52 protein-coding genes and 1 other annotated feature (1 of these 53 running past the window's edge) are annotated in these 57,671 nt (G+C 35.6%); of the genes, 2 read left to right on the forward strand and 50 right to left on the reverse strand.

Annotated features, from left to right (window positions below; genetic code table 11):
• Positions 1 to 481 precede the first annotated feature (481 nt).
• The 46 genes from J2S19_RS11775 to J2S19_RS12000 all read right to left on the reverse strand — a co-directional run bounded on the left by J2S19_RS11775 (position 482) and on the right by J2S19_RS12000 (position 51,930).
• Positions 482 to 1,033, reverse strand: a complete 552-nt coding sequence (locus J2S19_RS11775) for a thioredoxin family protein (RefSeq protein WP_307341820.1) — start codon at positions 1,031 to 1,033, stop codon at positions 482 to 484.
• 160 nt (positions 1,034 to 1,193) lie between these two features.
• Entirely contained in the window at positions 1,194 to 1,382 is a 189-nt protein-coding gene (locus tag J2S19_RS11780) for a helix-turn-helix transcriptional regulator (RefSeq protein WP_307341823.1), read from the reverse strand.
• A gap of 386 nt (positions 1,383 to 1,768) precedes the next feature.
• Positions 1,769 to 2,401: an orotate phosphoribosyltransferase gene (gene pyrE, locus J2S19_RS11785; RefSeq protein WP_307341826.1), complete on the reverse strand. Its 633-nt coding sequence runs from the start codon at positions 2,399 to 2,401 to the stop codon at positions 1,769 to 1,771.
• Entirely contained in the window at positions 2,401 to 3,114 is a 714-nt protein-coding gene (gene pyrF, locus J2S19_RS11790) for an orotidine-5'-phosphate decarboxylase (RefSeq protein WP_307341829.1), read from the reverse strand. The genes pyrE and pyrF overlap by 1 nt, the downstream gene beginning before the upstream one ends.
• Positions 3,086 to 4,021 (reverse strand): dihydroorotate dehydrogenase, encoded by a 936-nt coding sequence (locus J2S19_RS11795; RefSeq protein ID WP_307341832.1) that lies wholly within the window; start codon positions 4,019 to 4,021, stop codon positions 3,086 to 3,088. Before J2S19_RS11795 ends, pyrF begins: the two co-directional genes overlap by 29 nt.
• A 2-nt stretch (positions 4,022 to 4,023) precedes the next feature.
• Positions 4,024 to 4,800: a dihydroorotate dehydrogenase electron transfer subunit gene (locus J2S19_RS11800; protein WP_307342186.1), complete on the reverse strand. Its 777-nt coding sequence runs from the start codon at positions 4,798 to 4,800 to the stop codon at positions 4,024 to 4,026.
• Entirely contained in the window at positions 4,800 to 8,009 is a 3,210-nt protein-coding gene (gene carB / locus J2S19_RS11805) for a carbamoyl-phosphate synthase large subunit (protein ID WP_307341836.1), read from the reverse strand. Before carB ends, J2S19_RS11800 begins: the two co-directional genes overlap by 1 nt.
• Positions 8,009 to 9,094 (reverse strand): carbamoyl phosphate synthase small subunit, encoded by a 1,086-nt coding sequence (locus tag J2S19_RS11810; RefSeq protein WP_307341839.1) that lies wholly within the window; start codon positions 9,092 to 9,094, stop codon positions 8,009 to 8,011. The genes carB and J2S19_RS11810 overlap by 1 nt, the downstream gene beginning before the upstream one ends.
• Positions 9,091 to 10,380, reverse strand: coding sequence for a dihydroorotase (gene pyrC / locus J2S19_RS11815; RefSeq protein ID WP_307341841.1), 1,290 nt, complete (start codon positions 10,378 to 10,380; stop codon positions 9,091 to 9,093). Before pyrC ends, J2S19_RS11810 begins: the two co-directional genes overlap by 4 nt.
• A complete protein-coding gene (locus J2S19_RS11820; RefSeq protein ID WP_307341843.1) occupies positions 10,364 to 11,281 on the reverse strand; it encodes an aspartate carbamoyltransferase catalytic subunit in 918 nt (305 codons plus the stop codon). Before J2S19_RS11820 ends, pyrC begins: the two co-directional genes overlap by 17 nt.
• 424 nt (positions 11,282 to 11,705) lie before the next feature.
• Entirely contained in the window at positions 11,706 to 12,983 is a 1,278-nt protein-coding gene (locus J2S19_RS11825; protein ID WP_307341845.1) for a solute carrier family 23 protein, read from the reverse strand.
• Between the two features lie 180 nt (positions 12,984 to 13,163).
• The gene (gene pyrR / locus J2S19_RS11830; RefSeq protein WP_307342189.1) at positions 13,164 to 13,709 is read right to left on the reverse strand and encodes a bifunctional pyr operon transcriptional regulator/uracil phosphoribosyltransferase PyrR; all 546 of its coding nucleotides are present in this window, start codon (positions 13,707 to 13,709) and stop codon (positions 13,164 to 13,166) included.
• A 329-nt stretch (positions 13,710 to 14,038) separates the two neighbouring features.
• Positions 14,039 to 14,959, reverse strand: coding sequence for an RluA family pseudouridine synthase (locus tag J2S19_RS11835; RefSeq protein WP_307341848.1), 921 nt, complete (start codon positions 14,957 to 14,959; stop codon positions 14,039 to 14,041).
• On the reverse strand, positions 14,959 to 15,426 hold the full coding sequence (gene lspA, locus J2S19_RS11840) for a signal peptidase II (RefSeq protein WP_307341850.1): 468 nt from the start codon (positions 15,424 to 15,426) through the stop codon (positions 14,959 to 14,961). The genes J2S19_RS11835 and lspA overlap by 1 nt, the downstream gene beginning before the upstream one ends.
• Before the next feature lie 130 nt (positions 15,427 to 15,556).
• On the reverse strand, positions 15,557 to 15,868 hold the full coding sequence (locus J2S19_RS11845) for a TraR/DksA family transcriptional regulator (RefSeq protein ID WP_307342193.1): 312 nt from the start codon (positions 15,866 to 15,868) through the stop codon (positions 15,557 to 15,559).
• Positions 15,869 to 16,255: 387 nt separating this feature from the next.
• Positions 16,256 to 19,018 (reverse strand): isoleucine--tRNA ligase, encoded by a 2,763-nt coding sequence (gene ileS / locus J2S19_RS11850; protein ID WP_307341853.1) that lies wholly within the window; start codon positions 19,016 to 19,018, stop codon positions 16,256 to 16,258.
• Between the two features lie 230 nt (positions 19,019 to 19,248).
• Positions 19,249 to 19,480 (reverse strand) — a binding site (T-box leader).
• Between the two features lie 83 nt (positions 19,481 to 19,563).
• Complete coding sequence (locus J2S19_RS11855) at positions 19,564 to 20,070, reverse strand: DivIVA domain-containing protein (protein ID WP_307341856.1); 507 nt, start codon at positions 20,068 to 20,070, stop codon at positions 19,564 to 19,566.
• Between the two features lie 248 nt (positions 20,071 to 20,318).
• A complete protein-coding gene (locus tag J2S19_RS11860; protein WP_307341859.1) occupies positions 20,319 to 21,095 on the reverse strand; it encodes a YlmH family RNA-binding protein in 777 nt (258 codons plus the stop codon).
• Positions 21,096 to 21,193: 98 nt separating this feature from the next.
• Complete coding sequence (locus J2S19_RS11865; RefSeq protein ID WP_307341861.1) at positions 21,194 to 21,460, reverse strand: YggT family protein; 267 nt, start codon at positions 21,458 to 21,460, stop codon at positions 21,194 to 21,196.
• Between the two features lie 4 nt (positions 21,461 to 21,464).
• The gene (locus J2S19_RS11870; protein ID WP_307341864.1) at positions 21,465 to 21,917 is read right to left on the reverse strand and encodes a cell division protein SepF; all 453 of its coding nucleotides are present in this window, start codon (positions 21,915 to 21,917) and stop codon (positions 21,465 to 21,467) included.
• 2 nt (positions 21,918 to 21,919) lie between these two features.
• Positions 21,920 to 22,606, reverse strand: coding sequence for a YggS family pyridoxal phosphate-dependent enzyme (locus tag J2S19_RS11875; protein WP_307341867.1), 687 nt, complete (start codon positions 22,604 to 22,606; stop codon positions 21,920 to 21,922).
• Between the two features lie 10 nt (positions 22,607 to 22,616).
• Complete coding sequence (pgeF, locus tag J2S19_RS11880) at positions 22,617 to 23,441, reverse strand: peptidoglycan editing factor PgeF (protein ID WP_370875139.1); 825 nt, start codon at positions 23,439 to 23,441, stop codon at positions 22,617 to 22,619.
• 147 nt (positions 23,442 to 23,588) lie between these two features.
• Positions 23,589 to 23,843, reverse strand: a complete 255-nt coding sequence (locus J2S19_RS11885; protein WP_307341873.1) for a YlmC/YmxH family sporulation protein — start codon at positions 23,841 to 23,843, stop codon at positions 23,589 to 23,591.
• Positions 23,844 to 24,244: 401 nt separating this feature from the next.
• Positions 24,245 to 25,066, reverse strand: a complete 822-nt coding sequence (gene sigG, locus J2S19_RS11890) for an RNA polymerase sporulation sigma factor SigG (RefSeq protein WP_370875140.1) — start codon at positions 25,064 to 25,066, stop codon at positions 24,245 to 24,247.
• A 103-nt stretch (positions 25,067 to 25,169) separates the two neighbouring features.
• Positions 25,170 to 25,889 (reverse strand): RNA polymerase sporulation sigma factor SigE, encoded by a 720-nt coding sequence (sigE, locus tag J2S19_RS11895; protein ID WP_307341879.1) that lies wholly within the window; start codon positions 25,887 to 25,889, stop codon positions 25,170 to 25,172.
• Positions 25,890 to 26,383: 494 nt separating this feature from the next.
• Positions 26,384 to 27,316 carry a sigma-E processing peptidase SpoIIGA gene (gene spoIIGA / locus J2S19_RS11900; RefSeq protein WP_307341881.1) on the reverse strand — a complete coding sequence of 311 codons (933 nt, stop codon included), beginning with the start codon at positions 27,314 to 27,316 and terminating at the stop codon, positions 26,384 to 26,386.
• Positions 27,317 to 27,802: 486 nt separating this feature from the next.
• On the reverse strand, positions 27,803 to 28,954 hold the full coding sequence (ftsZ, locus tag J2S19_RS11905) for a cell division protein FtsZ (protein WP_307341884.1): 1,152 nt from the start codon (positions 28,952 to 28,954) through the stop codon (positions 27,803 to 27,805).
• Between the two features lie 44 nt (positions 28,955 to 28,998).
• On the reverse strand, positions 28,999 to 30,288 hold the full coding sequence (gene ftsA, locus J2S19_RS11910) for a cell division protein FtsA (protein WP_307341887.1): 1,290 nt from the start codon (positions 30,286 to 30,288) through the stop codon (positions 28,999 to 29,001).
• Between the two features lie 165 nt (positions 30,289 to 30,453).
• Complete coding sequence (locus J2S19_RS11915) at positions 30,454 to 30,816, reverse strand: small basic family protein (protein ID WP_307341889.1); 363 nt, start codon at positions 30,814 to 30,816, stop codon at positions 30,454 to 30,456.
• A 2-nt stretch (positions 30,817 to 30,818) separates the two neighbouring features.
• Complete coding sequence (locus J2S19_RS11920; RefSeq protein ID WP_307341892.1) at positions 30,819 to 31,547, reverse strand: DUF881 domain-containing protein; 729 nt, start codon at positions 31,545 to 31,547, stop codon at positions 30,819 to 30,821.
• A 189-nt stretch (positions 31,548 to 31,736) separates the two neighbouring features.
• Complete coding sequence (locus J2S19_RS11925) at positions 31,737 to 32,441, reverse strand: DUF881 domain-containing protein (RefSeq protein WP_307342196.1); 705 nt, start codon at positions 32,439 to 32,441, stop codon at positions 31,737 to 31,739.
• Positions 32,431 to 33,213, reverse strand: a complete 783-nt coding sequence (locus J2S19_RS11930; RefSeq protein WP_307341895.1) for a cell division protein FtsQ/DivIB — start codon at positions 33,211 to 33,213, stop codon at positions 32,431 to 32,433. The genes J2S19_RS11925 and J2S19_RS11930 overlap by 11 nt, the downstream gene beginning before the upstream one ends.
• Before the next feature lie 506 nt (positions 33,214 to 33,719).
• The gene (murB, locus tag J2S19_RS11935) at positions 33,720 to 34,628 is read right to left on the reverse strand and encodes a UDP-N-acetylmuramate dehydrogenase (RefSeq protein ID WP_307341899.1); all 909 of its coding nucleotides are present in this window, start codon (positions 34,626 to 34,628) and stop codon (positions 33,720 to 33,722) included.
• 22 nt (positions 34,629 to 34,650) lie between these two features.
• Positions 34,651 to 35,748 (reverse strand): undecaprenyldiphospho-muramoylpentapeptide beta-N-acetylglucosaminyltransferase, encoded by a 1,098-nt coding sequence (gene murG / locus J2S19_RS11940; protein WP_307341904.1) that lies wholly within the window; start codon positions 35,746 to 35,748, stop codon positions 34,651 to 34,653.
• A gap of 150 nt (positions 35,749 to 35,898) precedes the next feature.
• Entirely contained in the window at positions 35,899 to 36,999 is a 1,101-nt protein-coding gene (gene spoVE, locus J2S19_RS11945; protein ID WP_307341907.1) for a stage V sporulation protein E, read from the reverse strand.
• 69 nt (positions 37,000 to 37,068) lie between these two features.
• Positions 37,069 to 38,424, reverse strand: coding sequence for a UDP-N-acetylmuramoyl-L-alanine--D-glutamate ligase (gene murD / locus J2S19_RS11950; RefSeq protein ID WP_307341910.1), 1,356 nt, complete (start codon positions 38,422 to 38,424; stop codon positions 37,069 to 37,071).
• Entirely contained in the window at positions 38,425 to 39,399 is a 975-nt protein-coding gene (gene mraY, locus J2S19_RS11955) for a phospho-N-acetylmuramoyl-pentapeptide-transferase (protein WP_307341913.1), read from the reverse strand.
• A gap of 433 nt (positions 39,400 to 39,832) precedes the next feature.
• On the reverse strand, positions 39,833 to 41,290 hold the full coding sequence (locus tag J2S19_RS11960; RefSeq protein WP_307341916.1) for a UDP-N-acetylmuramoyl-L-alanyl-D-glutamate--2,6-diaminopimelate ligase: 1,458 nt from the start codon (positions 41,288 to 41,290) through the stop codon (positions 39,833 to 39,835).
• Positions 41,291 to 41,686: 396 nt separating this feature from the next.
• Positions 41,687 to 41,824, reverse strand: coding sequence for a hypothetical protein (locus J2S19_RS11965; RefSeq protein ID WP_307337710.1), 138 nt, complete (start codon positions 41,822 to 41,824; stop codon positions 41,687 to 41,689).
• A 247-nt stretch (positions 41,825 to 42,071) separates the two neighbouring features.
• Positions 42,072 to 43,997 carry a stage V sporulation protein D gene (locus J2S19_RS11970; protein ID WP_307341919.1) on the reverse strand — a complete coding sequence of 642 codons (1,926 nt, stop codon included), beginning with the start codon at positions 43,995 to 43,997 and terminating at the stop codon, positions 42,072 to 42,074.
• Positions 43,998 to 44,189: 192 nt separating this feature from the next.
• Positions 44,190 to 46,391, reverse strand: coding sequence for a penicillin-binding protein (locus J2S19_RS11975; protein WP_307341922.1), 2,202 nt, complete (start codon positions 46,389 to 46,391; stop codon positions 44,190 to 44,192).
• A gap of 324 nt (positions 46,392 to 46,715) precedes the next feature.
• Complete coding sequence (gene ftsL / locus J2S19_RS11980) at positions 46,716 to 47,090, reverse strand: cell division protein FtsL (RefSeq protein ID WP_307341924.1); 375 nt, start codon at positions 47,088 to 47,090, stop codon at positions 46,716 to 46,718.
• Between the two features lie 113 nt (positions 47,091 to 47,203).
• The gene (gene rsmH, locus J2S19_RS11985) at positions 47,204 to 48,142 is read right to left on the reverse strand and encodes a 16S rRNA (cytosine(1402)-N(4))-methyltransferase RsmH (RefSeq protein WP_307341927.1); all 939 of its coding nucleotides are present in this window, start codon (positions 48,140 to 48,142) and stop codon (positions 47,204 to 47,206) included.
• Positions 48,143 to 48,221: 79 nt separating this feature from the next.
• Positions 48,222 to 48,653 carry a division/cell wall cluster transcriptional repressor MraZ gene (gene mraZ, locus J2S19_RS11990; RefSeq protein ID WP_307341930.1) on the reverse strand — a complete coding sequence of 144 codons (432 nt, stop codon included), beginning with the start codon at positions 48,651 to 48,653 and terminating at the stop codon, positions 48,222 to 48,224.
• 123 nt (positions 48,654 to 48,776) lie between these two features.
• Positions 48,777 to 50,405 (reverse strand): bacillithiol biosynthesis cysteine-adding enzyme BshC, encoded by a 1,629-nt coding sequence (gene bshC, locus J2S19_RS11995; RefSeq protein ID WP_307341933.1) that lies wholly within the window; start codon positions 50,403 to 50,405, stop codon positions 48,777 to 48,779.
• 622 nt (positions 50,406 to 51,027) lie between these two features.
• Entirely contained in the window at positions 51,028 to 51,930 is a 903-nt protein-coding gene (locus J2S19_RS12000) for a 2-dehydropantoate 2-reductase (RefSeq protein WP_307341936.1), read from the reverse strand.
• Between the two features lie 676 nt (positions 51,931 to 52,606).
• Here J2S19_RS12000 and J2S19_RS12005 point away from each other — a divergent pair.
• On the forward strand, positions 52,607 to 53,071 hold the full coding sequence (locus J2S19_RS12005) for an N-acetyltransferase (protein ID WP_307341939.1): 465 nt from the start codon (positions 52,607 to 52,609) through the stop codon (positions 53,069 to 53,071).
• Positions 53,072 to 53,326: 255 nt separating this feature from the next.
• Here J2S19_RS12005 and J2S19_RS12010 read toward each other — a convergent pair whose 3' ends face one another.
• The 3 genes from J2S19_RS12010 to J2S19_RS12020 all read right to left on the reverse strand — a co-directional run bounded on the left by J2S19_RS12010 (position 53,327) and on the right by J2S19_RS12020 (position 55,105).
• Positions 53,327 to 53,944: an RsfA family transcriptional regulator gene (locus J2S19_RS12010; RefSeq protein WP_307341941.1), complete on the reverse strand. Its 618-nt coding sequence runs from the start codon at positions 53,942 to 53,944 to the stop codon at positions 53,327 to 53,329.
• 390 nt (positions 53,945 to 54,334) lie between these two features.
• Positions 54,335 to 54,508, reverse strand: coding sequence for a 50S ribosomal protein L32 (gene rpmF / locus J2S19_RS12015; RefSeq protein ID WP_095298890.1), 174 nt, complete (start codon positions 54,506 to 54,508; stop codon positions 54,335 to 54,337).
• 78 nt (positions 54,509 to 54,586) lie between these two features.
• Complete coding sequence (locus J2S19_RS12020; RefSeq protein WP_307341944.1) at positions 54,587 to 55,105, reverse strand: YceD family protein; 519 nt, start codon at positions 55,103 to 55,105, stop codon at positions 54,587 to 54,589.
• 241 nt (positions 55,106 to 55,346) lie between these two features.
• On the opposite strand from J2S19_RS12020, the gene J2S19_RS12025 reads away from it, so the two are divergent.
• On the forward strand, positions 55,347 to 56,555 hold the full coding sequence (locus tag J2S19_RS12025) for a nucleotidyltransferase (RefSeq protein ID WP_307341947.1): 1,209 nt from the start codon (positions 55,347 to 55,349) through the stop codon (positions 56,553 to 56,555).
• A gap of 150 nt (positions 56,556 to 56,705) precedes the next feature.
• Here the strand turns inward: J2S19_RS12025 and J2S19_RS12030 are convergent, their stop codons facing one another.
• Positions 56,706 to 57,671, reverse strand: partial view of a SepM family pheromone-processing serine protease gene (locus tag J2S19_RS12030; RefSeq protein ID WP_307341950.1) — the 3' portion only. 66 nt of this gene lie beyond the right edge of the window; the window shows 966 of its 1,032 coding nt (coding positions 67-1,032); its start codon lies off the right edge, out of view; the stop codon is at positions 56,706 to 56,708.

Here is a 57,671-nt window from a genome sequence, read left to right on the forward strand (position 1 = left end):
TTTGGTCATTATTCGCTATCATATAGAGGACACCTCTTCTGTATGGAATTTTGATTCTCGACAAATCAACTATACCAAACGGATAGGTGTTTTTTTATGCATTTTTATTGTGTCAATGATCGTACTTGAATGACATTAGCAACTACTGTTGGTTGAACCTATCGCTCATTTTTCGATGCGAAAGTTGAGTTAATAGAATATGTTTGGTCTTTTAATTTGGCTGTTTTCGTAAATATTGTTGCTTTTAACTGAGTTATCGTTTAGGCTTTGTCTCCTCTTGCAGTACCGCTTTCCTCAGGGTGGGTGCTGAGCCTCCTCAGCGTAAACGCCTGCTCACCTCTTCCATGCATCTCGGAGGGGTCCCGCAATCAGATCCCCTCAAACTATATTTAGGATAATCTACTATATTTGTTCATTAACTGTTGGAAGATGCTCATCATAGATTTGTATATTTTTCAGTGGTTCAAACCGTCCCTCTCCATCATAAAAGCCTTGAGAATATACTTTGGGAGATGATATTCCATAGCTGCTCATCTTCCATATAGCGTTCTTTTAGATTTTTTATCATTTCATCTTGTCTTTCCTTGTAGTCTGATGATTCTTTAGCTGGAAGCTTGTTTCTTTCAGCATCTACGATTTGCTGAATGTAATCAGCCCTTGGGCCCCATACTGCTTGTTCGTTGCCGTTTGAATCAATAAATATAAATATCGGAATCGCTCGGGCTGTTCCATTAGTTAAATATTGATCCATTAATTCTAGATTTTCATCTCTTAAAATAAATCGAACTTTCATATTTGTTTCTGCAGCAATTTTCATTAGTATTGGTATATTTACTAGAGCGTCTCCACACCAATCTTCTGTAATGACTATGACGTCAATTTGTTTCATCGACATTTTTTTGATATCCTGTTGCAACGATTCATCAATTGTGAACCTTTCATAGATTGAAAGCATTTCATCCTTATTGACTTGCATATGTTGTTGATATTGTTCATATGTCATTCCTTTGTTAAACCATTGTTTCAAGTTCATGCAGGTCACCTCTATTAATTAATTTAGTTTTTTCTCTCTCTATTGTGACTTACTAGGTTTATTGGGATCTCACCACCACCCCCGCGGAAAGCGAGAACTGTAGCGGAGACCAACCCAAACCGCTAACTATGTATAAAGCAACAATGTATACGAAAACAGCCTATGGTTTAAATAGTTCATCAACTTTGACACCTAAGTTTTTAGCTAATTCAAATGCAAGCTCTAGACTTGGATTATATTTATTGTTTTCTATTGCATTAATTGTCTGCCGGGTGACATCGCATAATTCTGCTAACTTCCCTTGTGAGATATTTAGCCTTTCACGATATTTTCTAATATCATTTTTCAAGGAATCATCTCCTTTGTCGTAAGTGTATTGTCAAAGATGTTTTACACATCTATTGTAAAATAATCACATTTTACTGTCAAAGATTTTTGTCACCTTTATAAATTAGTTTTTACTATTCTTAACTATAAAATCTCTCGAACGAAAGCAAATTTGAAATTAAGAAAATCACCATTTAATTAGAAGCGGATAGTCGCTAAACGTATTAATGCTAATAGCCGTTTGATATTGGGGCTCTTCGCACAACACATGTTACATGTGTTGTGCGAAGTCTCCATCATACTGCAACTGCCAACAAAAAATCCGAACTAACACGAAATTCAGATTAGAATTTCATTTGATAGTCCGGATTTTAATATTTCTGGAAACTGCAGGCCAAGATTCGTACCTTAACTATTTAGCCATGCTTCAGATGAAGGATTTTCTCTCCAACTTTTTAACTTATTGATATCTTGCTCATTTATGTATCCTTCTGTCACAGCGACATCAATCAAAGTATCATAATCACTTAAAGAAACAGCATGAATGTTTGCTTCAGCAAGTTTGTTTTCTCCAATTGTTAAGCCATATGTAAATATTGAGACAATCCCAAGCACGTCACAACCCGCAGCACGTAACGCTTCTACTGCAGTAATTGCACTACCGCCTGTAGATACTAAATCTTCAACAACTACTACTTTTTGACCTTCACGTACTTGTCCTTCAATTTGATTTCCTTTACCATGTCCTTTTGCTTTACTTCTTACATAGCACATTGGTAAATTGAGTTTATCACTAACCCAAGCTGCATGGGGAATTCCAGCCGTTGCGGTTCCTGCAATAACCTCCACATCGGTGTAGTGCTCTTGAATTAAGCTTGAAAGACCTTCAGCAATTTGCGAGCGTAGATTTGGGAAGGACAACGTTAGACGATTATCACAATAGATTGGAGATTTCAGCCCACTCGACCAAGTAAATGGCTCATTTGGCTGAAGATATACTGCCTTAATTTCTAATAATTGCTTTGCGATTGATTGCTTCATTACACATTTCCCTCCCAGGCTTTTTTCACTTGTAAATATGCTTCGTACGGGTTCTGCTTTTTCGTAATACTTCTCCCTACAACAATTGCTGTTGAACCAAGTTTACGCGCTAATTGAGGTGTTGCGATTCTTGTTTGGTCATCGACTGCATCTTCAAGCATACGAATCCCTGGTGTTACCGTCATAAAGGATGTACCTAAACGGTTATTAATTGACTCTACTTCATGTGTAGAACAAACAACACCATCTAAACCACTTTCTCTAGTCATACGCGCGTAGTGAAGGACAATATCTTCTATTTTTTGATTAATTAATAATTCCTGTTCCACCATGGCTTGTGATGTACTTGTTAATTGGGTAACGGCTATACATGCAGGACGAGGTTTCCCCAATGTTGTCCCTGCTTCTAATCCTTCAATAGCAGCTTCCATCATCTTTCTCCCACCGGCAGCATGAACATTGACGATATCTACTTCCAGTCTAGCTAAGCCTTTCATCGCTTGCTTAACTGTATTCGGTATATCATGGAGCTTTAAATCTAAAAATATATCGTGACCACGCTCTTTAATATTAGAAATAATTGAAGGGCCTTCTTGATAAAATAATTCCATCCCGACTTTTACAAATAGCTTCTCGTCTGCAAAATGATTCAAAAAACTAGTTATTTCGTTACGTCCTTTGAAATCAAGAGCTATAATTAGCGGTCTTTGCATCCTGTTTCCAGCTCCTTCCGACACATTCACTAACATGTTCAAACCCTAATTCCTTTAATCGGTTTGGAAGTTCGGCAATAATTTCTGGACATACAAATGGATTGACAAAGTTCGCTGTCCCTACGGCTACAGCACTTGCTCCAGCATAGAGAAATTCAATGACATCATCAACCGTCTGTATTCCACCCATACCGATAATCGGTATCGAGACAGCTTGACTTACTTCATACACCATTCGAATTGCCACAGGTTTTATTGCAGGACCAGATAAACCTCCAGTCTTATTTGCAATAACAGGTTTACCCGTCTTGATATCTAGCCTCATCCCAATCAATGTATTTATCATTGTTAAACCATCAGCACCTGCATGTTCAATTGCTTTTGCCATTTCAACAATGTTCGCAACATTAGGGGATAACTTGACATACACTGGTACAGCAGAAACTTCCTTCACAGCTTTTGTTAATTGAGCTGCAACCTCTGGAATCGTACCAAAGGCAATTCCACCTGTTTTTACATTCGGGCATGAAATATTTAACTCGAGAGCCTTAACATTTTTAGACTGACTGATTTTTTCTGCAACATATACATAGTCCTCAACTTGTGAGCCTGCCACGTTTGCAATAATTGGTACGTCAAATTGCTCTAACCATACGAGTTCTTCAGAGACGACTTTTTCAACTCCTGGATTTTGTAAGCCTATCGCATTTAACATTCCTGATTCGGTTTCAGCAACTCGAGGAGTCGGATTCCCAAATCTTGCTTCTTGCGTACTCGCTTTAATCATAATCGAACCGAGTTGATTCAGATCGAATAGTTGACTATATTCACGACCAAATCCGAAACAACCGGAAGCTGGCATAATCGGGTTTTTAAGTGACAAACCTGGTAATTGGATATTTAACATGATTATAAAACCACCTCTCCGGCCTTGAAAACAGGGCCATCACTACATACCTTTTTGTAACTAGCTCCTGTTGGGTCATCTGCTGTATGACAGACACAAGCAAAGCATGCACCAATTCCGCAGCCCATTCGTTCTTCTAATGATAAGAATAATGGATTATGTCCATGAAGCTTCTCTAATACTCTTAACATTGGTGTAGGACCACATGTATACATACAATCGAACTGTAATTGATAATCTTCAATTGCTGTCGTCACAAAACCTTTATAGCCATATGAGCCATCATCTGTAGTAACGATTGTTTTACCTAGTTTAGAAAATTCTTTCTCTAAAAAAACAGCTGAACTAGTTTGGAAGCCTAATACGTGTTGTACTTTTACGCCTTTTGCAACTAATTGCTTTGAAAGTTCTAATAATGGTGGGACACCAATGCCTCCCCCTACTAATAAAGCCACTTGTCCACTTTTAACATCGCCAAGTGGAAATCCGTTTCCAAGTGGTCCTAGCACATCAACTACATCTTCCTGTTTCTTTTTAGAAAGGAGCTGTGTACCAGCTCCTTCTGCACGATAAATCATTGTAAATTCGTTTGTATCTTTATTTATTTCAGAAATACTGATCGGTCTTCTTAGTAAGGGAGTTGACCCGTCTGAAACTTTTAAATGAACAAATTGTCCAGGGTTACCCATTTCAGCTACAAGCTCACCTTGAAGTGTTAGTTGAAAAATATGTTCCGCAATTTTTTCATGCTTTGTTATGACCATCAGCTCTTGTTTTATCACGTCAAGCTCACCTCTAGCTGTGGGTTTTTCTTCATTGTTTCTGTTGAAAATGTCATTGATTCTAGTACTCTTAAAATCGCATCTGCTGTATCTAGTGATGTTAAACATGGAATTCCATTTTCGACAGATTCACGACGGATTTTAAAGCCGTCTCTTGCTGGTTGTTTACCTTTTGTTAATGTATTTATAACAAACTGTGCTTCACCTTTACGGATAACATCTAGTAAATTAGGTTCCTCTGCACCAATTTTATTGACCACTTTTGCTGGAATATTATATGACTGAATATATTGTGCTGTACCACTCGTGGCTAGAATTTGATAGCCGATTTCATGGAAACGTCTTGCAATCTCTAAGCCTTCCTCTTTATCTTTATCAGCAACAGTCAGAAGAACTGACCCATGGTTTTTAATTTGAATACCTGATGCTACTAGTGCTTTATATAAAGCTTTCTCTAGTGTAACATCCTTACCCATTACTTCACCTGTTGATTTCATTTCTGGTCCTAGCGTGATGTCAACGTTACGAAGCTTTGCAAATGAAAACACAGGCGCCTTAACATATACTCCTTCACTTTCAGGGTATAATCCTGATTCATAGCCCAATTGTTCTAAAGTTGCACCTAGGATAACCTTCGTTGCAAGATTTGCCATAGGAACACCAGTAATCTTGCTCAAAAATGGTACTGTCCGACTTGAGCGAGGATTGACCTCAAGTACGTATACATCACCTTTAGATAAAACAAATTGGATATTTAGAAGGCCAATAATGTTTAACCCTTTTGCTAGGCTTGTCGTATACTCAATAATTTTGCTTTTTACTTCTGCTGATAACGATTGTGGTGGATAAACCGCAATTGAGTCACCAGAGTGAACACCTGCGCGTTCAATATGTTCCATAATTCCTGGTATTAAAACGGTATTCCCATCAGAAATGGCATCCACTTCAATTTCTTTCCCTGTCAAATATTTATCAATCAGAACTGGGTGTTGTGGATTAATTTTGACCGCGTTTTTCATATAGTGTAATAGTTCAGATTCCTGATAGACTATTTCCATCGCACGTCCACCTAGAACATATGAAGGACGCACTAGTACAGGGTAACCGATATTTGCTGCGATTTTAACTGCTTGCTCTACTGAAGTAGCTGTTTTTCCTAACGGTTGTGGTACATTTAGTGTTGCAAGTGTTTGTTCAAATTTATCACGGTCCTCAGCACGGTCTAAATCTTCTAAAGAAGTACCAAGTATTTTTACACCTCTAGCTTGCAGCTCACTTGCAAGGTTAATCGCAGTTTGTCCACCGAATTGAACGACAACACCTTTAGGTTTTTCTAAATCTATAATGTGCATCACATCTTCAATCGTTAACGGCTCAAAGTATAATTTATCTGAAATACTGAAATCGGTTGAAACTGTTTCGGGATTGTTATTTACAATAATCGCTTCATATCCTGCTTCTTTTATTGCCCATACTGAGTGAACAGTAGCATAGTCAAATTCTACTCCTTGACCGATACGAATTGGTCCAGAGCCTAGTACTACAACACTTTCTCTATCAGTAACAATTGATTCATTCTCTTCTTCAAACGTTCCGTAAAAATAAGGTGTAGCCGATTCAAATTCTGCTGCACATGTATCGACCATTTTATAAACTGGTGTAATACTTGCTTGTTTACGTAATTCATAAACTTCTAGCTCACTCGTATTCCATAAGCTAGCAATCTCAGAGTCTGAGAAGCCCATTTCCTTTGCTTTTTGAAGAGTAGTAAGCTCATATGGATTTTCCTTTATATTTTGTTCAAATGTAATTATTTTCTCAATTTTCATTAAGAAAAATAAATCAATTTCGCTCCATTCATGGATTTGCTCTTTCGTAACACCTCTTCTAAATGCTTCAGCAATGTAGAACAGTCGTTCATCACCAGCTTTACGAATTCGTTTTTCAATCAGCTCATCTGAAAATGTTTCAGCATCATTTAATCGTAAGTAAGAGACATCTGATTCTAATGAGCGGACTGCTTTTAATAAAGATTCTTCAAGAGTCCGACCGATTGCCATTACTTCACCAGTTGCCTTCATTTGCGTCCCTAAACGGCGATTTGCTGATTCAAACTTATCAAATGGCCAGCGTGGAATTTTTGAAACGATATAGTCTAAGGCAGGTTCAAAACAAGCGTATGTTTTACCTGTTACTGGATTTTCCATTTCATCAAGTGTTAGACCAACAGCAATTTTCGCTGCTAATTTCGCAATTGGATAACCAGTCGCTTTTGAAGCTAGTGCTGACGAGCGGCTTACACGAGGATTAACCTCAATAATGTAATATTTAAAGCTATTTGGGTCTAATGCAAGTTGAACATTACAGCCCCCTTCGATTTTAAGAGCACGAATAATTTTCAATGAGACATTACGGAGCATTTGATACTCACGGTCACTTAATGTTTGACTCGGCGCAAAAACGATTGAATCACCTGTATGAACACCTACTGGGTCAAAGTTTTCCATGTTACAAACAACGATAGCATGGTCATTTGAATCACGCATAACCTCGTATTCAATTTCTTTATAACCAGCAATGCTTTTTTCTAGTAGACATTGTGTAACTGGACTATTCTTTAAACCACTTGAGACAATTTCAATTAGTTCTTCTTCATTCTCACAAATTCCGCCACCAGTACCACCTAATGTATATGCAGGGCGGACGATAACCGGGTAACCTATTTTGTCGACAAATGCTCGGGCTTCGTCTAAGTTATGAATAATATCACTTTCTGGAACTGGCTCATTTAAATCATTCATTAATGTTCGAAAAAGGTCACGGTCTTCCGCTTGTTTAATTGCTGATAGCTTTGTTCCAAGTATTTCTACACCACACTCATCTAAAACACCTGATTCCGCTAATTCTACTGCAAGATTTAATCCAGTTTGACCACCAAGTGTTGGGACGAGTGCATCTGGACGTTCTTTACGAATAATATTACTTAGAAACTCTAGTGTGAGAGGCTCAATATAAACCTTATCAGCAATCTCTGTATCAGTCATAATCGTTGCTGGATTTGAGTTCACTAATACGACTTCATAGCCCTCTTCTTTAAGTGCGATACATGCTTGCGTTCCTGCGTAGTCAAACTCTGCAGCTTGACCAATTACGATTGGACCTGAACCGATAACAAGAATTTTATTTATGTCAGTACGTTTTGGCATTATAGAACCCCTTCTTTCTTATTCGCTTCAATCATTTCTAAAAATTGGTCAAATAGTCCATTTGCATCCTCAGGACCTGGTGATGCTTCAGGATGGTATTGAACCGTAAATGCTGGTGCTGTTTTATGTTTTAAACCTTCGACAGTGCCGTCATTTAAGGCAACATGCGTAATTTCAAGGTCTGTATGATTAATCGATTCAGCCGTTACTGTGTAGCCATGATTTTGTGAAGTAATATCTACTTTACCTGTGCTAAGCTCCTTTACAGGATGGTTCGAACCACGGTGACCAAACTTCATTTTTTCTGTATTAGCTCCTGAAGCTAAAGCAAATAGTTGATGACCTAAACAAATTCCGAATAACGGTATTTTCCCAAGTATTCCTTTAATCATTTCGATTGCTTCAGGTACATCCTTCGGGTCTCCAGGACCGTTTGATAACATAATTCCGTCTGGTTTTAATTGTAGTACCTCTTCTGCAGTAATTGTATGTGGAACAACAACGATATCACAGTTTCGTTTATTTAACTCTCTTAAAATACCATGCTTCATACCGTAATCTACTAATACAACGCGATGACCTCTCCCTGGACTTGGATAGGCAGTTTTCGTAGATACTGTTTCAACTTGATTTGTTTGTAACTCTGTTTTGTTTAATTTAGCAATTACCTCTTCAGGATTTGCGTCAGCTGAACAAATTGCCCCTTTTAATGTACCGTACATTCTAATGATTCTAGTTAGCTTTCTTGTATCGATTCCTGAGATACCAGGAATATTTTTCATTTTAAAATATTCGTCAATCGAATATTCATTTCTCCAGTTTGATGGATAATCACAATACTCTTTTACGACAAATCCGTGGATGAATGGAGAAATTGTCTCAAAATCATCGCGATTAATGCCGTAGTTTCCTATTAAAGGATATGTTAATGTCACAATCTGACCGCAATATGATGGGTCTGACAAAATTTCTTGATAGCCAGTCATTCCTGTATTGAATACTACTTCACCGATATTTTCTTTATCACTACCAAAGCCTTCTCCTAAAAATACTGTACCGTCTTCTAAAATTAATTGTCTTTTCATACAGTAATGCCTCCTTTTTCCCAAACGATATTGCCATCTACAACCGTTAATGTTGGCCAGCCTTTACATACCCAATCTTTGAAAGGTGTGTTTTTCCCTTTTGATAAAAAGCTCTCTGGGTCAATTTTTGCTTCTGCTTCTAAATCAATCACTGTTAAATCAGCATCAGCACCTACTTCAAGTCCACCTAACTGCAAACCAAATGCTTGCTGAGGTTTCACTGTTAAGAAATCTAATAAATGCTTAAGAGTCATTTTGTTCGTTTGGACAAAATGTGTATAAAGTAAAGGGAAAGCTGTTTCAAGTCCTACAATTCCAAATGGTGCTAATTGCATCCCTTCTGCCTTCTCTTCTTCCGCGTGTGGTGCATGGTCTGTTGCAATAAAATCAATCGTACCATCTAATAATCCCTCTATGAGTGCCTCTTGGTCTGCTTTGCCACGTAAAGGAGGATTCATTTTATAATTTGTATCCAAACCAGGGATATCTTCTTCACATAATAGTAAATGATGAGGCGTTACTTCAGCTGTTACATTAATCCCTGCCCGCTTTGCATCCCTTACGACACGTACTGATTCCTTTGTACTAATATGACAGACGTGATAGTGACATCCGGCTGCTTCTGCAAGTAATATATCTCTTGCAATATGTACTGACTCACAAACTGAAGGTATTCCGTTAATACCATGTTCAGCAGAGAATTTCCCCTCATGAACTGAGCCTTTATTAATTAATGTATTTTCTTCACAATGAGCAACAATTGCTGCACCTATCGCAGCTGCTTGTTTCATTGCTTCTAACATTTTTCCTGCTGATTGTACACCAACACCATCATCAGTAAATGCAAAGGCACCTGCTTCCTTCAACTCCTTGAAGTTTGTTAACTCTTCGCCTAATTGTCTTGTTGTTATCGCAGCATATGGTAGTACCTTTACAATCGCAGTTTCTTTAATACGATGTTGCAGCCACTCCATTTGTTGCTTCGTATCAGGTACAGGTCTCGTATTTGGCATAGGAGCAATTGTAGTAAAGCCACCTTTTGCAGCACTTTTCGTCCCTGTTTCAATTGTCTCTTTATGCTCTCCACCAGGCTCTCTTAAGTGGACATGTAAATCAACAAATCCAGTTGAAACAAGCTGTCCTTTTACATCTATTTCTTTCACTCCATCTTGATTGATGATACCTTCTACAATTTCAACAACTTTACCATTTTCAACCTTAATATCTGCAGGCTGTAACTCACCAAGATTATTTACGATTAAACCATTTTTAAGAATAAATGACATGTCCGTTAACCTCCTGATTATTTGTTATTTGTTGAAGTGCTCTTTTCAATATTGCCATTCGTACAAATACTCCGTTTTCCATTTGCTTAAAGATTCTAGAACGTTCACATTCTATTAAGTCTGCATCAATTTCTACATTACGGTTTACTGGAGCTGGATGCATAATAATTGCATTTTTTTTCATTTGTCTTTCTCTTGTCTTAGTCAATCCATACTCTGTTAAGTAGTTAAAGGGATTTGTTTTTTCATTGTGCCGCTCATGTTGAATTCTAAGGAGCATTACGACATCAGACTGTTTTATCGCTTCATCTACCGCTACGTATTGACCGTTTAGATTAAATGGGTCTTGCCATTTAGTAGGACCAGAAAACAATACATTTGCACCAAGCATTGTTAGTACCTCTGCATTGGAGCGTGCTACACGGCTATGACGAATATCACCGTGTATGGACACGGTCAAATCTTTAAAACTACCAAACTCTTGTTTTATCGTTAATAAATCCAATAAAGACTGGGATGGATGATGCCCACAGCCATCACCTGCATTTATAATTGGTATTGATACCTTGCCAATCAACTCTTCAAAAAAGTGATCTTCTTGATGTCTTATCACAACAGCATTAGCACCGATTGATTCCAGTGTTTTGACTGTATCATATAACGTTTCACCTTTTTGAACACTTGAATGTTCAGCTGTAAAGTTTAGAACTTGCAAGCCTAACTTCTTTTCTGCGACTTCAAAACTAAATCTTGTTCTCGTGCTTGGCTCAAAAAATAAATTTGAGACAAAAATCGTATCATTTGGAACCCAGCCCTTACCGTCTTTGTATTGATTTGCATCTTCTAGGATTGAGAAAATCTCATCATTTGAAAGTTCGTTCATAGTCAGTAGATTCGTCATACCTATTCTCTCCTTTAAGTGTAGATACCTAATTTAGTATCCTTAACACTTTATTTTTTTCTTTCTAAAAGGCTGTTTTCGTAAACATTGCTGCTTTTAACCGAGTTGTCGTTTAGGGTTTGTTTCCGCTACAGTACTCGCTTTCCGCGGGGTGGGTGGCGAGCCTCCTCAGCGTAAACGCCTGCGGGGTCTCGCCTCTCCCACGCATCCCGCAGGAGTCTCGCACTTCCGCTCCAACAAACCCTTAAAAAGATTAGTGCAAACAGCTACAACCTTTTAGAAAAGAGCTTTCTAAAAAAATAACACCCTGTTTATCATTAACAGGGTGTTTTAAGGTAGAGCAAATTAAGGTACGTCCATACCGTCTCTTTGCCTTACACCCTTCTAAGCCTCACTGGACTTTCATTAAAAGATTTAAGCAAACCTATGCATTTTCTCGATTTATTGTTTCTTTATCATTATGTGGGAGTATTAAGTTTAAAATTATCCCAATAATAGCAGCTAATGCCATTCCATGCAAATCGAAATTTCCATATTTAATTGTAGCTTCACCGATACCAATGACTAATATCACTGAAGAGATAATAAGATTACGTTTATTTCCTAAATCAAGATTGTTATCTATCATCATACGTAGTCCACTAGAAGCGATGATACCGAATAGCAGTATCGATACCCCACCCATAACAGGTGTTGGAATTGTACTTATAAACGCTGATATCTTTCCAACAAATCCAAATACGATTGCTAGTACCGCAGCACCTGCTAAGACAAAGATACTATATACTCTTGTTATTGCAAGCACTCCTATATTTTCACCATAAGTTGTATTTGGTGGTCCACCGATAAGAGCAGCTATCATTGTTGCAACTCCATCTCCCATAATTGAACGATGTAAGCCAGGCTTTTCAATATAATCTCTACCAACTACCTTACTTAACACTAATTGATGACCAATATGCTCAGAGATTGTAACAACTACTACTGGAACCATTAGTGCAATAATATCTAAGCTTAGCGTTGGAGTATAGTGAACAAACGGGAAAACAAAATTCGGTAACTCGAACCATTTAGCTTCAATTACTTTTGTAAAGTCAATAATTCCAATTGCCAGTGAATAAAAATATCCGCCTGCAATACCGATTAAAACAGGGATTAGATTGAAAAACCCTTTAAAAAATATAGATGCAATGATTGTAATAAGTAAGGTTATAATTGCTACCGAGAAATATTGCAAGCTATATTCTTCACCATTTAATGTTGCCATATCTACTGCAGTTCCTGCTAAACCTAAGCCGATGACGATAATGACCGGCCCTACTACAACCGGTGGTAGTATCTTCATTATCCATTTATGACCGGTTCCTTTAATAATTAATGCAATGATTCCGTACACTAAGCCAGCTAAAAAGCTTCCTACCATCGCTGCGCCAATTCCACCTGCAGCTTTAGCTACAATTATCGGTGTAATAAACGCAAAAGATGAACCTAGGTATGCTGGTACTTGCCCCTTTGTAATAAGCATGAATGCTAATGTTCCTAGACCGCTTGAGATTAGTGCAACTGAAGGATCCATTTCAACTAAGAATGGTACTAAAATTGTAGCACCAAACATTGCAAATAAGTGCTGGAAGCTTAATGTTAACCAATTTAGCGGTTTTGGTATATCGTGAATGTCTAATACTATTTGTTCATCTTTCATGTCTAGTACCTCCGTTATGAATATCATGTTAGTTAGTGTGTATGATGAATAATTGTCTATTTATAAAAAATACCTCTTTGCAGTTTAGGCAAAGAGGCGCAAAAGAATATACTATCAGAATCGTTCTGATTGTATTCCTTTGACCCCTTTGTCGTCTCACAGGACGAATTTTAAAAGGGTTTATTCATTTTCATGGATTGTCACTTGATCTTGGTCATCTTGTTCAACTAATTCTACAACAATCTTTTCAGAACTAGATGTTGGGATGTTTTTCCCGACATAATCGGCTCGTATCGGTAATTCACGATGTCCTCTGTCAACTAAGACAGCAAGTTGAATATTAGCTGGCCTTCCGATATCAACAAGAGCGTCCATTGCTGCCCTTACAGTTCTGCCAGTATATAATACATCATCAACTAATATCACTTTTTGATTCGTCACATCTACCGGGATATCCGAACCTTTAACTAATGGTTCCTGATCATTCGTTTTTAATGATAAATCGTCACGATATAATGTAATATCAAGCTCACCTATCGAAATTTTATTACCTTCGATTTGCTCAATTTTCTCAGCTAGTCTTTTGGCAAGATGAATTCCACGTGTCTTAATACCGACTAATACACTATCATCAATCCCTTTATTTCTTTCGATAATCTCATGAGCGATTCTTGTCAGCGCTCTTCTTATCGCTTGTTCATCTAAAACAACAGCTTTTTGAGACATCATATCAGCTCTCCCTTCGTCTTGTCATATTGCACTAAAAGGTCACCTTTTAAAAACGAAAACCCTCTCACCAAGCGATGAGAGGGTAGACAAAGACACAATGTAACTAAGCTATATTTGCATAGTCAAATTCCGTTTTCCTTCTCAGCCTCTCGGGACTGTGTTAAAGGTCCTTATTAAGTTAAGTTTATTATGCCAAATATGTAGAATGGTGTCAACAATTTTTTTAATATAGAAATTTGATATCGTTGTTTTGTTACTTTTTTACGTTCATTGCTGAAAAATAGAACACGCTAATAGCGTGCTCCTTCGTTTTGTTTTGGGACTTATTAAGCTTTACTGTTCTTTCGTATCTCTGTTAATACTTGTTCAAATTCTTCCGGTAAAGGTGCTTCAAATTCTAAATATTCCTTCGTTCTTGGATGAATAAACCCTAGTATGCCTGCATGAAGCGCTTGACCATTTAGTGGTAATGTTTTCTTTGGCCCATATTTAGGATCACCTACTAAAGGATAGCCAATATATTTCATATGAACACGAATTTGATGTGTACGCCCTGTTTCAAGCTGACACTCAACAAATGTATATTCGTTAAAACGTTCTAGGACACGGAAATGAGTAACTGCCTCTTTACTGCTTACATTCGTAACAGTCATACTTTGTCTGTCTACTTTATCTCTGCCTATTGGGGCATTTATCGTTCCGTGATCGTGTTGAATATTACCATGAACAATCGCTTTATACCTTCTCGTTACGGTTTTATTAACTAGTTGGTCGACCAAACCTTCATGGGCAAGGTCATTTTTTGCAACCATTAGTAAGCCAGACGTGTCTTTATCAATTCGATGAACGATACCAGGTCTTAAAACGCCGTTAATACCAGATAGGTCTTTACAGTGAGCCATTAAACCGTTTACTAATGTCCCTTTTAAGTGACCTGGTGCTGGATGCACGACCATTCCTTTTGGTTTGTTAACAACTAATACATCTTCATCCTCATAGTAAATATCTAAATTCATAGGCTCCGGGATAACGTCAAGCGGTTCAGGATCAGGGATAATTAGTTCTATTTCGTCTCCTGCCTGACATTTATAATTTGTTTTTACGTTTACACCATTAACCTTTACAACCCCATCTTTTATCCACTGCTGAACTTGAGTTCTAGACCACTCTTTGTTACTTGCAGATAAAAACTTATCAATCCGTTCACTTTTATATTCTTCACTCACTTGTAATTCAACGATGTCCATTAAGCTTGCTCCTTCTCTTGTTTCCCTTCAAAAAACAACATATAAATGAATAGTAAACCTACTCCTACACATAATGCAGAATCTGCGATGTTAAAAATCGGGAAATCGTATGTAAATATGTACGTATTGATAAAGTCAACAACTTCTTTTCTAAAGATACGATCGATAAAATTACCGATTGCCCCACCTAACATAAGTCCGAGAGCGACTCCCATCATTTTATTACCATTAGTGTGTTTTTGTATATAGTAAATAATTCCGAAAATCACAATGGTTGTAATTATGTAAAAAAACCACATTTGTCCTTCTAAAATTCCCCAGGCTGCGCCTCTATTTCGATGAGAAGTTATGTATAAGAAGTTGTCAATAATAGGTATATTCTCTCCAGGTTCCATATTTTTAACGATTAACCACTTTGTTAATTGGTCAAAAACAATGATAATTGCAGCAACAATATAATAAAACAATGCTTCCCCAACTTTCTATATTCGATTGAATCCACTTGAATTGTACCATATGGTTGTTCGCATTGGAAATACTTACATTTAATTTCAGGGACAGACCCCCTTAAATAGAGGGTCAGTCCCTATTATGCATTTAACTATAATATGTCTCGTCAAGATGAGGGTAATCATATTGAGGTAGTGATTTTCGTTCATATAATTCTTGAAAGTAGAAATCGTATATTGTTCTAGCTGTTGGAAGAATTCTTAATTTTTCAAAAGGAATCTCCTCACCTGTTTCTTCACAGTATCCATACATTCCTTTATCCATTTTAAGTAAGGCACGTTCTACATCTTGAAGTTCTTCTTTTATATGATGGATTAAGGTATTATTCTTACCTTGATCATCATTCGTCATTTCAAACATACTGTGATCAAATAATCTTGCCCGTAACTCTTCTCTCATCACTTGCAATTCATACCGGATCCCATAATATTTATTCAAGATGGACAACTCCTTAACCTTCTCATGATGTACCAATAGTGTTTCCCGAGATTTTCAACCTCACCCTATTAAGAATTTTCCTTTGTTTGAAATCCATGTAATACATGAATTTAATCGTTTTGGTGAATGGATATTTTTTACCCCCCATTTAACATAACAAAACATTATTTTGAAAAAATGGGCGGTTCGATTTTGTCAATATTGATTTCAATTTTCCGGAAAATATATACATCAAAAAAAAAGAGGGAGACTCATAAGCTTCGCCCCTCCAACAACCACAGATATACAGTATGCTGTATATCGTGCTTGAGGGGTTTTACTCTTAAGTATGAGTCACCCTCTCTTTATTTAATAATTTTCAGTCACGATTGTCGCACAACGTTTGCATAATGTTGGATGCTTAGGAACTTGACCAACCTCTGGTGTTACGATCCAACAGCGATCACATGTATCACCTTTTGCTTCTGAAATGACAATTTTAATCGAATCAAATGTTTGTGCATTTTCAGGTGCAGATTGATAATCCCCAGAAATTTCAAAGCCTGATACGATAAATAATTGTTTTAAGTCTTCATTAACTGAGTCCAACAAGGCTCTCGTATCTTGATTAGGATATAAAGCAATGCTCGCTGTTAAAGACTTACCTATTATTTTTTCATTACGCGCGACTTCTAATGCTTTCAATACATCATCACGTAACGACATAAATGTATCCCATTTTTTCTCGAGTTCTTCAGCATCTGCATATTGCTGAACCTCTGGCATATCTACTAGCTGAACACTTTCTTCTGAGACATAATCGATATGCTCCCAAACTTCATCAGCAGTATGCGGTAGAATCGGTGTTACTAATTTCACTAAAGTTAATAAAGTTTCATAAAGAACCGTTTGAATAGCACGACGCTCTTGATTATCTTTTGCTTCAATGTAAAGTACATCTTTTGCGAAGTCTAAATAGAATGAACTTAACTCAATTGTACAGAAGTTATGAACTGCATGATAAATAGCTGCAAATTCGTAATTGTCATATGCTTCTTTCACACGCTTTGTTAAATTATTAAGCTTAACAAGCATATAGCGGTCTACTTCACGTAGATTATCAAGGCTTAGCTTATCTTCATTAGGATTGAAATCAGATACATTACCTAATAAAAATCTGAATGTATTGCGAATTTTTCGATATACCTCTGCAACTTGTTTTAAAATCGCATCTGATACTCTAACATCTGCCTGATAGTCTACGGATGCAACCCATAATCTTAAAATATCTCCACCTAGTTGTTTCATGACTTTTGATGGAAGAACCGTATTTCCAAGTGATTTACTCATTTTACGCCCTTGACCGTCAAGCGCAAATCCATGACTTAGAACACCTTTATATGGCGCTTTACCTGAAACCGCAACAGAAGTTGATAAAGATGAGTTAAACCAACCACGATACTGATCAGACCCTTCTAAATATAAATCAGCTGGTCTTTGTAAGTCATCTCTTTCCACTAATACAGCTTGATGTGAAGAACCTGAATCAAACCAAACATCCATAATGTCGTTTTCTTTTGTAAATGTACCATTCGGACTACCTTCATGTGTAAATCCTTCTGGAAGCAATTCCTTCGCTTCACGTTCGAACCAAATATTTGAACCATGCTCTCTAAATAGAGCTGAAACATGTTCAATTGTTTCATCCGTAATAATTGGTTCACCATTCTCGGCATAAAATACTGGAATTGGTACACCCCATGCACGTTGTCGGGAAATACACCAATCACCACGATCCCGAACCATATTATATAATCTTGTTTCTCCCCAAGCTGGAACCCATTTAGTCTCTTTTACTGCAGCTAATAGTTCATCACGGAAATCCTTAATTGAAGCAAACCATTGTGCTGTTGCACGGAAAATTGTTGGTTTTTTCGTTCTCCAATCATGTGGATATGAATGCGTAATAAAATCTAATTTAAGTAATGCACCAGCTTCTTGTAGCTTCTCTGTAATTGCTTTATTTGCTTCATCATAGAACAAGCCTTCAAAGCCTACTGCTTCACTAGTCATATATCCTTTTTCGTCAACAGGACATAAAACATCAAGATTATATTTCTGACCGATGATAAAGTCATCTTCCCCATGACCTGGAGCAGTATGAACACAGCCAGTTCCGCCATCACTTGTTACATGTTCCCCTAACATAACTAATGAACTACGGTCGTATATTGGATGCTGTGCTACAATACGATCGAGCTTTTCACCTTTAATCGTGCGGTCAATTGTATAATCTTCCCATCCAATTGTTTTAGCAACTGATTCTACTAATGCTGATGCAATGACATACTTTTCACCATTTACAGCTACTACGCTATATTCTAATTCTGGATGAACAGAAATACCAAGGTTGGCAGGAATGGTCCATGGTGTAGTTGTCCAGATAACAATTTGTTCATCATTCGATAAAACGCCTTTGCCGTCTTTAACTGGAAAAGCAACGAAGATGGATGCTGAACGCTTATCTTGGTACTCAATTTCAGCTTCAGCAAGTGCTGATTCACTTGATGGTGACCAATATACAGGCTTCAGCCCTTTGTAGATATATCCTTTCTTCGCCATTTCACCAAACACTTTAATTTGTTGTGCTTCATAAGCAGGCGTTAATGTTACATAAGGATTTTCCCAGTCTCCGCGAACACCTAAGCGTTTAAACTGTTCACGTTGGCCATTAATTTGTTGCCACGCATATTCTTCACATAGCTTACGGAATTCAGCGATAGACATTTCTTTACGTTTTACTTTTTTATTTTTAGTAAGAGCTGTTTCGATCGGTAAGCCATGTGTATCCCAACCTGGGACATATGGAGCACAATAACCACTCATTGATTTATAACGAACGATAAAGTCTTTAAGTATTTTATTTAACGCATGCCCCATATGGATGTCTCCATTTGCATATGGAGGCCCATCATGAAGGATAAATAATGGGCGATCCTTTGTACGTTCCTGTACTTTTTCATAAATGTTCATATCTTCCCATTTTTCTTGCATAATCGGTTCACGATTCGGTAGATTCCCACGCATAGGAAAATCTGTTTTTGGCATAAGAAGAGTATCTTTATAATTCATTTTCATTTCCTCCAATCAAATTTTAGACAAAACAAAGCACAAGCGCCTTGACCAGCTTCGACAAGCATAAGATGGATTTTAGAATAGTAGGCATTCTGTGCTGTCTAATATAAATTCACTAACATAGGAGGGCTAGGCGCAAAAGAGTTAACAAGCACTTAGCCACAGTTTTAGCCCTAGGTAAAGAAAATTTTATATGTTCCTAAACAACAAAAAAACCTTCACATCCCACAAGGGACGAGAAGGTTTATCTCGCGGTACCACCCTATTAGATTAATAAATAAATTAAATTAATCCACTTTAGCATTCGTAACGAGAATGACACGCCACTGCTTACTAATTATGTATGTTCAGCATGGAACTCTAGGGTGATTTTCATCTAAATCCTTATCTCGAGCTCACACCATCCTCGATTCGCTTCATAAGGGTGAATAGATTACTTATCCCTTTCACTGTCTTTATTACTTTTCAATATTGTCTTATTCTATATCAAAATCAATCTTCGATAAAGTATTATATGCGAATTAAAGATAAAAAGTCAAGGTTTAGCTTTTTGATTCTTCTTCTTCACCGAATATAGGTTCCACTTCATACTCTAATAAATGGTCCCAATCATCATTCTTTAATAGGTCTAATTGTGCTTCAATTAACATTTGGAAACGAGTTCTAAATACTTTTGACTGTTTTTTTAACTCTTCAATTTCCATAGCTATCTTGCGGGATTTTGACAAGGCTTCGTTAATGATTCTGTCCGCATTTTTTTCAGCTTCTTTAATGATTAGCTTTGATTCTTTTTGAGCGTTACGCTTTACGTCTTCTCCTGCTTCTTGAGCAATGATAATTGATTTATTCAATGTTTCCTCAATATTTGTAAAGTGACCTAATTTTTCAGTTAAATCCGTAACCTTTGTCTCAAGTTCTTTCTTTTCGCGGATTATCATTTCATAGTCTTTAATGACCTGATCTAGAAATTCATTTACTTCATCTTCATCATATCCACGAAACCCTTTACTGAATTCCTTATTATGGATATCTAATGGTGTTAAAGGCATGGATGCCACCTCCAATATGTATTAAAAATAGATATTCTTGTCAACATTATAAATCATATTTCGACAACTATGTTGATTTTCCTGCTATTTTATTAAATATTTTTGATTAATGCTAAATTTCAAATGACATTTTCTAAAGTTTTATTGACGCACTTACGACCACCAAATTAACAAGTAAAGGGTAAAAAGATTTCATAAGTGAACATAGACCAATCTTTTTATGTAAATCATGCCTTACTTAACCAGCATTAAATGTGCTTCGAAACAACAATTCTCCATTTATCTTTCTTAGTTTTTCCTTCAATAGACATAATTTTACTTCGACCGTAACCACGTATTGAAATCGTATCACCTTCACGACACTCAAATGAATGTTGATTAACTTCCTTCCAATTAACCTTAACGAGACCATTAGAAATAAATGGTTGGATTTTTTGTCTCGATAAATTATAAATTGTAGAGCAAACCACATCTAACCTCATCGAGGATACTGTTGTGATCAATTCTTGAGTATCTTCTTTATCGGTGATGAGATCAGTTATGTTCTTCGTTTTAAGTGTTATTTTCGTACGACCGACTTCATGAAAGTTTGCCTTTAAATAATCTGATATTTCTAACGCGCAAATAAATTGAACGATAGTATCATTAAATCTGATGTCACCAAACTTTGAACGTTTTAAACCTAATCCCATTAATGATCCAAGGACTTGTCGATGTTGAATTTGTATAAATTTACTAGGATAGTGTATTTCAAATAGCTGCAAATTAAAGTCTTCTTCTTGGACTTGGTAATAATCAGGATAAACAAAAGCTCTTTTTCTTTCCGTGTCTTCCTTTCCTCCAGAAAAAACTACTTTTACTTCCGAATGTTCACCAATTACTGATTGAACAATTTCCTGTTCCCTAGGGTCTAAAAAATCCGAAAGTCTTGGGCTATATTGTTCTTCCACTGATTGCTTCCACCCTACTACTTGGTCAATAAAATGTCGTTCGTCTTCTCTGAAATGTTGATAGATGTTATTCATTTTGCCACTCCATTAATTTTCACTAACAATTATTATGTATCAAATCGTTGTAATTTTGTTCAATAATAGAAAAAGGACCTTATAGCACATAAAGTCCTTTACCCAAACATTCTTGCTAACGAGTTTAAACCAGCTTGTGCAAATCGTAAAGCAATAATTGCAACGATAGGGGAAATGTCAATCATTCCACCAATTGGAGGGATAATCTTACGGAATGGTTCTAAATAAGGCTCACAAATTTTTGCGAGAAATTGACCAAATCCTGACTCTCTTGCACCTGGAAACCAAGAAAGTAAGATATAAATAATGATCGCAAAATAATAAATTGTTATCACATTTCCAATGATATTAAATACAAAATTCATGTGTTTACCACCTTTGCGGTTCTTCGTCTGTTATAAAATCTGAAATTGAGCCTGAAACATCAACATTATCTGGGGTACAGAGGAAAATATTTGCACCGATTCTCTGAATGTCGCCACCAATAGCATAAACCGTCCCACTTAAAAAATCTACAATTCGTTTAGCTTGGTCCTTTTGAATACTCTGAAGATTCACTACAACAGCACGTCTATTTTTTAGTTGGTCAGCTATTTCTTGTGCTTCTGCATAAGCTCTTGGCTCACTTAAAATAACTTTAGATGATTTTTGAACACTTTGCAAACTTACAACATTTTGTTTTGGAGCATGTGATTGTGTCTTTGCAGGTGCAAACGACTGTGGTTGCTCCTCTTCTGGTTGTTGCTGTACTTCATTTTCAACATATTCAAATTCTTCGTCATCAAGTGCAAAAAAACTTTTAAATCGATTTTTAATTGACATGTTTATACACCTCTACTTTCATTACCAACTAAGGCAGTACCAATCCTAATAAAGGTTGCTCCTTCCTCGATGGCTATTTTGTAATCGTTCGACATTCCCATTGAAAGCTCATTACATGGTGCGTTCAATTGTGATAGTGCTTGTATTTCTAATTGGAGTTCCTTTAATTTCCTAAAGCATGTCCTAATTATTTTTGTATCTTCTGTAAATGGAGCCATCGTCATTAAGCCAACTATTTCAATAAATTCGAATTGCTTTAGTTCGTCAACAAACTGTGCTACTTGTCCCGGAGATATACCGTGTTTAGATTCCTCACCGGATACATTTACTTGGATAAAGCACTTAATCGGCTTTGTTGCTCGTTTATTAATCTCTATTGCAAGTGATAGCCTATCTAAAGAATGTATGTAGTCTACTTTTTCAATGATTTGTTTTACTTTTCGAGTCTGAAGAGACCCAATAAAATGCCAAGTGGCTTTTTCACCTAACTCTTCATGCTTCATGTTCAGTCCTTCATCACGGTTCTCACCGATATGAATAACTCCAGCTTCAAGTGCAGCATTTGCCCGATCCACGCTTACATATTTTGTTACAGCGATAATATGAATATCATCTGGGTTTCTTCCACACCGTTGACATATTTCTTCAATATTGCTACGGATTTGCTGATAGTTTTCTTTAACATTCATGATTTCTAAGTTAAGCCTCCCTATTTATGCCTATAAAGCTTAACATTCTTCCTGTTTTCCCTTTGTCTCGTCGATGTGAGAAAAATAAATCCTCCTCACAACATGTACAGTATTGAGATATCGTTATATTTTCATTTTTTATACCTGCATTGAGAAGTAAATATTTGTTAAGCTCTTTTAAATTAAGTTTATACTCATTATCAGTTATCTTCTCATATGATTGATTAATGTGTTGAATGTTCATTTTGTTAATCTCGGAAATTACTTTCTCATCCACTATATAGCAACAATCACTAATTGACGGGCCAATTGTAACTTTAATATTCTCTGGTAGAATTAGTTCATCATTTTTCCAAATATCGATGAACTTTCCACAAATATTTTCTACAGTACCTCTCCAACCTGCATGAGCGATTCCGACAACTTTTCGACTCGGTTCAAGAAAATAAACTGGTACACAATCAGCGAAGCAAAGCGCTAATATGATTCCTTTCTCACTTGTATAAAAACCATCACATTTAGAGATTGCTTCATCATACGAATAAAAACCTTTACCGCGATTCTCAGTGGTAATCTTTTCGATGTGGTGACCATGGACTTGTTCTGCAAAAGTCCAACCATCGTACATAATACTAGTAGTATCGGCAACAATTTTTCTATTTTCGACGACTTTTTCTATCGAATCTTGAACATGAAGACCTAAATTTAAAGACGAATAATCAGCAGTGCTCACTCCACCGTTTCGAGTCGTCGACCCGACGATTAATCCTTCAACATGATTTTGCCATTCTGTTTGTATGAGGAGCGACTCATTAAATTGTTTAAACGGTTCCATTGTTGACATAACATTTTCAACTCTCAATCATACATCCTAATGTGTTGCCATTCATGATTATTTAAAAATCAATAATCATGAATGACCTAATTTACACTACTTTTATTTTAACACAACTTAACGTTTACGTTTAGATTGATTATGAAATTATTCGATTTGACTTTCAATCTGACGATTCATTCGTATTAAGATGACATCCTCACCAATTTTCACAATGTTTTTCCAAGGAATAACTAACTCCTCATCCTTACCAAAAAATCCAAGCATTCTTCCGTTTCCACTAATAATTATCGCTTGTATCTTTCCTGTTGTAACGTTTATATCGAAATCACCTATGTTTCCTAATTTTTTACCATCTGATACGTTCACAACATCCTTTGTTTGGAATTCTGAAATATACATACATGTACCTCCCCTAATAAGTTGATTAGAGCTCATGATAAATACTATTAATAAGCTTGTCAGACGAGTTTTGAGCAAATGTAACATTATTAGGCTCAACAATACTCAAGATAAAACTTATAGATTGTAGAAAACTTAATTCAAAGTATGTCTAGACTGACATGTTTCATCTATTACAACTTGATTCTAATGTTTGTCTCTTACATATCTATGTATAAGGTAGGATAAACTATTCAATTGATTAAGAAATAATTTATAAAAAATAAATCTATACGTCGAAGCAGATACAACGTACACCATTTGAATTAATATTATAGAGTATCTGTTACAGGAGAATAAAAAAAGGTTCGGAAGATTTTCCGAACCGCTTTTACTTCAACTGAAGTCTTACCTTTTCAGTATTAGTTTTGAATATTTTTATTCATTTGCTTAATTGCAGCTTTCTCTAATCTTGAAACTTGCGCTTGAGAAATTCCTATTTCCTCTGCTACTTCCATTTGTGTCTTACCTTGAAAAAATCGTTTTCGGAGAATGAGCTTTTCTCGGCTATTTAATCGTCTCATTCCTTCTTTTAATGCCAATTCTTCAATCCATTGAATATCACGATTTTTTTCATCGCTTAGTTGATCCATAACGAAGATAGGATCCCCACCATCGTTATAAATTGGCTCGAATAATGAAACAGGATCTTGAATAGCATCTAGAGCAAAAACAATTTCTTCATGAGGAACATCTAGTACTTTTGAAATTTCTTCAGCTGTAGGTTCTCTAGATGTTTCACTCATTAGCCGCTCTCGAACTTGTAGTGCCTTATAAGCGATATCTCTGAGTGAACGGGAGACACGAATGGGGTTATTATCCCTTAAATACCTACGTATTTCTCCAATTATCATTGGTACAGCATATGTTGAAAATTTGACATTTTGGCTTAAGTCAAAATTATCGATTGATTTCATTAATCCTATACAGCCAACTTGAAACAAATCGTCAACAAATTCTCCTCTGTTGTTAAATCGCTGGATTACACTAAGTACCAATCTTAAGTTGCCATTCACCAGCTCTTCTCGTGCTGATAAGTCTCCGCTTTGCATTTGTTTAAATAGCTCTCTCATTTTCTCGTTTTTAAGGACTGGAAGTTTAGAGGTATCTACTCCACAAATTTCGACTTTATTTCTTGTCACTTCTTTCCCTCCTAACAGGAGTTGCTGTACAGTGTTAAGTATCTCCTCGAAAGGAAAAAATATGCACAAGCAGTTTTTATTAGGAGGGTGTTAATGCACAAGAATAATTGATACAGTAAGGCATAAGTTGCTTAAAAAAATTTTTTTAAACCATTTTATTAAATTCCTTTTGTAATCGTTTGATAATTCTCTTTTCAAGTCTTGAAATGTATGATTGTGATATACCTAACATATCAGCAACATCTTTTTGTGTTTTTTCTTCCCCACCCTGCAAGCCGAACCTTAGCTCCATTATTTGTTTTTCACGAGCATTTAGTTGCTGTAATGCCTTCATCAATAGTTTTCTGTCAACATTTGCTTCCAAGTCTTTTGTGATAATATCATCTTCTGTTCCAAGTACATCTGATAGTAGCAGTTCATTACCATCCCAATCGATATTTAACGGTTCGTCAAAGGATACTTCAGAACGCAGTTTATTATTTCTTCGCAAATACATTAAGATTTCATTTTCAATACATCTCGATGCATATGTAGCAAGTTTTATTTTCTTTTCCGGATTAAATGTATTAACAGCTTTTATTAATCCAATCGTTCCTATACTGATTAAATCTTCAATATTTATTCCCGTGTTCTCGAATTTACGTGCAATGTATACAACTAACCTCAAATTTCGTTCAATTAATATTGATCTTGCCGCCTGGTCACCCGTAGGCAGCTTTTGTAATAGGACTTCCTCTTCCTCTTTTGAAAGGGGCGGAGGTAACGCTTCACTACCTCCTATATAATAGACCTCATCCGTCTTAATCCCTAGTTTAATTAATAACTTATACCATAAATATGTAAGATGTAATTTTAATTTTTTCATTTTCCTCCCCCTCCTAAGGTCTTCTAAATATTTAATTAAGGGTAATTCACTAAATTGTCTTTATCGTTTTGGTCCTCTTGCAGTTCTCTCTTTCCACGGGGTAGGTGATAACAGGTTATGCTTCAGTGGCTACCTACTTCCAAACTTCAGGTCATTTATCTGCCTAAGGCAGTAATCATCGATTCGCCATCTGGCTCAATATGTAATGAGCTACTTATATAGTTCCTATTAATTTCGTACAACTTTTGAATGACCACAACTAAACTAATGAGAGTACATTCTCGTAATAACACTATAAATAATTTAAAGTCTAAAATATCATTCTCGCTACTTTAGCAAACTTAAACAATAAAAGCCTGGAGACAATAATTAATAGTTTCATTACTAGTTAATTGCATTTCATAAAGCACTATAAAAAATATCACAACATCATACCTTTACAGTTCACACTGAAACTGACTAAGTAGGTAACCTTCATTATTTCCACTCCTCCTTTACGATACGTTTTCAATTACTTGTCCTTGTAGCATCTTCGGATGGACGATACACTCATATTCATCATCAGATGATAATGTAGTCCGATTTAAGCCAATGATCGTTTTTTGCACTTTTATTTTCTCATCATTTGTTTCAATTAAGACTTCATCTGGTTTAAATCCTAATAAAAATTGATGTTCTCTACCTACAACCCGATATGGGATAATTCGGACTCTGTGCTCCCACTGATGACTTGTTTGACTAGGTTCACTTAATGATTTCATCACATCTTCTTGGATAGCTTGGTTGAGTAATTGTTCCGGTATGTGTTCTTTTACCTTTAACGTATCTAAAATCATGACCGGACTTCTAGTAATCGGATCATATAATTGATTCCCGCTATCTATTAAACCTTTTATTGTAAAACAATTATCGTCAACGGTAATCATCACATTAACTAATTGTTCGTACTTAATTTTTTTCGTTTCTAAACTGACTAAACGATTTTTAGAAAATAGCCATAGCGCAGGAAACCCGAAAATGACAAATAACCAACTAACAGGATGTCCAAAACCAGATGTATTTGTCATTATTACTCCATTTAAAAAGCCCATATCAGATTGTAATAAGTAATGAGCACCAATCATTCCCCCGCCAACCATAAAGGTGACAAAATAAAAAGTTAACAAGCCTTGAGCAAAATAACTAAAGCGTTTAAACCCAAATGCAATCCAAACCATCAAGAAGGAAATAAACATCTTTCCAATTGGCTCATTTGCAATAAATGCAAGAGGGGTAAATAACATAAGTACAATACTTGAACCTGTAAGAGCTGCAAGCGATATTCTTAATTTGCCTACTTTTCTTTTCAATACAACAGATGTTAAAAGTAACAATAATAAATCAAAGGAAAAATTCAGTAGCCAGATAATGTCTAAGTAAAGCGACATTGTATACTCCTTCCAGTTTCTAAAGGAATGTAACATACAGTTATAGTTTAGTAACATCCGATGTCATTTAGTATAAATCGTCTTTAGTAGAAAGTCTGTCACTTACTGCCGATAGAATGCTAGTATTTTTGGGAGAATTTTAGAAATTTTGTCGAGGATAATCATTAACTGAATTAATTCAATGATTAATGTATTGATGATAGGAAAATCAAAGAGAATGTATTTGTAATAACGTTTAACTTACAAGTATTTCGTTCCATAATACCAATGAATCTAGTAATTCATGACTTTACTAAGAAGCAACAGACATTTAATTAATTATTTTCTTATTTTCTGGCAATGTGATACCTTCTCAAAGTAGATTGGACTAATAATACACTTATTTCAAATATACGAAACCAGCAAGGTGTTTTCTAAAATTACATCTTAATTTTTAGACATATAAAAAGGACAAATGATTATTCAACCATTTGTCCTTGCTAATACTTATCGACGTTTATTACGGTTTCTGAGGAACGTTGGGATATCTAGTGTATCCTCTGCTTGTTGTATACCACTTCGTGTTGATTGAGCTTCTTGAGTCTCTTCACGTTTTATTTCACGTTTTTGCACCGGTTTTACGACAGATGCATTATTATTGCCTGCTATTTGGCGTGATGATTGTTGTTTTAATGGATTTACTTCTGATTCAGTGAAACCAGTCGCAATAACTGTAACGACAATCTCATCTTTAAGATTTTCATTAATAACAGAACCAAATATCATATTAACATCTTGGTCAGAAGCAGTTGCAACTATATCAGCTGCTTCCTGTACTTCGTAAAGACTTAGATTTGTACCACCTGTAATATTCATAAGCACACCTTGGGCACCATCAATCGATTTTTCAAGCAATGGACTTGAAATAGCCTTTTTGGCCGCTTCAGCTGCACGGTTTTCACCAGTCGCAACTCCGATCCCCATTAGAGCAGAACCTTTATTAGACATAATCGTTTTAACATCAGCAAAGTCTAAGTTAATTAAACCTGGTGTCGCGATTAAATCGGAAATACCTTGTACCCCTTGACGAAGCACATTATCAGCTTCTCTAAATGCCTCAAGCATAGGAGTATTTTTATCAACAATTTCTAGTAAACGGTCATTCGGTATAACAATTAACGTATCGACCGATTCTTTCATTGATGAAATTCCACCTGCAGCCTGCATTGCTCGTTTACGACCTTCAAAAGTGAAAGGTCTTGTTACAACACCTACAGTTAATGCACCTAAGTCTTTAGATATTTGGGCGATTACAGGTGCTGCACCTGTACCTGTTCCACCACCCATTCCAGCTGTAACAAATACCATGTCAGCGCCTCTTAACGCTTCTTCTATTTGTTCTCTGCTCTCTTCTGCGGCTTTTTTGCCTACTTCAGGGTTTGCTCCTGCACCTAATCCTCGAGTGAGTTTTGAACCAATCTGCATTTTTATTTCTGCTTTAGATAAATTTAATGCTTGTGCATCTGTGTTTACAGCGATAAATTCTACACCTTGTACCCCGTGCTCTATCATTCGATTGACAGCGTTATTACCTCCACCACCAACACCAATTACTTTGATGGTTGCTAAGCCGTCAATATTTGTATCAAACTCCAACATGCGAAATCCTCCTAATCCATCAAATCACTTCTACTTGATGTAATCTATTCAAAGAAGTAGCCAAAGAACTTCTTCACTTTACTAACTTTTTTCTCTTCATGATGATGTTGTTGCTGTTGCTTAATTTGTTGTTGAGGCTGTTCTTTTGTTGCAGCTACTTCAACAGCATTGACTGAAACATTAGATCCGATCTTTCTACCTTGAATTTTTGCGTTTTTATGAGCAAATTGGATTAATCCTACCCCAGTCATATATTGAGGCTCTCTAACACCAATATAATCAGGACTTGCGATTCTCACACTATTTTGTAAAACAGCTTGTCCTAATTCTAGCACACCAGGCATTTTTACAGTACCGCCTGTTAATACAAATCCTCCAGGTATCTCACCAATACCTAATCTTTTTAATTCATAGAGAATTAACTCATAGATTTCTTCTAATCTAGCTTCAATAATGTCTGCTATTTCAAGCTGATTAAAGGTTCTTTTTTGGTCAGAACCGATAATTGATGCTTCAAAAACTTCATCCTCAGAAGCATGATCATAAAAACCGTGTCCATATTTGATTTTTATGCGTTCTGCCTCATCTGTAGATGTCCTAAGACCTATAGATATATCCTTTGTAATATGCTCACCGCCAATCGGCAAAACAGTTGTCGCAACTAGATGATTTTGTTCAAAAACAGCAATTGTTGTTGAACCCCCGCCAATTTCAACAAGTGCAACACCGAGGTTTTTCTCATCCTTTGATAAAGCTACCGAACCTGCAGCTAATGGTTGTAAGCAAATGTCAGTTATCTCAAGTCCAGCACGTTCTACACATCGTAATAGATTATGTAAAATAGTCTTTGACCCTGTAATAATTGTACCTTCCATTTCTAGGCGTACACCGAGCATACCCCTTGGGTCGTTAATTTCATCTAAACCATCAACAATAAATTGTCTCGGGATTACATCAATGATTTCTCTTTCAGGAGGTATCGATACGACTTGGGCTGCCTCAATTACTCTTCTGACATCTTCATTGGAGATTTCGCGATTTTCACTAGATACTGCTACAACTCCATGGCATTCTTGAAGATGTACATGATTACCGGTAACTCCAACAACGACTCTCTTTAAAGAGATCCCAACCATTCGCTCAGCTTGTTCTACAGCTTTTTTAATAGAATGAACGGTTTCATCTATATCGACTATAGATCCTTTTCTTAATCCTTCTGATTTTACATTACCTACACCAATAATGTTTAAAGTATCATTTGTCATTTCACCAATAATCACTTTAACACTGGATGTACCGATGTCAAGACTTACAAATAGTTCATTGTTGTTCATTCTAAGGCACCTCCTTATCTATCAGTACTTTCTATTTTATTCGCTACTAGAACGACATGACAATGAATCTTATCTTTACTATGTTCGTAAAATTTTTTGAATATTAACTTGATTTATGCCTATTTGTTTTTATTCGGCAAATACTTTCTATTCCCTTTAAAATATTCAATTTTTTTTAACTTTTTCTCTTGATAGAGACCATTTCGAAAGTAAGATTCTTCTAATGACTGCAATATTTTGGAATGTTCTTACTCCAAAAGCAAATACAGCTACTAAGTATAAGTCTACACCAAGATGGACACCGAGAAAAGCTAAACTTGCAGCTAAGATAATGTTAAAAAAAAAGCCTGAAACAAACACCATCTCATCATATATATTTTGTAAATGTGCTCTAATACCACCTATCAAAGTATCTAATGCAGCAAGAATGGCAATTGATAAATAATTTGAATATTCAGGGGGAATCCTTAGCTCTGACACTAATCCTAAAAAAATGCCTAGTATTAGACCTAGTATTGGTAGCCACATGTCTACTTTTCCCCCTTTTCAATTTCCGCTGGCTCCATATTCCGTACTCTAATTGCATCATCATATGCAGGTATTGTTATATTATCCTGTGGCTCGGAGACTGTTAATTTTAAATTGTCAATCGCAAAATCCTCATCAGTTGTAGAGGCGTTCATTCGATTATATAACTTATCTGCATTTTCAGAGATAACTTTAATTATTATTGGATAAGTATGTAAACTATAATTATCCAGTTTTGTTTGGCCATTAATATCACGAATAACTGTTGAATTAATGATTCTTCGATTTTGAATTGAAATATCCTCTGCTTCATATGAATTTAATTCATTAATTAACCGTTTTAATAAATCTGGCGAGATATGTTGGATTTGCTTTCCGATTATTTCTTCTGAAAAGAGTTGGTCAATTGTAATAATAATACCGCGACCATTCACCTCTGTTAAGCCAGCTTCTTCCTTCAAAACATTTAGAGTCTCATTAAGAGCAACTTCAGGATTTTGGTTTTCCTCTTCTTTATAGGCCTCAATAATTTCGTCGTACTTACGAATCTCAGACAATAAATCCACTTGCAGTTGCTGTTCCCTTTTAATATCCTCACGAAGTTCCCACATATCACGAGTATCTCTCACGATCGGTTCTTGTATCGTTTGGAATTGAATAGCCAACATTAATCCAAATAACATCGTTAAAACAGAAAAACTTATACCTCTTTGCCTATTTGTCTTTTTCAAACCAACCACCTAGCACTTCTTTTTTGTATGGTTTTGTTAAACCTCTAAAGACTATTGCTTCCTTCGTCATGCCTGGATTATTAGTGTAGTGTATTAGACATATGTACGAAATCTTAACATCCTTCCAATTAATAAAGCTGTTCAACTATCAACAATTACCTGTTTTATAGCCATTTCAAACAGTTTCGTTTAAGATGTTAACTTTTGTTCTTGTAGTAGTGGCTCCATCCTAACTTCCTCTTTCTCCTCAACCGTAACAACTATATTTTCATATGTTAGCTGGTCAATTACACCACCAGCGATGTTCATTGCTGGAATTAACACTGAGGGGTCACCAATTGCAGAAATAATGAAGGGTGCAGGAAATTGCCTTCCATCAACTGTAATAACAGGACCGTTACAATAAATATAAGACTTTCTATCTAGTCTTTGTCCATTAATTGAAATAGCATCTGCCCCTGATATATATAGTTCGTTGATGACTTTAAATATATGGCTCTCGTGGACAATATAATTATTAACATTTTCTCCTTCAGGTATATATGATGTATCCTCAAGTTTTATTTGAATACCTTTTCCTTTAATGGGTAATTCACCGATATACATACGATATTTCTCAACATCTTCTACAAGATTATAATACACTTGTTTTTCAGATTTTAATGATTCTTCGATTTTTTTTACTTCCTCTTGCTTTTCGAAGAGTTCCTCTTGTAAATTTTTATTCGCTTCCTCTTTATTAATTAATAAAGCTCTTGTCTCATATTCCTTATCCCATTGTTCAGAAGTTAGTGTCCGATTTTGAATTTTGTCTTTAGTAAGCTGATAAGAGTAGGAAATTAAAAAACCTAATACTAGAAAAATCAAGGATAATATAACATACCTACCCTTCAATTTCACCTTCATCTTCTTCCTCCTCTCCTAACGGTTTATACGATTCGAAATAAGATCCTACTTCTAAATGGATAACTCCTTCACTGTCTTCTTCAAGCTGACTAACAATAGAAGGGTATAAATCCATTTTTTCTGAGAATGTTCGAACTGATGCAATAACCTCATATCCGTCATTCATATATAGACGAATTAACCAAGGGTCCGTATCTTCAGGTGTATGATGAATTTCTGATATCGAATTTACAATTGCAGGTGAGAGTTGTGTTAATTGTTCAATCATTACTTTAATCGCATTGTCATTTTCCCAATTGATTAACACAGGTGCATCAGCCGGTGTACTCTCTTTGAAATCATTTAACACTTGTCCATTGTCAAGAATCGGTAAGTAAGCATTCCCCTTTTCTAAGTAAGCAATACTTTGAAATTCCTGGACAATAATTTCTATAGAATTAGGAAATTTTTTCACTACCTTAACATCTTTTAAGTGAACTATGCTTGAAACGTCTTTAATGACCTTATCTTCGTTAATGTTCCAATAACCTGAAGAGCTTGTAATTCCACTTAATTTAATAATATCTTCAGTTGGTACAATTTTGTTCCCTTTAACAGACACATTCCCAACTTTACTTAGTGGGGATTGGAAGTATATTACTAGTAAAATTAAGATGAAGAATAATGATAAGAACAAAATTAATCTTCTATTTGATTTTTGCTTTCGTTGTTGTTGTAATTTCGGTATCCGCTCTTCTAACGAAACAACTTTTTTCTCCAATGATTCCACCTCATCCTAAGGTAATGGTGCAAGGAAGTTTTTATTTATATTGAGTTCGTAACTCGAAATTTAATAAAGCACGACGTCTTTGTCTATCCTAAGTAATCACAAAGTGGCCAGTTAACCTTTCCTAGCTATAACCGATTAACGACAAGGCCAAGCACCTTTACATTTCTGCACACACACCTTGCAACACCTGGCGCGCATTTCAATTCATAGACAAGGAGATTACTATCAGCACCTAATACCCCTGTATGTAGAACACAATATTTTAGAAAAGTGTCGTGTACTTTTTTCATATCGTATTGATTGCGAAAAAATACAACGTAGGATGAAATGTAAGTTGTCCTTTTTCGAAAGCATACGATATTCTTATATCTAGTACTTGACAAAATAAACGGCATACTCGGATGCCGTTTATTAATCTTTTACAATTATATAAACACTAAAAACGATAATACCATGCAATTATACCATATCACCCGAAATATTTGGGGTTTTTAACGTCAATTGAGACCAATAATTTCAACTTCCGTTTCCAAGCTTATATTATACTTTTCTTTTATAGTAGATTTTATATCATTAATTAACTGTACTACATCATTTGCTGTTGCATCCCCTGAATTCACAATAAAATTACCATGCATTTCAGAGACTTTTGCTCCACCTTTTTTGTAGCCTTTCAAACCGGCTTCTTCAATTAATTTACCTGCATAAAACGGTAACGGATTTCTAAAAATACTTCCTGCGCATGGATAATTCCAAGGTTGGGTTTCTCTTCGGTAATGCTTGTTCCTTTGCATGACCGCTACAATCTCTTCTTTTTTCCCCTTTTTTAAACGTAATACAGCTTCCAGGCATATTCCCGGCCTTTTTTCTTGAAGGATTGACGTGCGATAGGAAAATTCCAGCTCATCTTTTGAAAGCCATTCTATCGAACCATCCTCAAACAAGATTTGAGCCTTTTCTAATATTTTAGACATATCTGAACCATGTGCTCCTGCATTCATGTAGATAGCTCCACCAATTGACCCTGGAATCCCGCTAGAAAACTCTAGACCAGAGTAACCTTGCTTACTTATTAAAGTTGCTAATTTTATAACAGAACAAGCAGCACCAACTCTTAAGCTCTCACCATCTAGTTCATAATAATCCAATTCTAAGCCAAGCTTAATAACTACCCCATTGATTCCTTCATCAGAAATTAGCATGTTCGAACCTCTGCCAATAACACGCCAGTTTTTTTTGTGTTTATTAATTAATTGTAGGACTGTTATTAAATCCTTTTTACTATTAGGTTCAATAAACAATTCAGCAGGTCCACCAATTTTTATCGTAGTATGTTTTGCTAAAGGTTCATTTTTAAGGACTTTACCAATATTCGCATCAAGCAGTTCTTGATATAACGTTGACATAATGGCCTCCTTAATTATCTTGTTATTTCTTATTTTTAACACTTGTCAATACTCGATATAAACGTGTTGCTGCATCAGGGATACCTAATTTTTTTGATGCTGTTTTCATTTCATTTAATTTGTCATCATTTAATAATACTTCATCTATTTTAGACAATAGTACTTGACCATTAAGCTCCTGTTCACGTATTAGGATGGCTGCATGATGGTCAGCTATTGCTTGTGCATTTTTCTCTTGATGATTCGCTGTTACATAAGGACTTGGAATTAAGATGCTCGGCAATCCTAGTGCAGTTATTTCTGCTAAAGAGGTTGCACCAGCTCTTGATACGATTAAATCTACCCCAGCAAGAACCTCCGGCATATTATGGATGAAGGGCTTAATAATAACTTGTGAGGCTATATTTTTAGTTTTCATTTCCTCCATTACTTTATCATAATGAACTTCTCCAGTAACGTAAACTACTTGATACGGCTTATCCTGGAGATTCGTAATCATCTGGAGCACCGATTGGTTAATTGCTTTTGCACCACGGCTACCGCCAAAAATCAATACTGTTTTTTTATTCATGTCCAGCCCTAATGAGTTTCTGCCTTTTAATCCGTCCTGACCTAAAACTTCGGATGCTCTTGGATTACCTGTTAGCACTACTTTATGAGCCGGAAAAAACTTCTTAGCATCGTCAAAGCAAATTGCAACTTTATCAACATAGCGCGCTAAAAATTTATTCGTTATCCCTGGCAAGCTATTTTGCTCATGTATGACAGTTGGTATTTTCAGCTTTGCTGCTGCGTATACTACAGGACCACATACATATCCACCGGTTCCAATCACGACATCTGGGCGAAATTCCTTCATATATTTCTTACTTAAATTTACACCTTTTAAAAAACGAGCAATTGTTTTAACATTATCTACTGACAATTTCCTCTTAAAACCGGTAATTTCAATTGACTTAAACGGAATACCGGCTCGTTTTACAATACCCTTTTCTAATCCATTTTCAGTTCCTATGTACAAGCATTCGACATCCGGATTGTTCTTTTTCAATTCATTTATTAACGCCAGTGCAGGATAAATATGACCACCTGTACCCCCGCCGCTTACTACTACTTTCATGATAATCCCCCCGTAAACATAGTGAAAGCTGACTATAAGGACAAACTAAAACGGGGATATTCCCCCTTGAAATTTAGTCTGTTACATAATCGTCAGCCTTTACATAGCACTTATATAAATTTTCCGTAAACTTTAGTAACTAACAATGCTCTAATATTTTGAATATCTACTGACGTTCAATAATACTCCAATCGCCATTAACATTAAGGTAAGTGACGAACCACCATAACTTAAAAAAGGTAATGTTATACCAGTAACTGGCATTAAACCAGTAACTACCCCTACATTTATCATAACTTGTATAGCAACCATTGTAATAATGCCAATTGCTAAAAAGCTTCCGTATAAATCAGGTGCACCTAATGCAATTCTTACCCCTCTCCAAAGCAAAAGTCCAAATAAGAGAAGGATGAATGAACCACCAATAAAGCCTAATTCTTCAGCTAATATTGCGAAAATAAAATCTGTTTGTGGTTCAGGTAAATAGAAGAACTTCTGTCTACTTTGACCTAATCCTAAACCAAAAAGTCCTCCAGGTCCAATTGCGTATAACGACTGAATAATTTGAAACCCGCTACCTAATGGGTCTTCCCAAGGATCTAAAAATGAAGTAATCCGTTTGATACGATATGGGGCCGATAAGACAAGTGCTACAAATCCTGCAACACCTACTAATCCTAGCCATACAAAATGACTAATTCTAGCACCAGATACAAAAATCATGACGATACATGTACCTACCATGACCGTACCTGTACCTAAATCTGGCTGCAACATAATCATACCAAATGCAGTAAATACAAGTCCTAAGGATGGGACCAAGCCTTTTTTGAAAGATGTGATTTTCTTTTGATTTTCAGATAAGAATTTAGCTAAAAATGCAATCATCGCAAGTTTCATAAATTCGGATGGTTGAATGGAAAATGCACCTACTCCAATCCAACTTCTTGACCCGTTTCTTTCCATACCTATGCCTGGTATCAATACGACAATAAGCAATAAAAAACAAATGATGACAAGTAATTTAGCCCATGTCCTCCACGTCCAATAATCTACATTCATTAAGAAAAACATTGCGATGACACCAACACCTGCAAATAGCAATTGCCGTTTTGCGAAAAAGAAGGAATCATCGAATTTATACGTCGCCCACACTGCACTGGCGCTGTATACCATTATTAGTCCAATAGTTAATAGAAGTAATGTTAGTAAAACTAATATAAAGTCTGGTGTAGACCTTTTCGCTGTCACCGCTTAAACACCCCTGTACCAAGAATTTAAGGGCCATTCACGAAAATCTACAAATGTTTGTACAAGCCCTTACTTAAGCTTATGCACGGCTTGAATAAAAATGTCACCTCTTTCTTCAAAAGTACGATATTGATCCCAGCTAGCACATGCAGGTGATAACAAGATAACATCGCCTTCTTCAGAAACTGTAAACGCCGTAGATACTGCTTGATCCACATTATCGACACGTTTAATTACTTCTATTCCATATTCTGTCGCGATTCTTTCTATTTTGGGTGCAGTTTCTCCAAATAATACAACTGCTTTTACACTCTCAAAATAAGGCGTAAGTTCATCAAATTCATTACCTCGATCGAGTCCGCCTGCTAATAGAATTGTCGGTTGTGAAAATGCCTGTAACGCTTTGCTAGTTGCTAATATATTAGTTGCTTTTGAATCATTGTAAAATCTGCGACCTTCTACTGTATCAACAAACTGAAGTCGATGTTTAACCCCAGTAAAGGTAGTCAGTACTTTATAAATCGATTGATTTGATGCGCCTCTCATTTTAACTGCAGCGACAGCAGCTAAAATATTCTCAAGATTATGCTCACCAGGCAAAACGATATCTTTTAAATCAATAATCTTTTCACCTCTAAAATATATTGCATCACTCATTACATATGCACCATCGACAGTGTCTTTCTTAGTAGAAAAATATATTTTTTCAGCATGTGACTTCTCTGACATCTCACAAACTTCATGATCATCATAATTTATAATTGCATAATCTGATTGTATTTGGTTCTCATATATTTTACTTTTAGCCAAAACATAGTCTTCTCTAGTACCATGGTAATCTAAATGGGCATTAAAAATATTTAATACAATCGCAATAGCTGGCCTAAATTCAATCGTACCTAGCAATTGGAATGAAGATAGTTCCATAACAATTACATTATCTGCTGTTGCTGCTTGTGCAACTTCACAAGCAACAGTTCCAATATTCCCAGCAATTAAAGGATTTTGATCATCCGTCTTTAAAATTTCATAAATTAATGTAGTTGTTGTTGTCTTACCATTTGAACCAGTAATTCCAATAATATCTGCCTCTGAAATTTTATATGCGAGCTCTACCTCAGTAATAATAGGGAGCGCCTTTTCATTAGCTATTGTTAATAATGGGTTATTATATGGAATACCAGGGTTCTTAACTATAACTTCTATTTTTTTATCTTCTAGTAATGTAAGCGGGTGTTCGCCGCATATAACCTCTATACCTAATCTACTTAATTCAATTACACTTGAATCTTCGTGAGTTGCCTTTAAATCATTGACAGTTACATTTGCTCCTAAGCTATGTAATAATTTAGCAGCAGCTAAACCACTTTTGGCTAACCCGATGACTAATATATTCTGATGTCGATACTCACTGATTTTATTCACTTACAACCACACCTCTATATAGATTCCGAGTACTGCAAGTATAAGTCCAATCGTCCAAAAAGTAACGACAACACGCCACTCAGACCAGCCAACTAATTCATAATGGTGATGTAATGGACTCATCTTAAATACTCTTTTTCCTGTTGTTTTATATGATATAACTTGAATGATGACAGATAATGTTTCGATTACAAACACACCACCAATTAAGACAAGCAATATTTCCAGCTTAGTTAAAATAGCAATTGCAACAATTGCTCCACCAAGAGCTAAAGAGCCGGTATCTCCCATAAACACTTTTGCAGGATGCGCATTAAAGACTAAAAATCCTAAAACTGCACCGACAACAGCAACAGAGAAAATAGCGACGTCATATTGGGACTGATTCCAGGCTAAAACAGCAAAGGCACCAAATGCAATTGCAGCAGTACCTGACAGTAATCCATCCAAGCCATCGGTTAAGTTTACAGCATTCGAACCACCAACTAACATAAAGATTACAAGTATTACATACCCCCATCCGAGGTCAAGCGAAAGATCTGTCCCAGGAATCCTTATATCTGTTGAGAAGTCAAATTGAACAAAAACGATGTAGAAGATTACTGCAATGATGACTTGACCGAGCAGCTTCTGTCTAGAAGTCAATCCGAGATTTCTCTTCATAACAACCTTAATAAAATCATCTAAAAAACCTAATAAGCCGTATCCGACCGTCACGAATAATAATAGATACATCTCGACACTTAGTTGAGAGAATTTACCTGTCATTACAACCGTTGTAATGATAAGCGAAATAATTATCATTACCCCACCCATAGTAGGTGTTCCAGATTTTTTCTGGTGAGACTTTGGACCCTCTTCTCTTATACTTTGACCAAACTTTAATCTCCTTAAAAATGGAATAATGATTGGAGATAGTAATACACTTATTAAAAATCCCATTAAAAGAGTAAATAAAATTACTTGTTCTAACATGTATACTCACTCCCCTCATTATTCATTTGCTTCGCATTACATTTTTTCGAATATTTTATGAAAGTATCATATGTACAACATTCATAATTATGATTTTTAAAAGACATTTCCTTCATATTTATCAACTTCTCTTTCTATCTTTTGTTTCCTATTCAATGATGAAGAAGCACATATCCAAAATTAAAAAATCTGTTTTCTCAAGGTTTAGTTGTTTTAGTTGATTTTAAATAGAGGTTTTCCTAAACTTGCGAGTCTGGAAGTGAGTCTCTTTAATTGTATGCCACCTATCTAAAGAAGCCTCACTTTATCACAACAACATGGCAATCTATTACTCAATATTTGAGTATTTGTTTAAAACAACTATATTTCAGAAAAGAGTTTTCAATAAAAGTGGTACTCCCTATCAAGTATAGATATTTATAATTAATTCTTGTTATTTACGGATAGCTTGTAAAACAACCTCTTTATCATCGAAGTCATACGTATTATCTCCGATTATTTGATACGTTTCATGGCCTTTCCCTGCAATTAAGATAACATCGCCCTTTTTTGCATGTTCAACTGCATATATAATAGCTTCCTCACGATTAATAATAGACTTAAACTGTTTTCCAACAACACCAGCTTCCATATCGTGCAAAATCACTTGTGGATCTTCACTTCTAGGATTGTCAGAAGTGAAAATTGGATAATCACTATTATCCGCTGCAATTCTAGCCATAATAGGTCGTTTTGTTTTATCTCGGTCTCCACCGCATCCTACTATACAGTAAATGTCTCCTTCAGCAAATTGCTTTATTGTGCTTAACACATTTTCAAGACTATCAGGTGTATGAGCATAATCGACAATCACGGAATAATCCTGATTACCATCAACTAACTCAAATCTTCCCCTAACCCCTTCAATTTCCTCTACTGCTTTTACAATTGTCTCTAAATCAATATTAGAAGCTAGACATGCTGATACAGCAGCAAGGACGTTATACACACTAAATTTACCAACCATCTTCATCGTAATCTGCTTATTTCCGACTGGAGTCAACAATTCAAATGTAGTACCTTTAGCTGTCATTTTTATATTTCTTGCCATAACATCTGCGACATTATCTATTCCATAAGTCAATAAAGAGGCGGATGTCATCTTTTTAAAATCTAACGAAGCTTCTTCATCAGAATTCAGAACAGCAATTTTCGGTTGCTTGTGGTCAAAACGATTACCCAATTGGGCAAACAATAACCCTTTTGCGTATTTATATGCCTCCATCGTCTTATGATAATCTAAATGGTCTTGAGTTAAGTTTGTAAAAACGGCCACATCAAAATCACAACCATGGATACGACCTAAATGTAGCGCATGGGAAGATACTTCCATAATTGCATGGGAAACGTCATTGTCAACCATTTCCCGGAATGTTTTCTGGAGCGTTAAGCTTTCCGGAGTTGTATTTTTAACATTTTTTATATCATTACCTATTTTCATATACATTGTTCCAATTAAGCCTGTTTTCTTGTTCGCCATGTTCAATATTTTCTCAATAATATGAGTTGTTGTCGTTTTACCGTTAGTCCCTGTAACCCCAATTAAATGAAGGTTATGTGTTGGCTGACCGTAAAAGGCATCAGCTAAAAGTGCCATCGTTCTTTTTGTATCTTTGACAATAACAACTGGAACATTGACATCGATTTGCTTTTCTGCAAGTATAGCAACTGCACCCTTTTCTACTGCTTCTGCCGCAAATTGATGACCATCCACTGTATAGCCTTCAATGCAAATAAACAAACTTCCTCTTTTCACTTCCCGATGATCCATTTCAATCGAGGTTATAGTTGGGTTTTCAACAGGTTCTGAATGTTGTTCGTATATGTATGTAAGTAATTTATCAAGTTTCATCTTCATTCCTACTTTCATTTCTTTCTGGAGATGCATGAGCCCATATCGCGCTCACAAAGGTGCCATATATAAAATTACTCCGTTCCTATTTTATCTCACTTCGTTAAAAAGAGCCATCATTCATTACATTTTCTTGACAACTAATTATTACTTTTTATATTTGGCTGTTTTAGTAAACATTGTTGCTTGAAACTTAGTTGTCGTTTAGGGTTTGTCTCCTCTTGCAGTACTCACGGATTGCGGGATGGAGACCACTGAAAAAGTCTTGTTTATAGAAAAATAGAATATATCTTACAGAGTTGACGTTCAGTTTGGTTGCAGCACGAGTACTCGCTTTCCGCGGGGTGGGGGCTGAGCCTCATAGCTCCTTGCGGTCACCTCCCCTACGATAAGTCATCATCGATTCGCCATTCGGCTCATCGTGATTCCTTTGGTCTTAGTCGATGCCCCTCCAGTTTGTACGTCGATGGGCAAGCCGCCTACGCCTTTCGTATTCCTCAGCGTAAACGCCTGCTCACGTCTCAGCTCTCCCACGCATCCCGCAGGAGTCTCTCAGGTCAGCTCCAACCAAACTTTACGTAGGATAAGCACATTAAATGTACAATAAATTACTTAAAACTAGATACTTATCTGAAATCAGTATACTTTTTCAGTGGCTTCAGCGGGATGGGTGGTGAGACTGATTTATGGGAAAACAAATAGGTACATGAAATACAACAATTAAACAGAAAGAAAGCGTGACACATTTAATATGTATGCCAAGCTTTCCTAAGTTATCCATTTATTCCTTTTTCTCACCTAAATATACACGCACTGTTGAACCCTCTTTAACCTTTACACCATTACCTGGGGATTGTTGCACAACGACATCTCCTTCTCCAGATACATCTAATTTTAAGTTAACAAATTGCTCTGCTAATTCCTGTTTAGTTAACCCTATAATATTCGGAACCTCAACAAGTTTTGTGTCCAGCCATTGATATTCTTTTTCAATTTGTTCTTTCCTCGGCTTTACACCTAATTCTGGTAAAGTATCTCTCATAATATTTCCAACGATAGGTGCCGCGACTGTTCCTCCAAATTGGATAGTACCTTTCGGATTGTCTACAGCGACATAAACAACAATTTGCGGATCATCAGCAGGAGCAAATCCGATAAATGAAACGATATGGTTATTTTCCATATACTTTCCATCTTTTACCTTTTGGGCTGTCCCTGTTTTCCCTCCGACACGATAGCCATCAACATATGCATTACGACCTGTCCCTAAAGCAACAACACTTTCCAATGCATAACGAATTTCTTTAGACGTCTCCTCAGAAATGACTCTTCTTTTAGCTTCAGGAGTTTTTCGAGTTATTACTTGATTCGTAGTTGGATCAACCCATTCCTTCGCAATATATGGAGTATATAATATCCCACCATTTACTGCTGCAGAAACAGCAGCAACCTGTTGAATTGGTGTAACGGAAACCCCTTGACCAAAGGCTGTCGTTGCCAATTCTACTGGTCCGACTTTGTCAGGATTAAACAAAATGCCTCGTCCTTCACCTTGTAAATCAATCCCTGTTTTTTGACCAAAACCAAAATCCTTAATATATTTAAACAGCTTTTCTTCTCCTAATCTTTGTCCTAACTCAACAAATCCAGGGTTACACGAATTTTGGACAACTTCTAAGAAGGTTTGATGGCCATGACCGCCCCTTTTCCAACACCTTAGTCGAGCGCCATCTACTTCAACAGCACCATCGTCATCAAAAGTATCCTTTTTAAGGTTCACCTTTTGTTCTTCAAGTGCAGCTGCGAGCGTAATAATTTTAAATGTCGAACCAGGCTCATAGTTACTCCAAACAGGTAAATTACGGTTATAAACAGTAGGGTCTACTTCTCGAAATTCTGCCGGGTCAAAATCCGGACGACTTGACATCGCTAGGATTTCTCCATTATTTGGATTCATAGCAATCGCTATAATCCCATCTGGGTTATATGTAGCCTGAACATTGTCAAGTTCGCGCTCCACAATTGTTTGAACTCTAGAATCTATCGTTAGTTTCAGATTGTTTCCATCAATTGGTGGTGTATAATCATCTGCTTCATCAGGCATTCGTTGACCTTTTGCATCTGAGAAAAATTTAACATAACCTTTCTTTCCTTTTAGCTGTGTATCATAGTATGATTCCAATCCTAGTAAACCTTGATTATCTATCCCCGCAAAACCAAGCACATGTGATAAGTAATTGCCAAATGGATAATATCGAATGGAATCCTCTGCTATATACACTCCTTTTAAATTCAACGCTCTTACTTCATTCGCTTTTTCATGTGATATTTTTCGACCTTCAGGGTTTAATTGTTGGATGGATACTCTTTTTGTCACATGTTGATACGCTTTTTCTTCAGACATATTTAATACAGCCGCCAACTTTCTCGCTGTCTCAGCAGGATCCTCAACCTGTCTTGGCACTACGTAAACGGTAGGTGCACTCATATTTGTCGCTAATTTAACACCGTTTCGATCCAATATCTCGCCCCGTTCAGGCTCAAACGGTATATTTCTGCTCCATAAGTCTTTTGCACCAGAAGTCAATGATGAACCAAGAAAAAATTGAACATATCCTAGACGTATGTCGATTATGAAAAAAATCAGAAAACCTGCTAGCAACGTGAGTACAAGTCGTTTTCTAACCGTTACATTTGATACACGCATCTCTTTTACTCCTCCTTGTCTAGGCTCGTTTCAATATATGCTTGTACATTTTAAGTTAGAACAAGGAAAGGACTAGGTTTGAAACATGCACAATTGTTATTTTCACTTTATACGTAATTCATGTGACACTAGGGTGCACTTTACATATTATGCTTGTTTTCATTAATATGAAAAGGCTAATCCGAAATTGGATTAACCTTCATTTTTGTCAGATTTATCATTATCAGTACTTTGTTCTTTCTGGTTAGTATCACTCTTCAAGGTAACTTGTAATACATCACCTTTTTTTACAGTACTCCCCTTTTTAATCCCTTGCTTTACTACATATCCCGAACCTTCAGTTTGTATTGTTATTTCTAATAGATTTCCTAACTTCATTAAATCTCGTTTTGACCAACCGGAGAGGTCAGGCATTAAAGCTTCTTCAGTTGTTTTTAATAATACCTTCTCATTTAAAATCATTTCTGTACTAGCTTTAGGATAGTGAGCAATAATTTGTTTTCCTGTACCGATAATAATTGGTTCAAGACTTAGTTCTTCAAGTTGCTTCACAGCTTCCTCAGTGGTCAATCCAGCCAACGAAGGTAGGTTCATTTCTGAAGTCTCCACTTGTTTGCTTATACCACCTTCATTCGTTGGAGCAATTTGCATATATTTCAGGCTATTTTCCATAACTGTATTGAAAATCATAGAAACTGGAGTGCTACCTGCCTCTCCTTTTAACTTCGGTTGTTGGACAGCTACGTACACAATTAACTCTGGATTCTCGGTAGGAGCCATTCCTAAGAACGAAAAAATATGGTTATCATTTCCGGATAGGTATCCACTAGATGTAGAGATTTGTGCTGTACCGGTTTTTCCGGCAATGTTGTACCCTTCAATCCTAAATGGCTTCCCTGTCCCTTTTTCAGAGCTTACAACTGAATCCAATATCGATAAAACGCTATTTGCAGTTGCTTCAGTAATAGGCTCGGATACAATTGTTGGTTCTGTTTCTTTAACGACCTTATTTGTGTCTGCATTCGTGATTTTTTCAATAACATATGGTTTCATCATTTTTCCACCATTTGCAATTGCAGTAGCCGCTTGAATTTGTTGAATTGGAGTAACAGCTGAAGCTTGACCAAATGCTGTTGAGACTTTATCCCGATGAATATCAAAGTTAATCTTACTAGATGCTTCATCAGGCAAATCAATTCCTGTTTTAGCGACAAATCCAAATTTATTAAGATATTGATATAACCTATCTGTTCCTAATAACTGGTCTGCAATAATTGAAAATCCTACATTAGACGACCGTTGGACTCCTTCATTATATGTTATAGGCCCCCAACCGTTACCATGGTTATGGTCCTTAATATCTGGTCCATCAACAGCATATGTTCCAGATTGAAAAATTGCCTCACCATTGTATACACCTTCATTAATGGCCGCGGCCAATGTAAAGATTTTCATCGTAGAACCAGGTTCGAAAGGATACGAAACAACATCATTGTAGTAAGAAGTAATATCACGTTTATTAGGGTCAAAACTTGGCCGTTGTCCCATTGCTAATATTTTGCCTGTCTTTGGATCTGCAACAACTGCAATAATTTTTTCGGGAGAGTACTTTGTAACGACTTGATTCATCGAATCTTCTAAAAACGTCTGAATCTTTTGATCGATCGTTAAGTGGACGTTGTTACCATTTTTCGGAGCGATGATCTCATCCTTACTATTCGGCAATCTCCAACTATATCCATCCTGTTGATATTTAACATAACCATCTTCTTCATGAAGGTACTTATCTAATGTTTTCTCAAGCCCCATCATCCCTTTTGTTTCATTTGTTTCCTCGTCTTTTTGGGCATAACCGATTAGATGAGAAGCAAATAGACCGTTAGGATAGAAGCGTTGTGTATCACGTATGAACGTAACACCAGGCAATTGTAAATCTTCAATTTTTTCCTTCAATGAGTGTGTTATATTTCTCCCAGCAGAGCCGAATTCTACTTGATACACATTTTTCTTTGACAAAATTTTAACAACATCACTTATTTCCAAATTAAGTAATGGCGCAAGTTGTTGAGCCGTTTTTTGTATGTCGACTACATGTTGCGGAGTATCAGGATTTGTCGTTAGTTGGTCGTCTAATATCGCAATTAATTTATAAGTTGCTTTATCCTCCGCGATGACTTTACCATTTGTATCGAGAATAGACCCACGTGTTGCTTCAATCGGGCGTTTGCTTTCATACAGCACCTCTGCACGTGCAGCCAGTACTTCACCGTGAACAGTTCCTGTTGCTTGTATATATAAGAAACGTATAAATACTAGTAAAAAGAGGAAAACAAATAATAAGGCTAAAATGGCTGCTCCTCTATTCATATTAAGATTTTTATTTGTCGCCTTCATACGCGTCTCCTTTAAATAGAAAGTTGTTTAAGAGCTAAAGTATCTAGGTTGTTAACTATCATTCTGTAATTTTTTTATTATATCATGAAAATTTATTTTCAATAGATTTTCATGTTAAAAATTCATTCGTGATACATGCTGCTATTTGCACTTAACAATATTCACGTATCTGACTGGAATCTTACCTAAAAACGACTAATCTAAATGAACAAGAAAATTATGGTACCGACCCATAACTGAGTACAACTAAAAAGCCCGTACTTAACCTATGAAAAAGAGCCGGCTCTTGGAAAATCATCAAGAAGCACAGCCCTATATAATCTATTATTCTTGTACACTTTTTACATTATTCTGGTTTAAAGTCAATCCAAATTCTTTTGCTTTATTCCATATACGATCATATGTACTTAACTCTTCCACTTGTACCTGAAGGTCACTAATAAGTTTTGTTTTCTCCTCAATTTTCGCTTCAGTTCGCTGAATTTCCATATTAGTTTGATAGACAGTATAACTCTTTGCAAGTATATTCACTGCACCGACAACAAACAAGACAATAAACAGGATGATTAGCATTTTTTCACCAATTGTAATCGTTGCTCTTCTTCTTACAAGTATAGGCTCTGGTACCGGTATTTGTTGTTGCTGTTGTTGGTGTTGCTGTAGTCGTTGTTGTTCTAATTTCGTAGCTAAATTACTCATTAATGATACCTCCTTTTTCTAAGACGATAATTTCTGAGCCCGCAACACATTGATGTTAGTCTAGCGGGCGTATGGTCAATTATTAAATGATAGATAAACTAATATCGACTAGCTTATTCATGGATTTTTTCAGCTATTCTTAATTTCGCTGACCTTGCCCGGTTATTTTCCTCTAATTCGATTTCAGAAGGAACAATAGGCTTTCTAGTAATGATTTTTATTTTTGGAATATACTCATCTGGCAAGAACGGCATATTCCGTGGAATTTCAGGTGGTGTTGCTGCTTCTTTAAATGCAGATTTACATATTCTATCCTCTAAAGAATGAAATGTAATGACACTAACGCGACCTTCTACATTCAACAACTCCATTGACTGCCTAATTGCTTCTTCAAAAACTTTTAATTCATCATTTACTGCAATCCGAATAGCTTGAAACACTCGTTTCGCAGGATGACCACCTTTTCTGCGTGCTGGTGCAGGAATAGCCTCCTTTATAAGTTCAACAAGCTGTCCAGTCGTTTCAATTGGTCCTTTTTCACGAGATGCTTCAATTTTTCTAGCGATTTGCTTTGAAAACTTTTCTTCACCATATTTAAAAAAGATTTTCACTAACTGTTCGTAACTCCATTGATTCACAACATCAAATGCCGAAACTTCTGATTGCTGATCCATTCTCATATCTAGAGGGGCATCATGATGATAACTAAATCCTCGTTCAGGAGTATCTAGTTGTGGAGATGAAACACCTAAGTCGAAAATAATTCCATCAACCTTACTTACACCGTACTCAGCAAGTTTATCCTTTAAAAATCGAAAGTTACTTTTTATGAAGGTTACTTTCCCTTCATGTTCTGCTAATTTATTTTTGGCATTTAAAAGAGCAATGTCATCTTGGTCAAAAGCATATAAATGTCCATTGTTAGATAGCTTTGATAATAAATATTGACTATGACCAGCTCCACCTAACGTACAATCAACATAAATGCCCTCTGGCTTTACATTTAACCCTTCGACTGTTTCTTTTAACAATACAGTTGTATGTTCAAACATGTTGTGTACCACCTTTTCAAATTTCAAATCCTCGTCTTCTAGCTTGTCCACTTTGTTACATATTTAGCTTAAGGGAATATTAGATATCGAAATCAATCATGTTCTCAGCAATTTCTTCAAAAGAATCCTCTTGTTCAGAAACATAACTCTCCCAAGTGGACTTGCTCCATAATTCAATACGATTTGAAACTCCGATAACAACGCATTCTTTTTCTATTTTTGCATATTGTAAGAGCGGTGTAGCAATATTAATACGGCCTTGCTTATCTAATTCGCATTCAATTGCACCAGAAAAGAAAAATCGTGTAAATGCACGTGCATCTTTTTTTGTTAATGGGAGTGCTTTTAGCTTTTCCTCTATTATTCTCCATTCACTCATTGGATAACCAAACAGACATTGGTCAAGTCCTCTTGTTAAAACGAATGAGTCTCCAAGGCCTTCCCTAAATTTAGATGGGACAATCATTCTGCCTTTAATATCAATGGTGTGATGGTATTCTCCCATAAACATGCACGTTGCCCCCACTTTCTCTCCTCAGCTCACCACTTCCCTCCACTTATCTCCACTTCTATTCTACATTTCTTTTCATAAAAAAAAAACCCTGTATTAACAGGATTTTTCAAAAAGTTTTATTTAAATTTTGACAATTTTATGTTTTCCATTAAATGAATATGACAAGTTCAGCAACTCTTCAACAAAATTCGGTCCAAATTTGTTTAGATAGTAAAAAACATTCCACATTCTTTCTTGTGGTACTAAGTTAGGCAATAAAGATAATTCAATTTCTTTAAACTTTGTTAATTGAATTTCGTGTATTTGTTTAACACGCTTTTCCACATTACGATTAAAGAAGTCTAATTGCTGAAGAATAAACATACCATTCTTTTCTAACATTGGTTGCATACTTTTATCAATTTTTATAGCCTCTTCTAAAAGTTCCTTGTGAATCTTTGCAATTTCTTGTTTTGCGTTAGATATTAACGGATCAATATTTACTGGTGTAGCCGCAGCCAAATAGTCAGTGACAGCTTGATTAATACCGTTCTTGAGTACAGTTTCGAGCGATAATTGTGCTTCATTAAGATTCCTTTCAATTGACCTTTCCAAAAACGTTATCATCAAACGAGGGAGTACTGGTGGCATTTTAATTTCCATGATTGAAAAAGCTTGTTTTAATTCTGCCCAATACGTTACCTCGCCTGGACCTGCAAAAAAAGCAAGTGTCGGAAATAAATATTCCTGCATGAGTGGTCTTGTCACTACATTATTGCTTAATTTTTCTGGATAAGATTCGATTAAATGATGTAACTCTTCTTTCGTTAAAGTTAATCCAATCTCAGGTACTAAAAATTCATTTTCGCCTTTCCTTTCCATAAGGAACCTTTCACCGTCATGATGATAAAATAGGTTTGCACTATTTTTGCCCATCTCAATAATAGGTCGGTATTGTTTATCCCTCATCATTTCTTGTTGTGCAGTAACCGCTTCATATATTCTTTCATTTTGATTAATAATGGCATGGAAACATTGCTTTTCTAGTTCACGTAATTTTGGATCTCCAGAATTTATTAACACTAACCCCTCATGTTTAAATAAATCCATGATGATATATTCGAAAAATTCAACATATGTAGTAGATTTTTTTACATAGTTCTTTAAATTATCAATAAGGGAATTTGTATGATCGGTTTCACCAAACTGGACAAATACATCATCAAGCCATTCTAGCACTTTTCTTTGATTCAATAACATGTCAGAAACTGATTGTTTTTTTAACGGAGAATCCTTGATCGCAATTTTTTTTGGTATTTTATTCTTTGATGCAAAAATATGATTAATTTCCGCAAAGTCATGATCTTCACCAGCAATCCAAAAGACCGGAATAACTGGTATCCCTAGTTCTTCCTCTTGTTCTTTTGCGAAAACGACAATTGATAATATTTTATGGATTGTGTATAAAGGACCTGTTAATAAACCAGCTTGTTGACCGCCAATTACGACTACACTATTCGGGTCTTTTAATTTTTCGATATTAGCTATTGTTTTTTTGTTTTGATTAGAAAATCTCGTTGCATACTGCATAAGATATGCAGATAGCTCTTCACGTTGAAATGAACGATTTTTTAAATCTGTTGCCCTTTCTTTAAATGACTGTTTATTACAAATATCATAGTCAAAAAAAGCTGGGATATGTAATTGATTATTCATCAAATCGTTAACAAGTTGGTTTGAAGAGTGCAGGGAGAGTTCAAGAATCTCCATTCTGTAACTTCCTTTCTAGATATATGTCATTAAGTAGCCTTTTTACTTATCATACAATGTGTACATGCATAATCATTGAGCGTTAAAGCTGCTTTTGGTAAACATTTTTGCTTTTTTACTGAGTTGTCGATATAGGGTATTCCTACGCTATAGCCAGCGTTCATTACGTCTCCTACTTACAAACTACCTGAGTATTATCTATAAACATTCATACGTAAACTGGGATAAATTCATCATAATGCTTAATATTATCTAGATAATCAATTAACTTATTATTTCAGTTTTTGTTAAGTACAAATTGATAAGGTTGATTTGAGATTCCAAGACCCTTGCATATGTTACACGACAAGGACCTCTCGTGTAGAGTCACAGAGACCATTCTTAATCACCTATCTATTTGTAAAAAGTAACTTACTTACAGAAATATCCTGTTTACAAATTAGTTTATATTTCATACACATATGAAAGTGGTACCAAAAATGAGTATAGCATTTTAGAAACTGAAACGAAAAAACTTTGCTTAGTTTTTTCAACAATTTTTAATATTCATTATATTTCAATTCTACTCAATATATATATACATATTTTGTCATGATTGTTTTAGTAATTTCCTCTCAATAAGTTAAGTATGTAAACTGATGCTATCTCCATTCTCCATCCCTTTAATCGCCTGAAACAAAAACATAATGGTAGGTATATCCAATTGCCGTTTATTCGCACAATCAATAATATAACCTAAAATTGCATCTATTTCAGTTTTTTTACCTCTTTGAATATCTTTATACATTGATGATTCGTTTTTTGCTGTTAGTTTACAAACTTTTATTATATGTTCCCAATACGACTTTTGCTCTTTTAAATCCAAAGCACTATGGACTTCTTTATACACGGTTTGCAATATCTTATAAAAATACTGATTTTCTAGCAATTGTCCATTGTTTATACGTAATACTGTTGTTATTGGATTTATAGTCGCATTAATGGCTAACTTTCTAATCAACATTTCTTTATAATCCGACTCGTTTATAATTTGAAAATTTGGTATATTTCGGCTTAATAATGATTCATGTTGACTTTGTTTTAAAACTCGATAGTTAGCAATTTTGGTCACCCCTATTCCACTATGTCTTACAACATCATCTCGTTCTCTCATTGCACCATGTTCTGACACACCTAACAATATTTGATGTGTGTTTAAATCTTCAATCAATGATAAATGTGACATACCATTTTGTAAAAATAATATTGTTCTTGGAGAAAGTTCCTTAAGCGATGCAATTATTTCATTTAACTGGTATTGCTTTAGTGTAATAATTAACAACTTTTCCTTATATTTTCTTGAAGCCGTTGCTGCCACCGCATTTGTTGTATATGATTCATCATTTCTTAGTAGAGTTAGTCCACTTTGTCGAATTGCTTGTGCTTGTGCTTCTCGATTTGTATAAAGCGTTACATTATGTTCTTTTGCTAAATAATAACTATATAGGAGTCCAATTGCCCCTCCGCCAATAATTCCTATTTCCACCATTACACCTCTTTTATAAACATTTGCACTTGAAACCATCATGGCTTTTTCAATGTCTTAATACAATCACCAATCGCTGACCAGACTCATTCTGGTATTAACTTCAAGCAGTTCAAAACATGGAGGCAACATGCCTAAGGTTACAAACTGAATGGGCTTTAATTATCCATGATGAACACGTTTCCGAATTAACTACCACATAGTGAATGATGTGAAGTGCATTTATAGTATAATCCTCACTAAAACAACCGCTTTCGACAAATTCCCGTAGTATAACTTTCCAAAGCGACAACTATGTAAGCATTAATATTCCTAAACAGCCATTATATTTTGAGCGATCATCTATCGTTCATCAAATTGTAAGCGCTAATACTTCTTTAAGTTATTTTTATATATAAGCATGATATAATCATTTTAGTCATATTTCTTTTCAAATCAAGATAATCTTAATTAACCGTGTTTATTATGTCTTTTAATAGTTAAGCTTAGATTCACCGCCAACTAGTTTAGTTGTAGCATTTCAAAGATAGATTTTTTTAAATTATATCACTGGTTTGTTTTGTGTGATTTTATAATTTCTATCTCTGCCGAAGATTGAAGAATTTAAAGTTAAAGATTTTCATATCTCAAAGTAATCACCATCAATAACTTTTATAAGAATGAGGGGGATAAAAACATGGTAAGAGTAGAGAGATTATTAGTCAATTATAAAACTTTAGAGGAATTTAAAAAATTTAAAGAATATGGACTCCAAGAACTTTCTATGTTAGAAGATCTACAATCAAATATAATTGAAAATGATAGTGAATCACCATTTTACGGGATATACTTCGGGGATAAATTAGTAGCAAGAATGAGTTTATACCGTGTTGATAAAAAGTTTGATTACTATTTTAGCCCTAAACAAGATTTTTTAGAGTTATGGAAACTAGAAGTATTACCAAATTATCAACAAAAAGGCTTCGGTAGAGAACTTGTTAACTTCGCGAAGTCTTTTCAACTCCCAATCAAAACGAATCCAAGAATCAATTCTAAAGATTTTTGGTTAAAAATGGGATTTACCCAAGTGAAATATGATATGGATAGAGATAAAGGAGAAAATCCTTTAGTTTGGTATCCTAAAGGTGTTAGCGAACAATAACAAAATGATTTATAAATGTCAGGACCCGCTACCAAACACAGCTATATATAATGTCGCTTGTCTGACTAATCTATATAGTGTGTTTGATGGGTCCGATGCTATTGTTTTAGTCATCCTTAAATACTTTTATTTAGTTTATTCTGTTAAACATTCTAAGTCGGAATATCTTTAGCTTTTCACGTATCTTATACAACTTACGAATAATTTATTTATTATATCAATTGTGTTAAGTATTGTTTAGAACATTAAATATAATTATTTCTCAACTCTTTCAAGGTTACCATTTTTATCCATTTGGAATTTTACTTTACGATTCCGTTCATCTTCCTGTAATATAACCATCTTTCTTGCTCTATCCATTATTTCAATTAAGGCATGATAATCCTCTTCCATAATTTCTAAATTTTTCATTAAAGAGTTTTTTTCTTGCTCAAGTACTTTTACTTTTGTTTCCAGATCAACAATGATTTGTTTTAAGCGTTTATTTTCTGCTTCTACTTCCTTAAGAGATGGGGCATCTTCATATTGTTGTAAAAACGTTATTAATTCCTTTATTGTATTTTTTGAACTTGCACTAGGGGTAGTGTCATCAATAGCCTCCATTAACACTTTCTTTGGCTCACTAACTTCTTCCTGTACTGCTTTTCTCAATTCTTTTCGTTGTTTTTTTGCGAGTTCTATCCCTGTTTTATATTGTTTGCGAACATGGGAATTCCAACGAAAACCACATGCTGCGGCTGTTCTCGATAATTTCCTCCCAACCTCTTCAAAAGCTGCTAATTGGGTTTCACCTTCACGGATATGCCTTAAGACAATTTCAGCCAATAATAAATCTTCATCCTGTGTCCATGCATCTTGACGAGTAGTAGTCATCCAAAATCCCTCCAGTAGTCACTTTTTTTCTATACATATGCAACTACTAGAAAAGATAGACTAACATAATAATCTATTACTCGTAAAACAAATGTGATTTATTTTGGATAAACTATTATTACCTTTTAAATAATCTGGAATGACCCACGAATTTTACTATGACGACAGCTTAGCTGGTTGCAAAAGCTCGCTTTACCATATCTTTTTGAGGGGTACTAAGATCGTTCAAATCAAAAGCACAAAAAAATAGTAAGTTAACACTTTTCTTTAGTATCCAAAAACACATATCAACTATATATTCCATCCTATTCCATCCGTTAGCAGCATAAAAAATGACAAAAAAAAAGAGCAAGGATATTAAAATCCCCGCTCTTTTTCTTAAATCCTTAATTATTTACTGATTACTTCTTTTCCTTTGTATGTTCCACATGCTTTACATACACGGTGAGCTAGTTTGCTTTCACCGCAGTTTGGGCATTCTACCATACCAGGCACTTGTAGTTTAAAATGTGTACGACGTAGTCTTTTTCTTGTTTTAGAAGTTCTTCTAAAAGGTACAGCCATTATTCCCACCTCCTTAAAGAGCATTTCATTGCTACATAATCCAATAGCACGCACTGTTCTGTAATAAGCTAACAAAAATTATTGCTTATCTTGATCGAAAAATTTAGCAAGCTCTGCAAGTCGTGGGTCAATTTTGTTGTTATTCTCATCCTCTGAGATAACTTCCCAATCTTTCCCTGACTGCGGTGCAGCATTATCATCTTCCGTTACATCATCACAGAATACCTGCATAGGGATTTCTAGTAGAATCATTTCCTTGATAATGGGAATTAAATCAACAACATCACCATTAACAAGATAATAATCCTCATCCGTATCATAATCTGCTGGTTTTAATAAAAATGTCTCTGTCGTATCAATTGAAAATGGATAGTTTACATCCACTAATGTCCGAGAACATGGTAGAACCATTGATCCTGAAATTGTTAAATGAAATGTAACTTTCGTTGCACTTATATCTGCTCGTCCTTTAACAGTCACAGGAGAAATATTGCGTATTTCTTGTGAGCTTGTAACGATATCACTTAAATCAATTTCTTCGTCAAATGACAACCCCTTGCTTTGCAATTGATGTAGTTGACTTATTGTCCATTTCAATGTATATCACCTCAAGGCAACAAAGGTAATTATAGCCTTCGCATTTATATTTGTCAATGTTTTTTCTTTACAGTGCTAGTATACATGATAAACTATTTTTTTCAAAATATAAGAGACAATAATATTTATTTTAATTATCATTTAATTCGTTTTCAAGACTAAATAATCTGAGTTTGTTTTATCACGCCACAATATAGATTATAATAGTGTCATCATTTAGTTAGATAGGTATGGTGATAAATTGAAAGCAGTTGGAGTTGTTGTTGAATATAACCCTTTTCATAATGGACATCTTTATCATTTACGAGAGTCGAAGAAGTTATCAAATGCAGATGTAACAATTGCCGTTATGAGCGGCTATTTTCTCCAAAGAGGTGAACCTGCTTTCGTATCTAAGTGGGCTCGTACGAAAATGGCTTTGGATTCAGGTATCGATTTAGTTGTAGAACTACCCTATGCTTTCGCAACACAAAAAGCAGAAACCTTTGCTAATGGTGCTGTTTCGATTTTAGAAGCATTAGGGTGTAACTATTTATGTTTCGGCAGTGAGGATGGTACAATCGATTCTTTCATCAATGCTGCAAATTTGGTACTAAAAGAAAATGAACGATATGATGAACTGATTAAACAATACATACAAACGGGAGTAAATTATCCTACTGCAATAACTAGGGCTTTTCAGAACTTGATTAAAAATGACAAAGTAGTTGACTTATCTCAACCAAACAACATATTAGGCTATCATTATGTAAAGGCAATGTTAATTCAAAAAACGAAAATGAAGCCGCTCACGATAGTAAGGACGGCAGCTGGCTATCATGAAGAGAATTTCGTTTCTCCGTCAATTGCGAGTGCTACAAGTATCAGAAAAGCGATTCTTACAAATAGTCACGATATTAGTCGTTATGTACCAGTTGAAACAAAACGAGTTTTAGATGAGTATTTTCATGCGAATCAGCTTTATCACCATTGGGAACATTACTTCGATTATTTAAAATATGCATTGATGACGATGAGTGGAGACGAATTAAGGACGGTTTATGAAATGGAGGAAGGATTAGAGCATAGATTAAGCAAATTTATCCGAACCTCACATTCCTTTCAAGAATTCATGGAAAATGTAAAGACAAAAAGATATACATGGACAAGATTACAACGTCTATGTTTACACATTTTAACGAGGACAACAAAACAGAATATGGAAAACATGACTCCACTTGAAAAATCACCTTATATTCGTTTACTAGGGATGTCTTTAAAAGGTCAAGAATATTTGCGGACGATTAAAAAACAGCTAGACATCCCACTTATCTCAAAAGTTTCCGATGGCTTGCATCCAATTTTGGACCTCGATTTAAAAGCAGCAACTATTTTTCATATGATTTTTTCCGAACCACTTCGTTCTGAGTTGTTAAAGAGAGAATATAACACACCACCAATTAGGGGGTAGTGACCATTCCCTTATCCGTGCACGTATTTATTGCTAGCTCAATGCTGATAGCTTTTTGTGTTTCTGTTTCTTATCAGTCACCTATACAGACCTCGATGTAGATATAGTGGTGAGTATTCTTAACAAACTCACCACTATATTTACAAATAATTATTTTGCATTCTTTTTTTGCTGCAAACTAGTTAAATATTTTACTGCATCATCAAAAGAACTAACAGGTACAACCTTCATTTTTGTGTTTATTTTTTTCGCTACCTTTATCGCTTCCTGATAATTTGATGATGAATTACTCTCTTCATGTGGAGCAAAAAATATTTCAATTCCTTCCTTGTCTGCTGCAACAATTTTTTGAGATATCCCTCCTATCGGTCCAATTTTGCCATCTGCCGATATCGTACCAGTACCTGCAATCTTATATCCTTTTGTAATATCTTCTTTAATTAATTGATTATAAATTTCTAGAGCCATCATTAAACCTGCTGAGGGACCGCCAATTTCTTCAGTGTTTATCTTTATGTCAGGTTTAACGAGCAATTCTTTATCAGGGAGCAAGGAAATACCAATTCCGATTTTTGAAGGGTCGTTTGGAAAAGCCGCTAATTTTAACGTCACTTGTTTTTGCTTGCCTTCTCTTTCGTAGTGTATCTCTACCTCATTTCCTAATTCTTTATTTTCTATATACTGCATAAATTCTTCGACTGATTGAAATTCAAAATTATCAATTTTAATTATTCGGTCTCCTACTTTTAACTTACCATCTGCAGGCATATTTTCAGATATTGCATTCACATATATACCATTAAATAAGGCAGATATTTTTTTATTCGCCTTCTTATATGCAATTGAAATAGCAGACTCTTTTGAATTCTCCATTGATGTTAATTGTCTTTTATAGTAATCATCGTCAGTCTCATTTTTATTTTTCATTTCTGTTATTGGTAAGATATAATGGTATTCTTTAAGAAGTGCCCATAAATAAGTTATTGGATTGGCTCTCCCGATACGAACCGTTGTTAATGAAAAGCTCCCTACCTCCTGGTACCCTGTCTCCACTTCTATAATAGGACCGAGTTCAAACGCCATTCCAGGTTTTGTAACGTAATAAGGAAGCTTTAT

The sequence above is a fragment of the Metabacillus malikii genome (assembly GCF_030813355.1).
Taxonomy (GTDB): Bacteria; Bacillota; Bacilli; order Bacillales; family Bacillaceae; genus Metabacillus; species Metabacillus malikii.

Excerpts from the sequence above, each read along its gene's own strand:
- J2S19_RS11775 (WP_307341820.1), bottom strand. The coding sequence starts at position 1,033 with ATGAACTTGAAACAATGGTTTAACAAAGGAATGACATATGAACAATAT.
- pyrE (WP_307341826.1), bottom strand. The coding sequence starts at position 2,401 with ATGAAGCAATCAATCGCAAAGCAATTATTAGAAATTAAGGCAGTATAT.
- pyrF (WP_307341829.1), bottom strand. The coding sequence starts at position 3,114 with ATGCAAAGACCGCTAATTATAGCTCTTGATTTCAAAGGACGTAACGAA.
- J2S19_RS11795 (WP_307341832.1), bottom strand. The coding sequence starts at position 4,021 with ATGTTAAATATCCAATTACCAGGTTTGTCACTTAAAAACCCGATTATG.
- carB (WP_307341836.1), bottom strand. The coding sequence starts at position 8,009 with ATGCCAAAACGTACTGACATAAATAAAATTCTTGTTATCGGTTCAGGT.
- J2S19_RS11810 (WP_307341839.1), bottom strand. The coding sequence starts at position 9,094 with ATGAAAAGACAATTAATTTTAGAAGACGGTACAGTATTTTTAGGAGAA.
- pyrC (WP_307341841.1), bottom strand. The coding sequence starts at position 10,380 with ATGTCATTTATTCTTAAAAATGGTTTAATCGTAAATAATCTTGGTGAG.
- J2S19_RS11820 (WP_307341843.1), bottom strand. The coding sequence starts at position 11,281 with ATGACGAATCTACTGACTATGAACGAACTTTCAAATGATGAGATTTTC.
- J2S19_RS11825 (WP_307341845.1), bottom strand. The coding sequence starts at position 12,983 with ATGAAAGATGAACAAATAGTATTAGACATTCACGATATACCAAAACCG.
- pyrR (WP_307342189.1), bottom strand. The coding sequence starts at position 13,709 with ATGTCTCAAAAAGCTGTTGTTTTAGATGAACAAGCGATAAGAAGAGCG.
- J2S19_RS11835 (WP_307341848.1), bottom strand. The coding sequence starts at position 14,959 with ATGGACATCGTTGAATTACAAGTGAGTGAAGAATATAAAAGTGAACGG.
- J2S19_RS11845 (WP_307342193.1), bottom strand. The coding sequence starts at position 15,868 with ATGAGAGAAGAGTTACGGGCAAGATTATTTGATCACAGTATGTTTGAA.
- ileS (WP_307341853.1), bottom strand. The coding sequence starts at position 19,018 with ATGAATTATAAAGATACTCTTCTTATGCCAAAAACAGATTTTCCTATG.
- J2S19_RS11855 (WP_307341856.1), bottom strand. The coding sequence starts at position 20,070 with ATGCCTTTAACACCATTAGATATCCATAATAAGGAATTCAGTAAAGGG.
- J2S19_RS11860 (WP_307341859.1), bottom strand. The coding sequence starts at position 21,095 with ATGAATAACATCTATCAACATTTCAGAGAAGACGAACGACATTTTATT.
- J2S19_RS11865 (WP_307341861.1), bottom strand. The coding sequence starts at position 21,460 with ATGAATTTTGTATTTAATATCATTGGAAATGTGATAACAATTTATTAT.
- J2S19_RS11870 (WP_307341864.1), bottom strand. The coding sequence starts at position 21,917 with ATGTCAATTAAAAATCGATTTAAAAGTTTTTTTGCACTTGATGACGAA.
- J2S19_RS11875 (WP_307341867.1), bottom strand. The coding sequence starts at position 22,606 with ATGAATGTTAAAGAAAACTATCAGCAAATCCGTAGCAATATTGAAGAA.
- pgeF (WP_370875139.1), bottom strand. The coding sequence starts at position 23,441 with ATGGAACCGTTTAAACAATTTAATGAGTCGCTCCTCATACAAACAGAA.
- J2S19_RS11885 (WP_307341873.1), bottom strand. The coding sequence starts at position 23,843 with ATGTATATTTCAGAATTCCAAACAAAGGATGTTGTGAACGTATCAGAT.
- sigE (WP_307341879.1), bottom strand. The coding sequence starts at position 25,889 with ATGAAAAAATTAAAATTACATCTTACATATTTATGGTATAAGTTATTA.
- spoIIGA (WP_307341881.1), bottom strand. The coding sequence starts at position 27,316 with ATGTCGCTTTACTTAGACATTATCTGGCTACTGAATTTTTCCTTTGAT.
- ftsZ (WP_307341884.1), bottom strand. The coding sequence starts at position 28,954 with ATGTTGGAGTTTGATACAAATATTGACGGCTTAGCAACCATCAAAGTA.
- ftsA (WP_307341887.1), bottom strand. The coding sequence starts at position 30,288 with ATGAACAACAATGAACTATTTGTAAGTCTTGACATCGGTACATCCAGT.
- J2S19_RS11915 (WP_307341889.1), bottom strand. The coding sequence starts at position 30,816 with ATGTGGCTACCAATACTAGGTCTAATACTAGGCATTTTTTTAGGATTA.
- murB (WP_307341899.1), bottom strand. The coding sequence starts at position 34,628 with ATGTCAACGTTATATCAAGAACTGCTTGATGCGAATATTGGTAAAGTC.
- murG (WP_307341904.1), bottom strand. The coding sequence starts at position 35,748 with ATGAAAGTAGTAGTAAGCGGCGGGGGTACAGGTGGTCATATTTATCCT.
- mraY (WP_307341913.1), bottom strand. The coding sequence starts at position 39,399 with ATGTTAGAACAAGTAATTTTATTTACTCTTTTAATGGGATTTTTAATA.
- J2S19_RS11960 (WP_307341916.1), bottom strand. The coding sequence starts at position 41,290 with ATGAAACTTGATAAATTACTTACATACATATACGAACAACATTCAGAA.
- J2S19_RS11970 (WP_307341919.1), bottom strand. The coding sequence starts at position 43,997 with ATGCGTGTATCAAATGTAACGGTTAGAAAACGACTTGTACTCACGTTG.
- J2S19_RS11975 (WP_307341922.1), bottom strand. The coding sequence starts at position 46,391 with ATGAAGGCGACAAATAAAAATCTTAATATGAATAGAGGAGCAGCCATT.
- ftsL (WP_307341924.1), bottom strand. The coding sequence starts at position 47,090 with ATGAGTAATTTAGCTACGAAATTAGAACAACAACGACTACAGCAACAC.
- rsmH (WP_307341927.1), bottom strand. The coding sequence starts at position 48,142 with ATGTTTGAACATACAACTGTATTGTTAAAAGAAACAGTCGAAGGGTTA.
- mraZ (WP_307341930.1), bottom strand. The coding sequence starts at position 48,653 with ATGTTTATGGGAGAATACCATCACACCATTGATATTAAAGGCAGAATG.
- bshC (WP_307341933.1), bottom strand. The coding sequence starts at position 50,405 with ATGGAGATTCTTGAACTCTCCCTGCACTCTTCAAACCAACTTGTTAAC.
- J2S19_RS12005 (WP_307341939.1), top strand. The coding sequence starts at position 52,607 with ATGGTAAGAGTAGAGAGATTATTAGTCAATTATAAAACTTTAGAGGAA.
- J2S19_RS12010 (WP_307341941.1), bottom strand. The coding sequence starts at position 53,944 with ATGACTACTACTCGTCAAGATGCATGGACACAGGATGAAGATTTATTA.
- rpmF (WP_095298890.1), bottom strand. The coding sequence starts at position 54,508 with ATGGCTGTACCTTTTAGAAGAACTTCTAAAACAAGAAAAAGACTACGT.